The 57671-nt window shown below is 41.8% G+C and carries 50 protein-coding genes (2 of these 50 only partly in view); 22 read left to right on the top strand and 28 right to left on the bottom strand.

Annotation, left to right across the window (positions count from 1 at the left end):
• On the bottom strand, window positions 1-2119 hold the 5' portion of the coding sequence (locus B5Y40_RS01230; protein WP_079684891.1) for a hypothetical protein. The gene continues 551 nt to the left of window position 1, outside the view; the window shows 2119 of its 2670 coding nt (coding positions 1-2119); it begins with the start codon at window positions 2117-2119; the stop codon falls past the left edge of the window.
• A 137-nt stretch (window positions 2120-2256) separates the two neighbouring features.
• On the opposite strand from B5Y40_RS01230, the gene B5Y40_RS01225 reads away from it, so the two are divergent.
• Window positions 2257-2580 carry a hypothetical protein gene (locus B5Y40_RS01225; RefSeq protein ID WP_079684890.1) on the top strand — a complete coding sequence of 108 codons (324 nt, stop codon included), beginning with the start codon at window positions 2257-2259 and terminating at the stop codon, window positions 2578-2580.
• Window positions 2581-2687: 107 nt separating this feature from the next.
• On the opposite strand, the gene B5Y40_RS01220 is transcribed toward B5Y40_RS01225, so the two are convergent.
• The 6 genes from B5Y40_RS01220 to B5Y40_RS01195 form a co-directional block, all read right to left on the bottom strand.
• Window positions 2688-3833, bottom strand: a complete 1146-nt coding sequence (locus B5Y40_RS01220; RefSeq protein ID WP_079684889.1) for a cystathionine gamma-synthase — start codon at window positions 3831-3833, stop codon at window positions 2688-2690.
• 127 nt (window positions 3834-3960) lie between these two features.
• Entirely contained in the window at window positions 3961-8904 is a 4944-nt protein-coding gene (locus tag B5Y40_RS01215; protein WP_079684888.1) for an InlB B-repeat-containing protein, read from the bottom strand.
• A gap of 432 nt (window positions 8905-9336) precedes the next feature.
• Entirely contained in the window at window positions 9337-9732 is a 396-nt protein-coding gene (locus B5Y40_RS01210; protein ID WP_079684887.1) for a hypothetical protein, read from the bottom strand.
• Window positions 9729-10352, bottom strand: a complete 624-nt coding sequence (locus tag B5Y40_RS01205) for a ParA family protein (protein WP_079684886.1) — start codon at window positions 10350-10352, stop codon at window positions 9729-9731. Before B5Y40_RS01205 ends, B5Y40_RS01210 begins: the two co-directional genes overlap by 4 nt.
• 64 nt (window positions 10353-10416) lie before the next feature.
• Window positions 10417-11730: a dihydrolipoamide acetyltransferase family protein gene (locus B5Y40_RS01200; RefSeq protein ID WP_079684885.1), complete on the bottom strand. Its 1314-nt coding sequence runs from the start codon at window positions 11728-11730 to the stop codon at window positions 10417-10419.
• Window positions 11731-11961: 231 nt separating this feature from the next.
• Window positions 11962-13209 carry a competence/damage-inducible protein A gene (locus tag B5Y40_RS01195; RefSeq protein WP_079684884.1) on the bottom strand — a complete coding sequence of 416 codons (1248 nt, stop codon included), beginning with the start codon at window positions 13207-13209 and terminating at the stop codon, window positions 11962-11964.
• 79 nt (window positions 13210-13288) lie between these two features.
• On the opposite strand from B5Y40_RS01195, the gene B5Y40_RS01190 reads away from it, so the two are divergent.
• The 5 genes from B5Y40_RS01190 to paaN all read left to right on the top strand — a co-directional run bounded on the left by B5Y40_RS01190 (window position 13289) and on the right by paaN (window position 18951).
• Window positions 13289-14278 carry an Ig-like domain-containing protein gene (locus B5Y40_RS01190; protein ID WP_079684883.1) on the top strand — a complete coding sequence of 330 codons (990 nt, stop codon included), beginning with the start codon at window positions 13289-13291 and terminating at the stop codon, window positions 14276-14278.
• A gap of 72 nt (window positions 14279-14350) precedes the next feature.
• The gene (locus B5Y40_RS01185) at window positions 14351-14905 is read left to right on the top strand and encodes an RNA polymerase sigma factor (RefSeq protein WP_079684882.1); all 555 of its coding nucleotides are present in this window, start codon (window positions 14351-14353) and stop codon (window positions 14903-14905) included.
• On the top strand, window positions 14889-16268 hold the full coding sequence (locus B5Y40_RS01180) for a hypothetical protein (RefSeq protein ID WP_079684881.1): 1380 nt from the start codon (window positions 14889-14891) through the stop codon (window positions 16266-16268). Before B5Y40_RS01185 ends, B5Y40_RS01180 begins: the two co-directional genes overlap by 17 nt.
• A 268-nt stretch (window positions 16269-16536) precedes the next feature.
• On the top strand, window positions 16537-17262 hold the full coding sequence (locus B5Y40_RS01175; protein WP_079684880.1) for a DUF4197 domain-containing protein: 726 nt from the start codon (window positions 16537-16539) through the stop codon (window positions 17260-17262).
• Between the two features lie 21 nt (window positions 17263-17283).
• On the top strand, window positions 17284-18951 hold the full coding sequence (paaN, locus tag B5Y40_RS01170; protein WP_079684879.1) for a phenylacetic acid degradation protein PaaN: 1668 nt from the start codon (window positions 17284-17286) through the stop codon (window positions 18949-18951).
• A gap of 72 nt (window positions 18952-19023) precedes the next feature.
• Here paaN and B5Y40_RS01165 read toward each other — a convergent pair whose 3' ends face one another.
• The 5 genes from B5Y40_RS01165 to ettA form a co-directional block, all read right to left on the bottom strand.
• Complete coding sequence (locus B5Y40_RS01165; RefSeq protein ID WP_079684878.1) at window positions 19024-20592, bottom strand: glycoside hydrolase family 32 protein; 1569 nt, start codon at window positions 20590-20592, stop codon at window positions 19024-19026.
• Between the two features lie 45 nt (window positions 20593-20637).
• A complete protein-coding gene (locus tag B5Y40_RS01160) occupies window positions 20638-21984 on the bottom strand; it encodes a glycosyltransferase (protein WP_079684877.1) in 1347 nt (448 codons plus the stop codon).
• Window positions 21985-22211: 227 nt separating this feature from the next.
• A complete protein-coding gene (locus B5Y40_RS01155; RefSeq protein ID WP_079684876.1) occupies window positions 22212-23021 on the bottom strand; it encodes an SDR family oxidoreductase in 810 nt (269 codons plus the stop codon).
• A 4-nt stretch (window positions 23022-23025) separates the two neighbouring features.
• Window positions 23026-23394 carry a DMT family protein gene (locus B5Y40_RS01150; protein ID WP_079687042.1) on the bottom strand — a complete coding sequence of 123 codons (369 nt, stop codon included), beginning with the start codon at window positions 23392-23394 and terminating at the stop codon, window positions 23026-23028.
• 82 nt (window positions 23395-23476) lie between these two features.
• Window positions 23477-25159 (bottom strand): energy-dependent translational throttle protein EttA, encoded by a 1683-nt coding sequence (ettA, locus tag B5Y40_RS01145; protein WP_079684875.1) that lies wholly within the window; start codon window positions 25157-25159, stop codon window positions 23477-23479.
• A 260-nt stretch (window positions 25160-25419) separates the two neighbouring features.
• On the opposite strand from ettA, the gene B5Y40_RS01140 reads away from it, so the two are divergent.
• Together B5Y40_RS01140 and B5Y40_RS01135 are read left to right on the top strand one after the other, a co-directional pair.
• Window positions 25420-25641 carry a DUF2795 domain-containing protein gene (locus tag B5Y40_RS01140; RefSeq protein WP_039751840.1) on the top strand — a complete coding sequence of 74 codons (222 nt, stop codon included), beginning with the start codon at window positions 25420-25422 and terminating at the stop codon, window positions 25639-25641.
• A gap of 320 nt (window positions 25642-25961) precedes the next feature.
• Window positions 25962-26561: a YiaD family glycine zipper/OmpA-like lipoprotein gene (locus B5Y40_RS01135; RefSeq protein ID WP_245840453.1), complete on the top strand. Its 600-nt coding sequence runs from the start codon at window positions 25962-25964 to the stop codon at window positions 26559-26561.
• Between the two features lie 128 nt (window positions 26562-26689).
• Here B5Y40_RS01135 and B5Y40_RS01130 read toward each other — a convergent pair whose 3' ends face one another.
• The 3 genes from B5Y40_RS01130 to B5Y40_RS01120 all read right to left on the bottom strand — a co-directional run bounded on the left by B5Y40_RS01130 (window position 26690) and on the right by B5Y40_RS01120 (window position 28482).
• Complete coding sequence (locus B5Y40_RS01130) at window positions 26690-27361, bottom strand: 2-C-methyl-D-erythritol 4-phosphate cytidylyltransferase (RefSeq protein WP_079684873.1); 672 nt, start codon at window positions 27359-27361, stop codon at window positions 26690-26692.
• Window positions 27362-27458: 97 nt separating this feature from the next.
• Window positions 27459-27902, bottom strand: coding sequence for a lipocalin-like domain-containing protein (locus B5Y40_RS01125; RefSeq protein ID WP_079684872.1), 444 nt, complete (start codon window positions 27900-27902; stop codon window positions 27459-27461).
• A gap of 118 nt (window positions 27903-28020) precedes the next feature.
• The gene (locus B5Y40_RS01120; RefSeq protein WP_079684871.1) at window positions 28021-28482 is read right to left on the bottom strand and encodes a lipocalin-like domain-containing protein; all 462 of its coding nucleotides are present in this window, start codon (window positions 28480-28482) and stop codon (window positions 28021-28023) included.
• 320 nt (window positions 28483-28802) lie between these two features.
• On the opposite strand from B5Y40_RS01120, the gene B5Y40_RS01115 reads away from it, so the two are divergent.
• Entirely contained in the window at window positions 28803-29993 is a 1191-nt protein-coding gene (locus tag B5Y40_RS01115) for an RsmB/NOP family class I SAM-dependent RNA methyltransferase (protein WP_079684870.1), read from the top strand.
• 100 nt (window positions 29994-30093) lie between these two features.
• Here the strand turns inward: B5Y40_RS01115 and B5Y40_RS01110 are convergent, their stop codons facing one another.
• Entirely contained in the window at window positions 30094-30393 is a 300-nt protein-coding gene (locus B5Y40_RS01110; protein WP_079684869.1) for a hypothetical protein, read from the bottom strand.
• A 464-nt stretch (window positions 30394-30857) separates the two neighbouring features.
• Here B5Y40_RS01110 and B5Y40_RS01105 point away from each other — a divergent pair, with 464 nt between their 5' ends.
• Complete coding sequence (locus tag B5Y40_RS01105) at window positions 30858-32264, top strand: hypothetical protein (protein ID WP_079684868.1); 1407 nt, start codon at window positions 30858-30860, stop codon at window positions 32262-32264.
• Complete coding sequence (locus B5Y40_RS01100) at window positions 32236-32868, top strand: hypothetical protein (RefSeq protein ID WP_079684867.1); 633 nt, start codon at window positions 32236-32238, stop codon at window positions 32866-32868. The genes B5Y40_RS01105 and B5Y40_RS01100 overlap by 29 nt, the downstream gene beginning before the upstream one ends.
• A gap of 330 nt (window positions 32869-33198) precedes the next feature.
• Here B5Y40_RS01100 and B5Y40_RS01095 read toward each other — a convergent pair whose 3' ends face one another.
• From B5Y40_RS01095 to B5Y40_RS01085, 3 genes are all read right to left on the bottom strand, one after another.
• Window positions 33199-33780, bottom strand: coding sequence for a porin family protein (locus B5Y40_RS01095; RefSeq protein WP_079684866.1), 582 nt, complete (start codon window positions 33778-33780; stop codon window positions 33199-33201).
• 482 nt (window positions 33781-34262) lie between these two features.
• A complete protein-coding gene (locus B5Y40_RS01090) occupies window positions 34263-35237 on the bottom strand; it encodes a hypothetical protein (RefSeq protein WP_079684865.1) in 975 nt (324 codons plus the stop codon).
• 89 nt (window positions 35238-35326) lie between these two features.
• Window positions 35327-36487, bottom strand: a complete 1161-nt coding sequence (locus B5Y40_RS01085; protein ID WP_079684864.1) for a vWA domain-containing protein — start codon at window positions 36485-36487, stop codon at window positions 35327-35329.
• Between the two features lie 182 nt (window positions 36488-36669).
• Between B5Y40_RS01085 and B5Y40_RS01080 the strand changes: the two genes are divergently transcribed.
• The 11 genes from B5Y40_RS01080 to B5Y40_RS01030 all read left to right on the top strand — a co-directional run bounded on the left by B5Y40_RS01080 (window position 36670) and on the right by B5Y40_RS01030 (window position 47503).
• A complete protein-coding gene (locus tag B5Y40_RS01080) occupies window positions 36670-38580 on the top strand; it encodes a tetratricopeptide repeat-containing sensor histidine kinase (RefSeq protein ID WP_079684863.1) in 1911 nt (636 codons plus the stop codon).
• Window positions 38574-39317 (top strand): LytR/AlgR family response regulator transcription factor, encoded by a 744-nt coding sequence (locus B5Y40_RS01075; RefSeq protein WP_079684862.1) that lies wholly within the window; start codon window positions 38574-38576, stop codon window positions 39315-39317. The genes B5Y40_RS01080 and B5Y40_RS01075 overlap by 7 nt, the downstream gene beginning before the upstream one ends.
• A gap of 67 nt (window positions 39318-39384) precedes the next feature.
• Window positions 39385-39771: a RidA family protein gene (locus B5Y40_RS01070; protein ID WP_079684861.1), complete on the top strand. Its 387-nt coding sequence runs from the start codon at window positions 39385-39387 to the stop codon at window positions 39769-39771.
• Window positions 39772-39832: 61 nt separating this feature from the next.
• Complete coding sequence (locus B5Y40_RS01065) at window positions 39833-40948, top strand: acyltransferase family protein (RefSeq protein ID WP_143785556.1); 1116 nt, start codon at window positions 39833-39835, stop codon at window positions 40946-40948.
• 59 nt (window positions 40949-41007) lie between these two features.
• On the top strand, window positions 41008-41739 hold the full coding sequence (locus B5Y40_RS01060) for a DUF6348 family protein (protein WP_079684859.1): 732 nt from the start codon (window positions 41008-41010) through the stop codon (window positions 41737-41739).
• 234 nt (window positions 41740-41973) lie between these two features.
• Window positions 41974-42552 (top strand): O-methyltransferase, encoded by a 579-nt coding sequence (locus B5Y40_RS01055; protein ID WP_079684858.1) that lies wholly within the window; start codon window positions 41974-41976, stop codon window positions 42550-42552.
• Window positions 42553-42639: 87 nt separating this feature from the next.
• The gene (locus B5Y40_RS01050; protein WP_079684857.1) at window positions 42640-43554 is read left to right on the top strand and encodes a hypothetical protein; all 915 of its coding nucleotides are present in this window, start codon (window positions 42640-42642) and stop codon (window positions 43552-43554) included.
• Between the two features lie 183 nt (window positions 43555-43737).
• Entirely contained in the window at window positions 43738-44709 is a 972-nt protein-coding gene (locus tag B5Y40_RS01045; RefSeq protein ID WP_245840452.1) for a formylglycine-generating enzyme family protein, read from the top strand.
• Between the two features lie 90 nt (window positions 44710-44799).
• Window positions 44800-46137 carry a Gfo/Idh/MocA family protein gene (locus B5Y40_RS01040; protein WP_079684855.1) on the top strand — a complete coding sequence of 446 codons (1338 nt, stop codon included), beginning with the start codon at window positions 44800-44802 and terminating at the stop codon, window positions 46135-46137.
• Window positions 46138-46243: 106 nt separating this feature from the next.
• Window positions 46244-46981 (top strand): lysophospholipid acyltransferase family protein, encoded by a 738-nt coding sequence (locus tag B5Y40_RS01035; protein ID WP_079684854.1) that lies wholly within the window; start codon window positions 46244-46246, stop codon window positions 46979-46981.
• 12 nt (window positions 46982-46993) lie between these two features.
• Window positions 46994-47503, top strand: coding sequence for a hypothetical protein (locus tag B5Y40_RS01030; protein ID WP_079684853.1), 510 nt, complete (start codon window positions 46994-46996; stop codon window positions 47501-47503).
• Between the two features lie 119 nt (window positions 47504-47622).
• Here the strand turns inward: B5Y40_RS01030 and B5Y40_RS01025 are convergent, their stop codons facing one another.
• The 9 genes from B5Y40_RS01025 to B5Y40_RS00985 form a co-directional block, all read right to left on the bottom strand.
• A complete protein-coding gene (locus B5Y40_RS01025) occupies window positions 47623-49809 on the bottom strand; it encodes a TonB-dependent receptor family protein (protein WP_079684852.1) in 2187 nt (728 codons plus the stop codon).
• Between the two features lie 82 nt (window positions 49810-49891).
• Entirely contained in the window at window positions 49892-51481 is a 1590-nt protein-coding gene (locus B5Y40_RS01020; protein WP_079684851.1) for a vanadium-dependent haloperoxidase, read from the bottom strand.
• Between the two features lie 13 nt (window positions 51482-51494).
• A complete protein-coding gene (locus tag B5Y40_RS01015; protein ID WP_079684850.1) occupies window positions 51495-52406 on the bottom strand; it encodes a transporter in 912 nt (303 codons plus the stop codon).
• A 188-nt stretch (window positions 52407-52594) separates the two neighbouring features.
• Window positions 52595-53137 (bottom strand): hypothetical protein, encoded by a 543-nt coding sequence (locus B5Y40_RS01010; RefSeq protein ID WP_079684849.1) that lies wholly within the window; start codon window positions 53135-53137, stop codon window positions 52595-52597.
• Window positions 53138-53243: 106 nt separating this feature from the next.
• Entirely contained in the window at window positions 53244-53885 is a 642-nt protein-coding gene (rsmG, locus tag B5Y40_RS01005) for a 16S rRNA (guanine(527)-N(7))-methyltransferase RsmG (protein ID WP_245840451.1), read from the bottom strand.
• A gap of 23 nt (window positions 53886-53908) precedes the next feature.
• A complete protein-coding gene (locus tag B5Y40_RS01000) occupies window positions 53909-54526 on the bottom strand; it encodes an RNA polymerase sigma factor (protein WP_079684848.1) in 618 nt (205 codons plus the stop codon).
• On the bottom strand, window positions 54514-55614 hold the full coding sequence (locus B5Y40_RS00995) for a glycosyltransferase (protein WP_245840450.1): 1101 nt from the start codon (window positions 55612-55614) through the stop codon (window positions 54514-54516). The genes B5Y40_RS01000 and B5Y40_RS00995 overlap by 13 nt, the downstream gene beginning before the upstream one ends.
• Window positions 55615-55848: 234 nt before the next feature.
• Window positions 55849-57405 carry a SusD/RagB family nutrient-binding outer membrane lipoprotein gene (locus tag B5Y40_RS00990; RefSeq protein WP_079684847.1) on the bottom strand — a complete coding sequence of 519 codons (1557 nt, stop codon included), beginning with the start codon at window positions 57403-57405 and terminating at the stop codon, window positions 55849-55851.
• A gap of 26 nt (window positions 57406-57431) precedes the next feature.
• Window positions 57432-57671, bottom strand: partial view of a SusC/RagA family TonB-linked outer membrane protein gene (locus B5Y40_RS00985; RefSeq protein WP_159453575.1) — the end only. It continues 3111 nt past the right edge of the window; only the last 240 of its 3351 coding nucleotides appear in the window; its start codon lies beyond the right edge, outside the window; its stop codon occupies window positions 57432-57434.

The raw sequence follows: 57671 nt of genomic DNA, 5'->3' as shown, positions 1-57671 counted from the left end.
CAATACCATCTTTACGAATGGCAATGATATAGTCTTTGCCTCGAAGGCGATGATGCTGTGCGGGTGTAAATAAACTTCCGTCTGTTGCCTTCGGTTTCCAACCATCGAGGTTGCTACCTTCTTTATCGTACATCCAGAGCTTACCTGTTTTGCTGGCTACCAGGAAGCGATAGTTCTTGCTGTGATCATAATCTACCACGCTGGTATATTCAATGTCCTTCTCTTCAATGGTAATCGGATAAGGCTTCACGTAATTTCCTAACCGGTCGATCACGTGCAGCTGCCCCGCAGTAGCAAAGAAGAACTGGAGCTTTCCGTTTTTGAGGTAATCGATCTGTGCTACATCGCCTGTAATAAAATTATCGAGCTCCACCTTCCATTGAACTTTGCCATCGGCCGATACCAGACTGATTGCACGGGTTGAATCCTGCACCAGTACATCTTCCTGTTTTGTAAAGTGATTTCGGATCACGAAAAATTTATATATACCCTGACTGAAGTTGGTGATGAGCTTATCACGCTTTTCTTCTTTCGCTATTGTACCACGCTTTGTTTCTCCGGATGCAGACCACGTGATGTTGGTATAGTAACTATTATTAAGGTGACTCATTTGGATTGCACCCATTTCTATTGCCTGTAAAGAACTTTGGTTCTCTTCAATGAACTGTTGCCATTTGGGATACAACGCCCCCGCCATCATGTTCCACGCCAGTGGCGTATTGATATATACACTCAGGTTTGCTTCGAGTAGCGTTGTTTCAAGAAACTGATTCTGCGCCACAGATTTACCCCACGTCTCTTCCTTATCTATATCATCCAGAAAACTCTTCAGCTCATCTACATCTTCACCTATAATAATAGTGTTGCCCAACGATGTATAATAGCTTGAAGAGAAACCCGAGAGTAGTGGCCAGAATAATTTTTCAGGAAATGAGCGCAATGGTATTTCACGAAGTTCGTAGTCAGAGAAGCGTTCAAAAAAGACGGTATCGAGACTCGTTTTCTGTGCAACGGTGTTTAGCGTGTTAATCCAGTCTTCTGGTTTGGTGGTCTCGATCAATACAATCTTAGAAAGATTATTTTCCCTTCCTTCCAGATAACATACCGTTACTTCTTTGCCCAGGCTTTGGTATAGATTTTTGAATTGCACTCCTGCCGTAGTTTCCAGCCGGGCAATAGAATCCTGAAGCGATGATTTCTTTTTGGCAGCGTATGTTTTAAGAGACTCTCCTAACTTAGGCCCATCGCTGATTCCATAACTCGTTACCATTACCGAACGCGATGATATCAGGTTCTTCATGTTAAAAGGAACCGGCACCTGGTTATTAAACACAGAAAGTATATATCCCTGGCTTGCACTGTCCATGCTAAAACCATTGAACGTAAGCGTTTGTCCATCCGCTTTAATATCGAGAAGTGCAGAGTGACCTACCTGCTGCACAAAATCCATTGGAGCATTGGCGAAGGAGCCAACCCAGTTGCCAAAGTTTTTAATATTAACATATAGATTGCCGGCATCTTCCTTTACATGCGGCATCTGGTATACCGATGAGATTTGTTTCTTGAACGTAGATCCATCACCGGTATAGGTACGGATCACATCTTCCAGCAGAAAAGGAGTAAAGCTTCCGACCCATATATCATCAACCTCCGCCCACGAAAACATCTGTCCCTTAGAATTCAGTTCGTTAATCTTGACTCCGTTAAATTCACGCTCAGCAGTTTTTAATTTACTCCATTGTTCGAGCAACAGGTTTTTGATCTTGGATTGATATAGCGGAATATAAAAGACGAAGTCAAAATCATCTTTACGTGTTTGATGTGTCGATACCAGCAGTCCACGAGGTTGAGCTTCAATAAAATCGAAGAGCATCTTCAGCGAATCGGCTGATGGCTTCTGATAAAATGCAGCCTTTCTGAAAACAGACCAGAGCGATGTTTGCTGCATCTCCTGTACGCAGGGCTGGCAGTCGTTGGCCTCGTATACAAAAATGGTAGACTCAGGGACTAGCTCCCAGGGAGAAGTGTTCTTGGTTACGAGTACCCGTTCGTAGAGAAAATAGCCCCCGACCGTTACAAGTACTATTCCGATGGTAATTAACAGAGGAAGTCTCTTCACGCGCTTACAACCTTAAGTATAAATTAAGGCTCAAGATAAGAGGCTCTCGTGTAAATGACAACCCTATAATTTTTTCGGACCGGATTAAACCTTCTCTTCCGAGGAATGTCCAAGCATCAGATTAAAAAACAAACGATATGAAACAGGTAATCTTCGTACTCTTGTTAATCGCCTTTGCCGGTATAGCAGAGGCACAAACTTCAGCACCCGGTATCAATGAGCGGCAGAGAAATCAGCGTAACCGAATCAAAGAAGGTGTTGCCAGTGGCGAGCTCACACGCAAAGAAACTGTACATGCCGTGCAGGATCAACGACACATCAGACATATAGAACGCAGGGCTAAAGCGGATGGGAAAGTAACAAAACGTGAACATGCCCGCATTCACCATGAACAAAACCAGGCTAGTCGCTCCTTACGCAAAAATAAACATGACGCGCAGGCAAGACGATGTGCACGCTAAAAAGCGAATAGTATATTGTATACTATAGCAGCTTGACTATAAACAACAAAGGGCTCACATGGGCCCTTTGTTATTATATTATACTATCCCATTAATATTGTATCCTGTTATACTTTACTCAAGGCCTGCTCCAAGTCGGCCAGCAGATCTTCAGCATCTTCTACACCAATGCTAAGGCGGATGAGGGAATCTACGAGGCCGCTCTTCAAGCGCTCCTCTTTAGGTATACTCGCATGCGTCATCGATGCAGGGTGATTGATGAGCGACTCTACACCGCCCAGTGATTCTGCCAGTGCAAAGAGCTCAACACTCTCCATCAGTTTAGTCGCTTTATCCATGCTATCATCTTTCAAGGTAAACGAAAGCATACCACCAAAATCCTTCATCTGTTTTTTGGCAATAGCATGATTCGGATGATCCGTAAAACCTGGCCAGTATACTTTACCAATCTTCGGATGGTTCTTGAGATACTCGGCTATCTTTTTACCGTTGATACAATGGCGTTCCATACGAAGGTGCAATGTTTTTATACCACGCAACACCAGGAAAGAATCCTGCGGGCCGGGTACAGCGCCACACGAGTTCATAAGAAAATGCAGCTCCTGATATAACTTTTCATCGTTCACGATCAAAGCTCCCATTACTACATCCGAGTGTCCACCTAAATACTTGGTAACCGAATGCATTACTATATCTGCACCGAGTTCCAATGGATTCTGCAGATACGGTGAAGCAAATGTATTATCAACTGCTACTATAGCATTGTTCTTCTTCGCGATAGCAACACAGGCTTCAATGTCAACAATGTTCATTAGCGGATTGGTAGGTGTCTCAATCCACAGCAATTTTGTTTTCGCATTGATAACAGACTGAATATTGGCCGCGTTCGTGAGATCAATGAAGTGAAATTTTATTCCATATTTCTCGAACACGCGCTTGAACATACGATAGGAACCACCGTACAAATCATTGCTGGTAATCACCTCATCGCCTGGGTTCAATAATTTTATAACAGCATCGGTAGCCCCCATACCGGATGAAAAGCAGATGGCATGCTTTCCATTCTCTAATGCGGCCAGACTTTTTTGCAGTGAATTACGAGTAGGATTGGCTCCGCGTGCGTATGCATATCCCTTATGTTTGGCAGGTGACTCCTGCACATACGTTGATGTTTGATAGATCGGGGTCATGATGGCCCCGGTGGATGGATCAGGCTCTACGCCTGCATGTACTGCTTTCGTTCCGAATTTCATGATCCGTTGTTTGTAGTTGAGGCGCTAATATACAAAACAGGTTTGAGCTGCGAACGTTAAGCTCCACGGAGCGAAGAGTAAGAAACTCGTTCTTACTCTTCTTACCTTATTCTTTATTTATCAATTCTTAATTCAACCTCGCGATAGTAACACTACCGGTTTGTTTTTTATGATCCGAATATACAATGATATAAAAGTATGCACCATCTGGCAGAGGGTTTCCCGCAGACGTTCCATCCCATGGAGAACTATATCCGATGGAAGAATATACCTTCTGACCTTGTCGGTTGTAGACCACAATCTCAGCTCCGTCCAGCAGGTAGGCATTTTCAATTTGCCAGGTTTCTGTACTTGCATCACCACGATTATCGGGTGAAAACAATTTCGGTGGTTTCACAGTAACACTCTCTTTGCTTTGCTCCTCGAAATTAGCCGTGACAGATTTATCGCTGTTCATGGTTATGGTTACGGCAGGAGAAGTGTCCACTACATCTCCGCTCCAACCCGTAAAGATATACCCCGTTGTCGGTGTAACCATTAACGTTACGACTGTTCCTGCGTCATAGCTTCCAGCTCCGCTTACTGAACCACCTTCAATAGGAAAAGCGGTGGTAGTGAGGGTATATTTATCCGGGGCTTTTAATTGGAAATTTGCAGTAATGATTTTATTACCATCCATCGTTATTGTTATAGAGGGGGATATACCTGAGGCATCACCGCTCCAGCCAGTGAAAGTGTAGCCTGCTTCAGGGATCGCCTTAACCGTAACGACATCACCTGCATTATAATAACTTCCCGCTCCGCTCACTGCTCCACCTTCAATAGGAAAAGCGGTGGTAGTGAGGGTATATTTATCCGGGGCTCTTAATTGGAAATTTGCAGTAATGATTTTATTACCATCCATCGTTATTGTTATAGAGGGGGATATACCTGAGGCATCACCGCTCCAGCCAGTGAAAGTGTAGCCTGCTTCAGGGATCGCCTTAACCGTAACGACATCGCCTGCATTATAGCTTCCGGATCCGCTCACTGCTCCACCAGCAGCGGGCGAGGCGGTAATAGTAAGAGTATATCTATCCGGAGATTTTAATTGGAAATTTGCAGTAACGGTTTTGTTACCATTCATCGTTATTGTAATCGAAGAAGAAGTTCCGGTAGCATCGCCACTCCAACCCGTAAAGGTATATCCGGCTGCTGGTGTGGCCTTAACCGTAACAACATCGCCTGAATTATAACTTCCTCCACCGCTCAATGTCCCGCCAGCAGCGGGCGAGCCAATGGTAGTAAGGGTATATTTATCCGGGGCCTTCACCTGAAAGTTAGCAACGACCGACTTATTACCGTTCATCGTTATTGCCACAGAAGGCGAGGTTCCGGTCGCATCACCACTCCAACCGGTAAAGGTATATCCGGCTGCTGGTGTGGCCTTAATCGTGACAACATCGCCTGAATTATAACTTCCCGCTCCAATCACTGTGCCGCCCGCAGATGGTGTAGTGGTAGTAGTAAGAGTATATTTATCTGGGGCCTTCACCTGAAAATTAGCAACTATCGACTTATTACCATTCATCGTTATTGCGACAGAAGGCGAACTTCCGGCGGCATCACCACTCCAACCGGTAAAGATATACCCTGCGGCCGGTGTCGCCTTAACTGTAACAACGTCTCCTGAATTATAGCTTCCCGCTCCAATCACCGTACCTGCGGCTGATGGCGTAGCTGTAGTGGTAAGAGTATATTTGATTAACTGGAAATTTGCCGTAACCGTTTTATTACTACTCATCGTTATTGCAACTGTAGAAGAAGTTCCAGTTGCATCGCCACTCCAACCTGTAAAAGTATATCCAGTTGCTGGTGTAGCCGTAACTGTGACGACATCACCCGAGTTATAACTTCCACCACCACTCAATGTCCCGCCAGCAGCGGGCGAGCCAATGGTAGTAAGAGTATATTTATCTGGGGCCTTCACCTGAAAATTAGCAACTATCGACTTATTACCATTCATCGTTATTACGACAGAAGGCGAACTTCCGGCGGCATCACCACTCCAACCGGTAAAGATATACCCTGCGGCCGGTGTCGCCTTTACTGTAACAACGTCTCCTGAATTATAGCTTCCCGCTCCAATCACCGTACCTCCGGCTGATGGCGTAGCTGTAGTGGTAAGAGTATATTTGATTAACTGGAAATTCGCCGTAACAGTTTTATTACCATCTATCGTTATTGTAATCGAAGAAGAAGTTCCAGTTGCATCGCCACTCCAACCCGTAAAAGTATATCCAGCTGCTGGTGTGGCCTTAACTGTAACAATATCGCCTGAATTGTAACTTCCCGCTCCACTCACTGTACCGCCCGCTGATGGTGTAGCCGTTACTGTAAGGGTATATTTTATTAATTGGAAATTTGCCGTAACAGTTTTATTACCATCTATCGTTATTGTAATCGAAGAAGAAGTTCCGGTAGCATCACCACTCCAACCGATAAAGCTATATCCTGGTGCTGCTGTGGCCTTAACTGTAACAATATCCCCTGAGTTATAACTTCCCGCTCCACTCACTGTGCCACCCGCAGATGGCGTAGCCGTTGCTGTAAGGGTATATTTTATTAACTGAAAGTTGGCCGTAACGGTTTTGTTTCCATTCATCGTTACTGATATCGAAGAAGAAGTTCCGGTAGCATCGCCGCTCCAACCTGTAAAAGTATATCCGGCTGTCGGTGTAGCTTTAACTGTGACAACATCACCTGAGTTATAACTTCCGGCCCCACTCACGGTACCGCCAGCAGATGGCGTAGCGGTAGTAGCAAGAGTATATTTAACAGGGCTTGTTACCGTCAGTGTAAAGTTCTCGCTTGAAGAACATCCAGCGCCATCTGATAATGTTACAGTATAAACGCCTGCCTGCGCTGACGACACCTTGGCTAGCTGTATCTCGCGTGTTGAAGCACTATAATTCCCGGGTCCTTTCCATGACCATGCGGATAATACAGTTGATGGCCTTGGGCTAAATTTAATAGTATCACCTTCATGCACAGTCGCACTGGCTCCTGTTACCCACGGCCCCTTATTTACTTTATACTTGTGAATGATCAGCGACCTGCACAGTGTAACAGGCAAAGACATTGTCGCAAGACCTTTAGTATCATACACCTTTGCTACTATGGAACGTGTACAGGTATCAGCACCCACGTTCAATTTGTAAGGAGCATTCTGAACTTCACCTATTTTTGTTATACCACTATAGAGTTCAACTTTGCCGATACCGTTACCATCCGTAGCGGTTACAACCACTTCTGTTAAGGAAGGGGCTGATATAGTAACGTCTGGTGCAGTGTTGTACCGTCCGGCAGTATCGGTATAACGAGGCATAGTTCCCCATGGACCACCGGCGCCTGCTCGCGCCATTACAAGTGTAGGTATGCTATCCGCTAAATCTATAGTATATTTATATGGTGGCGTGAAAACTACATCAGTAGGTTCGGTCTTCACTGCAGTCTGATGAAGAAGGAATCCAGCTGTATTTACATATTTATTCTTGTTGCAGTAAATACGTGAGGTCTCTTCAGTTTTATACGTCACGAAACACACCTTTTCAAAATAATTACCTTCAACGCGTACTTCGGCAGTTCCATTAAATGACGAGACAGCAGCATAAATATTATCCTTGTGATAATTATTGAGTACATGTACACGTGTGTTTTTATATGCTTTTGGATTTCGACCGCTTCCACCATCCCAGTACATATGGTCATAGGTAACATCTGAATCCTGAACCAGGGCCGCGTAAAAATCACGACCGTTACACTGAAATTCATTGTATCCATCCCAGTGATCCCATGAGAATGTTACCTCTTTTGCCTGGTTTACATCATTACCGTCACTGATCCATTTAAACGAGCAATGGTCTACCCAAAGCTTCTCTACATTAATCAATTCTATACCACCACCTGCTTCAATGATATGTGGGTTCACATCCCAAACCTTCAGGTTTCGAAAGATGATATTTTTCACATTGCCATTTTGGTTGCTGTAGAAAGAAGCACCACGGAGTGAAGCGCCACGCCCCATACCTATAATGGATTTGTTTCTCGTAACCCCGATCAGACGATCCCACGATTTGATCGTTATATATTTACCTTCACAGCTGGTTGTCGGTGTAATATTTCGTTTATAGGTAAGTCCGGGGGTCGCAGGTGTAGTACCGCATGCAGTACCAAACTTTTGGCAAGGCGTCTCGCATACTTTCGAGTTGGGTTCAATTCGATAATTACGGAAGTCAAATACCCCTTCAGGAATCAAAATAATCCTGCTGGTAGTATCACTGAGAAGGTTCAGTAAATCGGTTTCATCTTTAACGATAACTATATTGCTTCGCTTACCACCCGTGGTCAGTGCACCGAACCCGACTGCCTTAATATTAAAGGTATAGCGGAGTACAACATTCTTATCGCTTTTGCTACCAGACCATATCCATTTTGCCAGTGAATTTGAAGGGAACGTTGGTGAAGAAAGCGATCCACCACTGGGCAACGATGTTAGAGTTCCATTGGCAGCTATAGTTGCTGCCGGCCATGCACTATCATTGTACGACTCTTTCTTCCAACTATCATCAGGTGGGTTATTAAGTGCTTTCCAGCCAGCACCTGTAACATAAGGTTTCTCTAGTTCATCCAAATGCATTAGTACTCCGGGAGCGCCATGGCCATTTACACCTACAATGGAAATTGCATTTTTACCTGGAAGAAATGTCATGGGTATAAATCGAACACGGCCTGCTGCATTATCATATGTCAGCAATTCACCATTGAGATATAAGCGATAACCACCGTCCGCCACTATATATATACCCGGGCCTTCTCCCGCTCCGTATGTAGTACCAATCAGCTTTGAACCGGGCACATCTCCTCCCCCAAATTTTCCATCACTGGGAAGTGTAACAGTTTCATAGCATGTTGACTGTGCATGAACAGCTAACGATGTCAACATCAAACCAATAAACAAATATGTTTGAATAAATTTCAAACAACAGAAAGGCAGCGGCATAATTGTTCCTTTCTTCTCAAGTCTTTGCATGCACTCTACGTTTTAAGTATAAAAAAAATCATGCAGCCTCCTTAAAGAAGGACTGCATAATCACGTGCAAAACAAGTTTTCTTTTTATCCATGACATCCATTCGTATAGCGACAAAAGAGTATACTCTCTTTAACTTGCCTATGGCGGTGTTAGAAGGCAACTATTCACCGATAAATATCGAACTGCAAAAAAAGAAGAGAAGTTAATTTTTATGAAGAGGCAACAATAAATACCGACAAATCATACAAAACAGGTACACGTTTTCAATATATATATTTGAAAAGAAGAGTAGACAGAATTGTTACCAGATAAAAAAAAACCCGGCATCACGAAAGTGCACCGGGCAGGAAAATCATTGAACGTGTCTATTATTTTTTATTCGAGGAGAAGTATATATCGCTCAGACTATACTTTATTACATATGTACGCTGTTATCGATTCTTCCAATAATCACGAATAACGTCCTTCCAGTTATCACCGCTCTTCAAGAAGAGTACGGTATTGATGAGCATTTTATCTTCGGCAGTAGAAATTATTTTTGATTCGGCTGCCTGAAGTATAATATCATATAATTTACGCTGCGTTGTAGTACCTTCTTTCTGCGCTAATGTTTTTATAGCATCGATAACTTTAGCGGTCGTTACTTCTTCAACAACAACGGACGCTGGCTCAACAGTGGGTTGTGGAGTTACCACTGGTATAGCTTCTGCTGCAGGCGGTGGAGGTGTTTCAATCTGCTCGCTGAGTTGAGCAGGCGATACCAATGTAGCGGCCTGTTGCTTTAAGAAATCGTTGAGATCTTTCAGTGTGTTTTTTTTCTTGCTCATGCGAGATAATTCAGAATGGCCTGGGCCACCGGTTGATACTCTTTTTCAGCATCGAGTGTACTGAAATTTACGAAAAGATTTTTCTGCGGAACGATCACCGGTAAAATAATCGCATCCAGGTTCTTTAGATTTTCCCGGACTGTAAACACATTCGTGGAACTATGAATGCGATTGGGAAGAATGATGATCTTCAACTGCGGATTAAGTTCGCGCGCAGGAGAAAGGTCTGTTACCGTCTGGTAGGTTACGAGTAAATCATTTTGTGTCAGACTGGTAGGTACGACAACAGCATCGCTTACGAGACAAAGTTTTTTAATGCCCTCATCGGTTGTCTTGCCGGCACTATCAACAACTATATAATCATGCTTCTTGCCTTCTTTCAGTTTAGCGAGTTCGTCGGCAACCTGATGATCCTGCGACCCGAGTATTTCAAAATTCGCAAGACCATCTTTCACCTTAAACAATTCCATCTTACGAAGTGTGTTTAAAGTATAATTGGTGTCGGTCTCTACCAGTAAAACACGCTTTCCAAGTTTTGCGAGGGTAGTAGCCAGGTTTATAGCGTTGGTTGTTTTGCCCGTGCCGCCTTTCCTGCTGATGAAAGAGATAATTTTGGACATGCCTAAAAATAGTAAACCCGGACGGTTTTAGAAATCATCCGGGTTAATTCAAGTGTCTCGTGTATTAAATACCTCTGTTTATGTCAAATTTCTCGAGGTAATCAGCCACTCTGCGCACAACACTTCCCCCTAAAGCACCATCAACCACGCGGTGATCGTATGAATGCGAGAGGAACATTTTGTGGCGGATGGCAATCACATCTCCATATGGCATCTCCATAACAGCCGGTTTCTTTTGAATAGCACCCAACGCAATGATACCTACCTGAGGCTGCATGATGATGGGCGTACCCATCACATTACCAAATGAACCGACATTCGAAATGGTAAACGTTCCACCGGAAAGTTCGTCTGGTTTCAATTTATTATCACGGGCACGCTTGGCAAGATCATTTACAAGTTTAGCAAGCCCGGCAAGATTATATTGATCAGCATTTTTAATAACGGGTACAATGAGATTACCGGAAGGCAATGCTACAGCCATACCGATATTAATATCCCGCTTGCGGATAATCCGATCACCGTCTACCTGCACGTTGATCATCGGAAAATCTTTGATCGCCAATACTACCGCTTCAATGAACAGCGGAGTAAAGGTGAGTACATCGCCATCGCGTTTCTGAAATTCATTCTTTACTTTATTGCGCCACTGAACGATGTTCGTTACATCCGCTTCAACAAAAGATGTTACGTGAGGCGCGATACGTTTTGAATCTACCATGCGCTCCGCTATCATCTTGCGCATGCGATCCATCTCAATGATTTCATCGCCTGCGCTGATAGAAGCCTGCACTTTAGGAGACGCTGATGCCGTTGAAGCAACAGCATGCTTCACTACGGTTTGAGGAGTAGCGCCCAACTTGCGCGATTGCACGTAGTCAAGAATATCTTTTTTAGTAACGCGTCCTTCAAGTCCGCTTCCTGAAATAGTTTCCAGTTCAGCAACCGGAATATTTTCTTCGCGTGCTATATTTTTTACTAACGGAGAATAGAAACGTGAGCTTGATTTAAAATCGGCAACATGTGTTGTACCGTTAACATGTGCAGCAACAGCAACCTCTTCTTTTGCAGCAACCTGTGCGGAAGTTTTCACTCCATCAGCAGGCGTAATTGAAGGGGAAGCTTTACCATTGGCAACATCGGTAGTGATGATGGCAATGGGTGCACCAACTTTTACTACATCACCTTCTTTCGCTAAAATTTCTTTTAGTATACCACCATGTGTGGAAGGAACTTCTGTATCTACTTTATCCGTAGCCACTTCGAGCACAGATTCGTCTTGCTCGATTTTATCGCCAGGCTTTTTAAGCCAGGTTAAAATCGTAGCCTCGAATATACTTTCGCCCATCTTTGGCATGATCAGTTCTACCTGCCCCATGATTCAATCGGTTGTTTGATGTGGCAAGTTAATCAGGTTTTAGATTATTTACATGATCTTCCAGGTCTTTGGAATAAAACGTTTTAAGAAGATGTTTTGAACTAAGAGAATTTCGGGAACCCGTATCTATACCGAAGAAAAACAAACATTAGTATACCGCACTATTTAATGCCGCACCGAATGAGACCGGAAAACGAAGATTGTATCGATCGTAATTTATAATTTATGAAATCATTTCGGCAGACTCAATCGAATCAGATTCAACACAGCGACTGATGCCATCTTTATATTTAAAATCCGTTCTTTCGATAATTGTAGTTTACGCGTTACGGTGTGGTGTTTATCTGAATAAGCAATCCATACTGTACCCACTGGCTTCTCCGGTGTCTCACCGCCTGGTCCTGCTATACCACTGGTGGCTACCCCTATATCTGTATTAAATTTTGCACGCACCAGGTTTGCCATTTCACGAATGGTCTCTTCGCTTACAGCACCATATTGTTCCAGCGTCTCAGGCTTCACTCCTAACTGACGCATCTTTATAGCGTAGTCGTAAGGTATAATGCTTCCGAGAAAATAAGAAGAGCTTCCCGGTACACTTGTAATCAAATGCGAGAGATATCCACCGGTACAACTTTCAGCAACAGCGAGTGTAAGCTTCTTCTCCGACAAAGTTTTTCCGATCGCTACTTCCAACGGATCCTCTCCGTAGCCATATATAAATTGTCCTACACGTTCTTTTAATTTTTCAATGAGCGCATTGGTCTCGTTCTCCAGTCTGTCCGTTGCGTCTCCAATACTTGTCAATCGTAATTTTACTTCTCCCAGGCTGGGCAGATACGCAAGCTTGATGTGAGATGGCAATGCATTTTCCCAATCAGCAATTTTTTCCGCCAGAAAAGATTCTCCCAAGCCAACTGTACGAATCACCTTATGGTAAATAGCCGGTGTATTGAAAGTCTTTTTTAGTTTAGGAACTACCAGATCGGTCATCATCCGTTTCATCTCATGGGGTACACCGGGCATGGACACAAAAACTTTTCCGTTACGTTCGAACCACATACCAGGCGCAGTACCAAGTACGTTGGTAACTTTTTCACAGCATACAGGCAGGGCTGCCTGCTGGCGATTTATTTCTGTAAGCTCGCGTCCTCTGCTTTTAAAAAACTCTGTTACTTCTGCCAACGCTTCTTCATGAATCTTTACTTCGCAATTAAAATACTTTGCCAGGCAAGGTTTCGTTAAGTCGTCATTGGTCGGACCTAACCCACCCGTGATCAAAACTATATCTACTCTACTTTCCGCCTCCGCAAGAGCGACAAGGATTTCATTTTCCTGGTCGCCCACCGATGTCTTTCTAATTACTTTAATTCCGGCATTGCTGAGTTCAACACTCATCCATTGTGAATTCGTATCAACGATCTGCCCATATAGAATTTCATCACCGATTGTTAAGAGCTCTGCCAGAATTGTCTTCATAAATTACTTTCAGATTTTTTTTATAGTCTTCCAACGTTCTGCAAAGGAAACCAGTCTTACCTAATAAACAAACATCCCCATGAATCTGAAACCTATTAAAATCAAAAACTTTTCGCGGGCATTTGTGTTAGGAGCGCTCTCCTTGCTATGCTACGCATGCGATGTACTTGAACAAGATGACTCAACCAATAGTCCTCAAGTTGAGATCAGTGATGAGAAGGTATATGTATTACCAAATGGTTCTGCCTACATCGATCTATACTCTAAAGTAAAAACATTGGGTACTGTTAAACTTAACATCGCAGGGCAGCCACGTCATGGTGATTTAGCTGACCTCGGCAGCGGTTTTCTGCAATACTCGCCCGACCACAATTTCAAAAAAGGAAATGATGCTATTTCATTCTCTATATATTCCGCCAATAATGAATTTATAAAATTTGACAGTGTAGTTATTATTGTGCAGGATGATACCACACAATTACCATGTGGCATTTACCCGCGCAACGACTCTGTTTATAATGTTACCGGACCTACCGTTATCAATGTCTTAAATAATGACATCATCTGTGGTGATTCATCGGATGTAATCATTGAGGTATATAAACCTTCAGCGGCTTTTCCGCCATACGCAGGAACCGCCAGCGTAACAGCTAACAATAAAATTCAATATACTCCGGGTAGCGATTTTTCAGGAACAGATAAAATCATATACAAAGTATACTCTCCTACAGATACTACCAAAATCGGATTCGGCATAGTATATATAGTAAAGGAACAGGCTTGCGTATTACAGCTTCAGAACGATTACTGCACCATAAACAGAGATACGCTTCAATCAGACACACTCCGACTCTTCGTATTCGATAATGATGTACTCTGTGCAGATTCTGCGAACTACAGCTATACTATATCGAAGGCGCCTCTATATGGCAAAGCCTATATGCGAAGAAGATTCGCAATCGACTATATCGTTCCGGATTCAACAGCAACGTTTACCGACAGTCTATTCTATAAAGTTTGCAACGGATCGCAGTGCAAAGAGGCAAGTGTGGCCATAACGATCCATTGAGAGTTTGAGAGTAATAAAGTAAAACGACCCATTACCCAGGTCTTCACTGAAAAGTGGAGACCTACACTGTTTATGCAATATCAACACTTGCTGGAGCGATGCAAACAAAAGGATGCATCAGCCCAACGCATCCTATACGACTTATTTAAAGCGAGGCTCATGGGCTTGTGCAGGCGCTATTCCAAAAGCCGGGAAGACGCGCAGGATATGCTACAGGAAACATTCATTAAGATCTTTTTAAAAATACAACAGGTGGCGACTGCCGATAAACTTGAAAGCTGGATGAAATCAATCGCGGTACATACGGCTATAGATCATTATCACAAATCAAAAAAATCTGATCAACAACTATATTCTTCTGCCGATTATGATATAGCAGGAATTGATACCGAAGGTGTATTGGGGAACCTGTCGGATGAATTCCTGATCTCTGTCATTAATGAATTGCCAGAAGGCTGCCGCATCATCTTCAATCTTTTTGAAGTGGAGGGATATAGTCATGCAGAGATCGCTGCATTGTTGGGAGTGACGGAAGGCACATCGCGTTCGCAGCTACATCATGCCAAGTATTTATTGAAAGGAAAATTAAACCGTATTGGAATAAAGCGTTATGAAAAGCTTGCCTGAAAAAGATTTTTGGAACAACATCAAAACACGGTTAAATAATTACACCGAAGAACCAGAAGATGGCTGGGATGATATTGCCGCGCTCATTTCTCCATCGCGTTACGATTACAGAAAATGGATGGAGTTCTCACGAGATTTAGCTTCGGCTGTCGTTTTGATTTTGTTACTGGTGTTTGTCACCGAACCATCATCTGACAAAACCCTTGTACAGAAAAAATCGGAAAGTATAGACAACAATACTATATCAAAATCAGAAGATATAAATGGTGGTACTGCATCAAAAGCATTATCGGCACAAGGTGAACCTATCGAGGGAAACAGCGATGATGACGCTTCATCAACATCCCGGGCAAATAACGATGATGACGCTTCATCCCTGCAATCTATAGGTGGTCATACAAAAGGATATACTTCGCGTAATAACAATGAAGTAGCAGGAAAAACAGCTCGTTCCTCTGAGAATCGCCAACGCACTGGCCCGACAAATACTATACTATATCAGCAGGCGATGCAGGAGAGTAATTCAACGTCAGCAACCGGCGAGTATCAAACAAATGCTGTGCAGGAAACATTATCGTCTCAGAATATATACCTGCAAAACTCAGCGAATGATAGTACCGAAACCATCATAGCAAAAGATTCAACTGAAATCATTCAGAAGAAAACCGAGAGTGTTGCATCAAAAACAGGTGAAGCGCACAAAAAGAAAAGTAAGGCGAAGAAATTCCGCCCGGCAGTATATTTCACAGTATCTCCTTCCCTTGCCTATCAAAAAATAGTGCCGGTCCGGAATGATGCCGTGAATATTTCGGAAGTAAAATCCGATGGAATTTTTTCATCTAACCGCATGGGTTTTACTCTTGACGGAGGGTTTCAAGTGCCGGTAACAAAAAATCTGGAAGCATATATAGGGGCATCATACTATCAGCAGAACCAAACGATGGTATATACATACGAGACAGGAGGCGTAAGCGGAATAGAAGGCAACCCGGACGAAGACTATATCATCAAGCCAAATTCACAGCAAAAAGAATTTTCATATGCCAAGCGTAATGTGGGCGCGTCAGCCGGATTTTTCTATCGGCTTAAAACAGACAAGCTGATGCACAAAGTTGGCGCGGGTCTTCAATATCAAAAGGGATTTATGAAAGCCGAAGAAGGTGACACGTATCAAAATAACCAGTCCAGTTATTTTAACTACCAAATCCTCTATCGCCTGGAGCTCGCTATAAACCCAAGAACAAACTTTTATATACAGCCAAGCTTCACGCATGCTATTCATTCAAAAGAATCCTTGCAAGAGCCGTTCACATTAAAACCGTATCGGGCTGCTATAGGCGTTGGTATGATTTATCGATTCTAAGCTACGCTGGACACGTATAAAAAAGACGAATAGAACAAGTCATTTTATAAGGCTACCCAGAGAACTCCATTTTAATCTATATAAAATTTCCTGCTGTAATCGGTAAAAGAAATTTGCCCTCAGCGATTTGTGGACATCCCTCTGTAACGAGCACAGATCTGGTTAAACAACGAATGTAAATCTCCCGCGACAGACCGCGCGATAAAACTGCAAAGCGTTGATCATTGACGTGGACTTTCTTTACCTTACCAGGGAATTTAAAAAGTTTATGAAACGATCGACATTCGCAATTTTAACATCCCTTGTAGTAGTTACCGCTTGTACCACCGCACAGCTCAATCAAACCATGAGCGAAGTAAACAAAGCACTTAAAACAGAACAACCTTTAACCACTGGAGAAGTAGCAGAAGGATTAAAAGAAGCACTCATCAACGGGATCTCCAACGGATCAGACCTGGCGTCACAACTGGATGGCTACTTCAAAAATCCAAAAATTAAAATCCCTTTTCCTCCGGATGTAAAAAAAGTAGAAGATAAGCTTCGTCAGATTGGATTGGGTAGCGAAGTGGATAAATTCATATTGACGTTGAATCGTGGAGCAGAAGATGCTGCAAAAGAGGCGAAGCCTATATTTATCAGCGCTATTAAACAAATGACGATTCAGGATGCATGGGGAATTTTAAAAGGAACTGATAACGCAGCAACCGAATATTTAAAGCGCACTACATCAGCACAGCTCCGCGAAAAATTTCAGCCCGTTATGGCCAGTTCATTAAGCAAAGTAAATGCAACCAAATATTATAGCGATATTGTTACACGCTATAACAAAATTCCGTTTGTTGAAAAAGTTAATCCTGACCTGAACGATTACGCTACCACCAAGGCTATGGATGGATTATTTCTGCTGATTGCAGATGAAGAAAAAAAGATCAGAGAGAATCCTTTAGCGCGTACTACGGAATTACTAAAACGAGTTTTCGGCAGCCAGCAATAAAAAACCTAAACAACCAGATTTATGTCCCTCTTTGAAAAACATAAGATCACCATCAGTGAAGCCGTAAAGGCTTTGCATGACAGAACTTTTTTTGCACATTATCCGGAACAACCTGCTCCCGCTATATATGGCGAAACAGCCGATGCGGATGCACAAGTAAAATTTAAATCAAGCCTCGGAAAAAAATTCGAGGAATTAAAACAGACAAATGTTCAGGGTTGGCTGGGCGAAGAAGAATCGCCTTATCTGCAAGAACTGTTAAACATTCAATACCCTGTATCACCTATAGATATGCTTATTGACAATGCAAAAAAAGCATTTCATGTCTGGAGGAAAGTACCGGTTAACGATCGCGCGGGAATTCTGGTAGAAACTTTGGAGCAGGTAAAGAAACGATTTTTTGAAATCGCGTATGCCACCATGCATACTACAGGCCAAGGGTATATGATGGCATTCCAGGCATCGGGTCCTCATGCCGCAGATCGTGCACTTGAAGCGATTGCGGCAGGCTACGAAGAGTTGCACCGGTTTCCCTCCAAAACTATATGGGACAAACCGATGGGAAAATTCAATATAAAACTCAACAAAGAATGGCGTGCTGTACCCAAAGGTATAGCTGCTGTTATCGGGTGCTCTACATTTCCGACCTGGAATTCTGTAACCGGTATATATGGAAGTCTTATTACGGGCAATGCAGTGATCGTAAAGCCACATCCCGGGGCGATTTTGCCAATAGCGATTGTTGTGGCGGAGATCCAGAACGTATTAGCAGAAAATAATCTTGATCCAAATATATGTCAGCTTGCCGTTGATACTATAGATAAACCTATTACGAAACAACTTGCGGAACATCCTGCAGTAAAGGTTATTGACTTCACAGGCAATGCTGTCTTTGGAAGTTACCTTGAATCTTTACCTACCAAAACTGTTTTCACAGAAAAAACGGGAGTAAACTCAGTCATTCTCGACTCTGTAGAAGATGTAGATAAGGTTGCAGCCAACCTTGCGTTTTCAGTTGCCCTCTATAGCGGACAAATGTGTACTGCACCACAGAACTTTTATATACCTGCAGGCGGTATCAAGACATCCACAGGTATAGTATCGTTTGATGAGTTCTCACAAAAATTTATTGAGAATATAAACGGTATAGTAGACAATCCGAAGGCGGGTCCTTTTGTATTGGGCGCTGTACAAAACAAAAAGACATGCGAGCGCGTAACCGATGCTGAGAATTTATCTGGTAAAGTGTGGCTCAAGTCTCGTACGTTCATACATCCAATGTTTAAAAACGCACGTGTAGCAACTCCCATCGTAGTGGAAGTAGACGCATCGCAAAAAGATGTATTCAGCAAAGAACTATTCGGTCCAATCGTGCTTTTGATCAAAACCAAGGACACTGATCAAAGTATATCGCTTGCACAAGAGATGGCGTTGAACCATGGCGCTATATCTTGCGGAGCATACACAACAGACGGAAGTATAAAAGAAAAGATAGCGGACGAGATGTCGTTGGCAGCTACACCCGTATCGTTTAACCTTACGGGAGGTATATATGTAAATCAGCACGCAGCATTCTCCGATTTCCATGTAACCGGTGGTAATCCGGCAGGCAACGCATCATTCACAAACCCGGAGTATGTAACGAAACGCTTTACATGGGTAGGGCATCGCGAGCCGGTACAAGCCTAACAACTGCGAGCTACGAGAAGAAACCGATTATACAATGTAAACTTCTCGTAGCTCGTATCTTACTACCAGAAGCTATTCACGTAGCCATACCGATTTAATTTTCCAGACACGCAGATTCGTTACAGCTTCGCCTCCTTCTTTAAACTGCTCCAGACTATATTCTGCCGATGAAGGAAAAATCTGGTCCGTAATAACGTTCTCTCCATCGTTGATAAATACTTCAATGATGGAATTATCTACAAAGACATGCAGCTTTAATTTTCCGTTTTGTAGTTTTGCAGGTGCACGCTCAACACTTGGGAAGGTTTGGTGAAAGGCTACGTTACCGGACTTTGTGCGATCCAGGAAGACTTCTTCTTTCTTCTTATCATAACCTATAATCGTTTGTTCGTCTTCACCGGTTATTATTTTTAATCCAAATTTAGCCGCGGTACCAGAAGTATATACATATTCTGCTTCAAACGCTTTTCCGGGAAATACTTTTCCGGGTGGAGTATAGTGCACACTATCTTCGCGCAATGCTACTATTTCTTTTACAGGTTTTTGAACGATGCGATATCCTTGTGGTGTATTCTTCAAATATACTTCGCGTGGCAAAGTCATTGCGCTTCGCCATGACGATGTTGGTATATCTTGTCCGTATGCCCAGTTATTGGCCCATCCCAACAAAATTGTGCGCCCATCTTTCTGAGGAATGTTATTGAACGTTACTGCAGCATAAAAATCTTTCCCATACTCCAGGTATAGCGGGTATTGCGTAGGGTTTTCGGGAGTAAATTTCTTTCCATCAAAATTCCCGACAAAGTATTGCATGCCTACATACGTTGGACCTTGCGGATGAGAATTCGAGATAAATAACACCCATTTCTTTTTAGAAGAATCATCGAGCAACGGTACCTCTACCAGGTCAGGACATTCCCATATTTTAGCAGTGTCACCCAGCGGACCAAATTCACTTAGCAACGTCCATTCTTTCAGATTTTTAGACGTATAGAATTGTGCTTTGAATTTATCCGGAATCACTACACTCATAACCCACTTTTTCTCTGGTGCATACCAGAATACTTTGGGATCACGGAAGTCTTTCAACTTTTTATCAAGCACAGGATTATTTTCATAACGCGTAAACGCTCTGCCACGATCTGCACTATAGGCTATACTTTGATGTTGCGTTAGTTGCTGATTGTTTTTGTGTATATGCGAGGTATAGATCGCCACTATACCTCCGGAATCTTTGGGAAAGAAACCACTCGTATTGTTCACATCTGCAACAGCGCTCCCGGAGAAGATCATTGTGCTATCGCCCGATGCTTTATCTATATATTCAGCTATAGCCACTGGTAAATGTTCCCAATGCAAAAGATCATTACTCACGGCATGCCCCCAACTCATGTGTCCCCATTTATTCCCGAAAGGGTTATACTGATAGAACAAATGATACTCACCTTCATAAAACAACAAACCATTGGGGTCGTTCATCCAGTTGTGATCAGGCGAAAAATGAAAGGCAGGCCTGTATGGTTCGCTATATCTGGTTATCACTGTATCCGTTGTAACACTTCCGGGCGACTCAACCGGTGGCTTCGTTGTGCAGGCGCAGACAATAAACAGAATATTTAAAAACAGAAGGTACTTCAACATACATTATACTTTAGAGCGTTAAAGAAAGATACACAGCTTTAGTGACTATTCAACAACCGGAAGTTCCGTCAAGAGTTTTATAGCGTTATCAATCGAGTATGCACGATTAATTTGTTTCAACGCCTGAACATTCTTTCTGAACTGCTCTTCGTGCAACAGCATGTTGATCTTATCACGGATATCATCGGCCGAATCGAGCTTCATATCTCCGCGTAAACCTAGTCCATGATAAACGACACGCGTTGAATTACCGGGAGGATCCATCACCGATTCGCCCGGATATACCAGCATGGGAACGCCCTGATCAATCGCTTCCTTGATCGAGTTCAGTCCACCGTGATTTATAAAGACATCCGTATAGGTTAATACATCGAGCTGCGGGACATAGTTTACGATATATACATCACCATGTATACTCCTGAGATCATTTGTAGCCAGCGAAGTTGCCAACAGGAGCACAACGTTTTGACCTGCCAATGCCGTGATCAATTTTGTTATGAAGTTCAAAAAAGTTTGTTTGTCTTCAATAGGCACCGTTCCGAATGCGCAATACACCAGCTTCGCCTGGCGCGAATTTATCTTCTGCTGAATGATCGCTTTGATCTGTGGATATTCATTGCCGCCTCCTTCCGTTCGTGCATAATCTACCTGGAAGCCCACGTGATGCTGCTGCATATATATAGTGGCTTCCCTGAAATCAAATTCGCGGGGCAGAAAAATAAATTCATGAAGACCCTTCAGTACGAGCCCGTAAAAGCGCTCCTGCTCGGATAAATATTTAGTGGGTATGCGATTTTTTCGAATCCTCCGCTGAATAATGGTTTCATCATCCATTCCAAAAAACTTCAGCTTCTGTGATCGCAGTCGCTTTTGCTTTTTTAATTTCAGCTGACCAATCTCCTGTATAATTCCAGCTTTGTCATCCGGAAATACAAGACTATTCACGGGTGGAAAGTTTTCTGTAAGAACGGAGGTTAACATAGCATGAACTAATGCCAACCTGATCTTTCGTTTCTTGAGCAACGGATATAGCACTATAAAATCGGTAGTCTGATGGGTATCCAATAAAATCACATCGGGCTTATATATATCTACCAACTTTGTTAATTCCTTTTCGCGAATTTTATAGAGATGATCGTTCCACCGATCCACAAGTGTATTCCAATAGATGGGAGTACGCTTTTGCGTCTCGCACACCCATTCCTCCAATCCCAATCCAAATGGAACCGTCTTCAACGGATAGTATAGAAACCCCTGTGCGGCAATGTGATTATGAAAGAATTCAACACCCGCGAAAAGAACTTCATGTGACTGCTGCAACGTGCGGGCTAGATGAAAACAAGGATTGAAATGTCCTTTTCCGTGATAGCATAAAAAAAGAAAGCGTGCCATCTATTTTATCGCGATTTAGTTGGAAGAAGACCAGAAGTCATGTAATCCGTAAGTTCGAAAGATCAAAACCAAAAGGTAAGAAGTTAAAAGTTTAGAGAAGTCTGTATAAAAACTGCAGACGGCATCTTTCAGGTATTCATCGTCACTATATACTTCGCACCCATCTTTTCGGACTTCCTGACTTCCGGTCTTCCCGACTTTCTACCTTTCCGATTTCCACACTTTCATCACCTCACCTTCGCACTACGTATATACCTCGCAAACCAATTCGGAAACAATCTCTTAAAAGGAACTCCCAACGTCTCCTTTCCGCCTATATATACTTCGTTCTTCTTCTTTTCTATGGCTTTTACGATTCGTTCGGCACACCATTCGGCAGGTTTACCTTTATATTGAGCATCGTCCATTTTACCGAGTGGAGTCCCATCGCCTGTTACAGCCGAAAGTGTTATAGGTGTATGAATAAATCCCGGGCAAATCATCGTCACCGTTATACCATCGCCAACTTCTTTCCAGAGTTCTGCGCGCAGTGAATCGAAGAACCCGTGAAGCGCATGCTTTGAAGCAGCATAACCCGAACGATATGGTGTACCAAAAATTCCTGTCACACTCGACACGGTAACAAGATGCCCACTCTTACGACTCAAAAAATGAGGAAGTATATTTTTAGTAAGCGCCACTGCACCAAAGTAATTTACCTCCATGATCTTGCGATCAACTTCCAGCAATGTATCTTTTGCAAAACCCCGTTGACTTATACCTCCGTTGTTCACAAGTATATCTACATGACCAAAGATCTGAATGGCAGCATGGGTCGAAAGCTTCAACGTTTCAGTTTGTGTGAGGTCCAGCGGCAGTATATGTATACCGGGTTGCGCCGAAGGTGTACAATTTCCTTTCACGCGCTCAAGTTCTTCTTTTCGTCTGGCCGACAGAATTAATCTCGCTCCCTGCTTTGCCAATTCATACGCCAGTGCTTCCCCTATACCGGAAGATGCACCCGTAATCCACACCACTTTATTCTGCAGCTTCGCCATTGCTTTATTTTTTAAAAATAAAATATACTGCTAACACCAGAAACGCAAAACCGATCAGGTGATTTACCTTGAAAGTTTCTGTCTTAAAGAAAAGAAATGAGAAGATCATAAACACCACTAGCGTAATCACTTCCTGGAGGACCTTTAACTGCACCAATGAAAACGGACCGCCATATTCTTTATACCCTAAACGGTTGGCGGGTACTTGCAGAAGATATTCGAACAACGCTATTCCCCAACTGATCAGGACGATGACAAGGAGTGGTAAGCTTTGGCTCCACTTCATATCCTTGAATTTCAAATGACCATACCACGCGATGGTCATAAAAGTGTTGGAGAGTGTAAGCAGAAGAATGGTATAGAATACTCTCATGGTATATACATTCATTGCAGCAATGCTGATTGCCGTCTGAAAGATTTCATTCAGCAATCAGCATCCTGCATATATACTTCAATTATTTCACTAATTTTTTATACTTGATCCGATGTGGCTGATCATCACCTAAGCGTTTGCGCTTATTCTCTTCATATTCACTGAAGCTTCCTTCGAACCAAGTGATCTGAGAGTCGCCTTCAAAAGCAAGTATATGTGTACATACACGATCAAGGAACCAGCGGTCGTGAGATATAATTACAGCGCAACCCGCAAAGTTGTCCAATGCCTCTTCGAGAGCACGCAGTGTATTTACATCCAGATCGTTGGTAGGCTCATCGAGTAACAACAAGTTACCACCTTGTTTCAACGCAATGGCTAAGTGTACGCGGTTCCGCATACCACCGGAAAGCTCTTTGATCTTTTTCTGCTGATCCGTACCGTTGAAGTTAAACTTGCCAACATACGCGCGCGAGTTCTGAGTTTTGCCTCCCAGTTCGATCAACTCATTACCACCGGTTATCGCTTGCCATACGGTATCTTCTGGTGTGAGATCATCATGTTCCTGATCTACGTAAGCGATCTTTACCGTCTCCCCTACTTCAAAGTTACCGGCATCGGGTTTTTCTTTGCCGATGATCATTTTAAACAAGGTAGTTTTACCAGCACCGTTTGGTCCAATGATCCCGACTATACCTGCAGGAGGAAGAGAGAACGTCAGGTTTTCATAGAGCAACTTATCGCCATAGCCTTTTGCTACACCAGTTGCTTCAATTACTTTATTTCCTAAACGTGGACCCGGTGGTATAAAGAGTTCGAGTTTTTCTTCGCGCTCTTTGGTCTCTTGACTTAACAATTTCTCGTATGCACTTAAACGAGCTTTACCTTTTGCTTGTCTTCCTTTCGGATTCATGCGCACCCATTCCAGCTCACGCTCCAGCGCTTTCTGTCTCTTAGATTCACTCTTCTCTTCTTGTGCTAAGCGTTTTTGTTTTTGTTCAAGCCATGAAGAATAATTTCCCTTCCAGGGTATACCTTCACCGCGATCAAGTTCAAGAATCCATCCCGCTACATTATCGAGGAAGTAACGGTCGTGGGTTACCGCGATCACAGTTCCTTTATATTGTTTCAAGTGTTGTTCAAGCCAGTATACAGACTCAGCGTCTAAGTGGTTGGTAGGTTCATCCAGCAAGAGTACATCGGGTTCTTGCAGCAGAAGGCGGCAGAGGGCTACACGTCTTTTTTCACCACCGGAAAGATGTTCAATGGATGCATCCGGTGGAGGACAACGCAAAGCGTCCATAGCGCGATCAAGTTTGCTATCAAGTTCCCAGGCGTTCACAGCATCCAGCTTTTCCTGGATTTGTCCCTGCTTGGTGATAAGCTTATCCATGGCATCGGGATCTTCCATGACTGCTGGATCAGCAAATTTTTCATTGATCGCCTCGAATTCTTTCAGGAGGTTTACAACATCCTGAACACCTTCTTCAACAATCTCCTTTACAGTTTTTGATTTGTCGAGTTGAGGTTCCTGCTCCAGCAAGCCTACCGAGAAACTCAGATCAGACACCACTTCTCCCTGGAATTCTTTATCGATGCCCGCGATGATGCGCAGCAACGAAGATTTACCCGAGCCGTTTAACCCGAGCACGCCAATTTTGGCGCCATAGAAAAAAGAGAGATAGATATTTTTAAGAACCTGTTTGCTTGGCGGGTAAATCTTATTTACGCCCGCCATCGAGAAAATAATTTTTTCGTCAGCCATGAGTAATGTGTTGATGATGGTTGGCTCCTGTAAATTTTATGAGATGAAGTTTCTGCTTCATTCAATAATTCAGAAAGTTAGCCGTTGAGTTTTATGGCCGCAAATATGGCTTTTTTAGTCCATAGTGCATAGTAGATGGTTCTTTCTGAAGATGATTTGAGATCGGTTACTTTTTCGTTTTTAAGACTATCGACTACTAACTATTGACTATGCCCTAATTAATTCTATTTTTGCGAAAAATTAAAAGGAGGACGTAAACTATGTATTGGACTCTTGAACTTGCCTCTTACTTAGAGGATGCTCCCTGGCCGGCAACCAAAGATGAGTTGATTGATTATTCTATCCGTTCAGGTGCTCCCCTGGAAGTAGTAGAAAACCTCCAGGAACTGGAAGATGACGGACAGCCTTACGAAAGTATAGAGGAAATCTGGCCGGACTACCCAACCAAAGAAGACTTCTTCTTTAACGAAGACGAGTACTAACGAAGACATCGACATTATTACTACACACATTCTATCTGAAGCCGACCTTCAAAGTCGGCTTCATGTTTTTTCGCGTAGCGGTATAAATCGGTTTAGCGTTACAAGCGATTACCTCGCGGGCAATTTCTGTCTTCAAGCGATTCATTCATCTTACTGAGTGCATTTCTGCTTTTCTTTCGAATCTTAAATGAAGACCCTTATTCTCTACATAAACTAATCTATTCTAAACTGTTAAAAGAAGTATGGTAAATTTTTTAAAGGGCAAGCATTTAATATCCTTTCTGCTCACAATCTGTATTTTGTTAGGCTCTTGCAAGAGTATGAACAAAGCCACAAAAGGAGCTATTATCGGTACTGCCGGTGGTGCTGCTGCAGGTGCACTTATTGGCAAGGCTGCCGGTAACACTGCCGTTGGTGCCATTGTAGGTGCTGCCGTTGGTGGAACTGCAGGCTACCTGATTGGAAGGTATATGGATAAGCAGGCTGCCGAATTGAAGAAAGATCTCGAAGGCGCTGAAGTGGAGCGTGTAGGTGAAGGGATAAAAATTACGTTTCACCAGGGAATTCAGTTTGCTACGAATTCATCTGAGGTGACGGCTACATCGAAAACAAATTTACAAGATCTAGCTCGTGTACTAAATAAGTATGACGACACCAACATCCTGATTGAAGGACATACCGATTCAACCGGCAAGCCGGAGTATAACTTAACGTTGTCTGAAAAACGCGCAGCATCCGTATCCACTTACCTGAAGACATTGGGTGTAACGAATGCCCGTATTACAACGGTAGGCTATGGCCCGGATCAACCGATAGCTGATAACGGTACAGCAGCAGGCCGTAAAGAAAACAGACGTGTAGAAGTGGCGATCTTCGCGAATGAAAAACTGAAAAAGAAAGCTGAGAAAGGCGAGATATAGTCGCAGGTATAGCGATTACAATGGAAAGAGGTAGCTAACAGCTACCTCTTTTTATTTTTCAACTTTACTATAAATCTAAAGCAGAGTATAGCAAATGCATAAGGTTTAGTTTAGAGAAAAGCTTGCTGCTATTTCCGCATGAGTGCTTCTGCTACAATCAAATCTTCAGGGGTGGTGATCTTGATATTCTCGTAGCTTCCTTCAAAAAGTGAAATGATGTGACCGGAATATTCTGCTACGCTGGCATCGTCTGTAAAGCTTGCATCTTCTTTTACCCGGTATGCGTTCTTGATCAGGTCAACCTGAAATGTTTGTGGTGTTTGAATGAGCCTGAACTTGGAGCGGTCTACAGCTTTGGTATTATCCTGATCCGTCATACGGATGGAATCTTTGAGACGAACAGAAGCAACAGCACATTGATGCACTGCGGCAAGCCGGAAGGATGCACCAATGATATCTTCACTTACCAAAGGACGCACGCCATCGTGTATTGCTACCAATCCATCGCTATCGATTTTATCGAGACCGTTTTTCACGGATTGAAAACGGGAGTCGCCACCTTTTTGAAGGATAAGCGGCTGTGAGAAGTTATGTTTTTTACAAAGTCCCTCCCATGTTTCGAAGTCGTCTTCCGGTAATACCAGTATAATTTTTATAGAAGAAGAGTATCTATAAAATGCCTGCAGGGTATGCATGAGTATAGGCAAGCCCTTCAACTCCAGAAACTGTTTTGGAAGTTTACTCTTTATACGTGTGCCTTTTCCTCCGGCAACGATGATAGCGTATTCTGTAGCGTTCAAGACAATTCTTTTTTTCGAAAGATAGAAAATTAGCCTTGAGAGCCGCGAGGAAAGGTGCTGTTAGTTGCTGCCTTTGATTTCAAGCGGAATCAACAAATTACTTCGCAGTGTATATCACGTACAAATCATCGAACACTCCTATTACCTCTCCGTCCTCTGTTAAGACGCTTTTTGTTTTCAATTTAAAAGTCGTTGAAGTAAGAGCCACGATCGTTCCTTCATTTGTAACTCCATCGATCGTCATCGAGAGTACTTGATCGTTGTCTTTCAAAGACCATGTACCCTGCAGATCTTTCTCATCATCGTCACATGCAAGGGCGCCTACCGTGATCGTAAACTTACCCTCCTTTGAAAAAGCTAACACATCATCAGCCGAGCACTCTACAACATCGGCAACCGCACCACCAATTTCGTACTTTGTGGCAATCCAGGCGCGAGCAGTTAAAAGATCAGTTCTGCTAGCATCATCGTCATCATCACTACAAGACAACATCACAACCATTACAACCAATACGAAATAATGAGACAATGTTCTATTCATACTTAGTTTTAAAATGAGCTATAAAGGTAGTTACCAGTACAATCTCTTTGTCAAGAATCTAAAAAACAAAAAGCTGCTCTCTGTGAGGAGCAGCTTTTTAATATATACTTCAGATATACTATTTGCCTGTTAAAATAATATACAGCTGTACTTCAGCATCATCTACACCATCGCCATTCGTATCAAAGTCGATTGTCCCGCCCTTTACTTTAAGCGTTGTTGATGTAAGCGTATGAATCTCAACTTGATCCGTATCTCCATCAATAGTAGTCGAAATGGTTTTGTCTCCATTCGTCAAGCTCCATGTGCCGGTTAGAGCTTCTTCATATCCACAAGTATTTGCTCCTGGAGTCTCATTATACTTACCATCCTTGGAAAATGTAATGACATTATCACCTTCGCAGTCCATATAGTCTTCTGTGATATCTATTGATTGGCCTGAAAACTCAACCTCATACTTTGTAATGCTCCAGCTTTTGGCCGTCAATAAATCGGTTCTGCTAGCGTCATCATCATCGCTGCAAGACGACAACATAACCAAACAAACAACGACAGCGGAAAGAGATAATAATTTTTGCATAATTTTTTAGGGTTAAAAATAGAACCGTAAAAGTAGATGACAGGCTCTTTTACCACAAATTGGTGTACCTTTTCAAATCATTATATATTTATTTCGGGTTAATTTCACAAATCAGGAATACAGGCAATCTTCCTTTTTGCAGAACAAGCTATGCATTCGTCTTAAAGAAATGGTTTTCCTCTAAGCAACAGGAAGTCAACAGTCATATAGCGTTCCAACATTTTCTCCTCCAAGCTTTTTAATGCACCTTTGCACTTTGGAACATACACGCTACAAAAAAACTCGCAGCTCGCAGCCAAAAACTCGCAGCTATTTTTAACATGAAGCTATATAATAACACAACCAACGCAGTAGTACAGGCTCTCGACCAGATTTTTGGAGAGCAACGTTATGCCGACAAAGTCATTGAAAAGGTATTGAAGCAAAACTCCAAGTGGGGTGCGCGTGACAGACGTTTTATTGCCGAAACTACATACGACATCGTGCGCTGGTATAGGATGCTACGCGAAATATCGCAGGCTGGTGAACATGAATATTGGAAACTGCTTGGGGCTATTCTGGTATTGCAAGATATACCGCTACCGGCATGGGAAGAATTTAATGGTGTATATCCCAATGAAATTGCCAAGCGTAAACGAAATGCCGACAAGGTGCGGAAGATCCGCGAATCTATACCTGACTGGCTGGATGCACTCGGTGAAAAAGAGATAGGCAAGCTGTGGGATAAAGAACTCACTGCCCTTAATGAGGAAGCACAAGTTGTGCTGCGCGTTAATACATTAAAGACTTCGAAGAAAGAGTTGCGCGAACGACTGGAAGAAGAAGATATAGAAACATATTCTATTGACGGTTTCCCGGATGCGCTGTTATTAAAAGAACGTCAGAATGTTTTTACTGCTCCATCTTTTAAAGGAGGATTGTTTGAAGTACAGGATGCTGCTTCGCAGATGATCGCTCCATTTTTAAAAGTAGAACCAGGGCAACGTGTTATCGATGCCTGCGCAGGTGCTGGTGGTAAGACGCTACATATAGCAGCGCTCATGAAAAACAAAGGACGTATCATCGGTATGGACACTGAAAAGTGGAAGCTCGATGAACTGCAGAAGCGTGCGCGTAGGGGTGGCGTTACAAACCTCGAAACGCGTGTGATAGACTCCTCTAAAGTGGTGAAGCGGCTGGCCAACTCTGCCGACCGCCTGTTACTCGATGTGCCCTGCTCCGGACTCGGTGTACTGAAACGTAACCCGGATGCCAAGTGGAAACTCTCCGAAGAGTTTATCACAAACGTAAAAGAATTACAACAACATATACTTCAGGATTATTGCGAGATGGTAAAGCCCGGTGGACTTATAGTATATTCCACTTGCAGTATACTTCCTTCGGAAAATCAACACCAGGTAAAAACATTCCTCGAAAAAAATCCTGACAAATACGAATTGCTCGAAGACAACCATGTGTGGCCAAGCGATGGTTTTGATGGATTTTATATGGCATTGTTGAAGAGAAAATAATCTTAAGCTACAAGCTAGCAGCCAAGAGAAGCAGAAGTGTCTTTTGGTTGCTAGCTTGTATTTAAAAACTTCATCCCTCCTTTGTGCACTTTGTAATGAGTTATACTTTCCACTGAAGTAACTCACTATGAATAGTACGCGCTAATTTCTCTACTACAGCATCGCTGCCTGTAATATCAGAAAGATCAACACGTTGGACTGCAGAGCTTAGTTGGATATAGTAATCCAGCAACTTATCATTATCTGGGGTTTCATCTATACCCATCAGACTGAAGATTGTTTCACTTAAGTGTAAATGATAATCACTCGCACATAAACCCAATTGATTAAGGCCATTTACAAGTTTGCTATTAATGAGGTCGTCTTTGATTAGGGAGATGATTAGTTGTTCGGTTTGCATGTCGCTATTTATATAACAAACATACAAGCACTATTCGGAAAGGTTGTCATATAGTAAGTTGACGATTGAGTAAATATGGGTTTGTATACGTCATATTTCACGCAATCACAGTTACCGCCCCAGTCTCCGAGGGCGCTGATATAGAAAAAATAATTTAGCCTCCCTCAGAAGAAACAATCTGTTACTACATTTGATATTCTCTAACCATTATGTAGGTATATATCTAAGCGCCTCATAACTGGAATGTGTACCTATATTTTTTATTTTACCGATCTCACCATGAGACATGGTTGATGTTCATAATATATACTACTTTGGCGTAAAGGTGGAGGCGAAATTCTGAATAGAATAGAGTTCTGTTCGCAGTGTTTTGGTTCATGAGGAGCTACTCCTCTTCATCCTACGGACTATCTAAAAAGCAAATGAGCAGCTAATGCGAACCCATTTATACTATAAAATATATTATGCAAAAACGTTTACCTGTTTTCTTTATCATTCTTTTCCTATGGGCTTCGTCTTGCAATGAAGAGACTTCTGTTTTGAAGGCTCCTCAGGAAAAAATTGTCATTACAGACCTTGATCATGAACCAATTGCCAAAGACCTGCTATCAAAATTACAGAGTAGTGCTTCAAACGGAAGAGTAAGTAGTATTGAGATTAAAGACGCATTTTTTAAATATGAAGATACTGATAGTGGAGTTCTGAATTATACTTTCCCGCTCCCTTACGAATCTCCGGATTATTTTGAAAACATGATACTATCAAAGTATGATGACGGGTTTTATGGATTTATATACCGGTATATTCCGGAGGAAAGCTATACCAAAGATGAGCCTTTTATAGGGAGCCTTCAGCAATTTGATCTGGAAGGCAACCTGATCGGAGAATTTTCAATTCCCTTTGAGCGAGATAGTATATCTAAAGGTGGAAGAACACAATTGGCTAATCAATGTGTTAAAAGCATTGAACAAAACTGTGTAACTACCTACAAAGTCGAAACCGTTACCGATTATCCTTGCCATTGCCAATATGATCGTAAGACAAAATTGAGTAGCGTATGCACTTTTGCGTTTAACATGGGAATGTGCGATGATATGATCGCTGTACCTCCAGCTGGTGGTGGAGGTACGTATGTTGGTACGGGTAACAACGGCTCATCGCCCCAAGCAGGCGGAGGTGGAGGCGGAGGTAATAATATGGGTGCTCCAAAACCAGTCCCGAAAAAACCAGTAGTAATAGTAGTGCCTGAAAACGACATGTACGTAGGGGACAAGTGTGTGGCCTGCATCGAGAATCAGTTAAAGAATCCTTGTTTGAAAATGGTTGCTAATAAAGTATTGAATCCTGCACTTGCCAGTACTTTTAATAAATTGATTCAGGATATATTTAACAAAAACGATAAGGTGAATTTGATTTTGAGAGATGATACACCATTAAGTGATAATGAACTTGGGAGGACAAAGCCCCTAACAACCCAAAACGGAATAATTGATATAACGATCTTATTGAATCCGAAGTTTCTCGCAGGTCGTACTCAAGAGTATGCAGCAGCTACTATCTATCATGAAGCTTTTCATGCAATAGTTATTTACCTTGATAAAGACAATTTCTTCAAATACACACCAACAGATCACCATGTGGCTATATTTACAAATTACTTAGACTTGCTAGCATCAGCACTTAATGGCGCATATCCTAATCTTGATTCTCGAAATGCTCAAGGGCTAGTCTTAAGAGGCATGAAAGCTTACAAAGCGGATTGGGATATATTGTTTGACAAAATTTTATCTCAAAAAGGATTTACGATAGTAGAATTGGATAAAATATATTTAAAGTACCAAAATGAAAATCTGGGAACTGCTTGCAATTAATTCAATGAATCACATAATATTCATACTCTTCATTACATTGGTTGGCTGTTCCCAACAGACAAATGATAAAGTTCCTCTGTTCACTCCTAATTCAGATAATCAAAAATTAAACCGCGACTTCAAAGAAATTGTGCTCGAAAAAGATTTTAGCGTTGTCTTCTTTACCAGAGCAGACATAGATAATAATAGATATAAAATATTTGCTCTTAAAGGAGATCAATGGGAGAAAATTGAAATTAATCAAAATGTAATTGACATGGAAGAATTTCAAAGAGACCCGGACTATTGTACCGTTAAGGATATCGTAACCAAAAAACGATGCAGACCGGAAGAAGCCGATGCTTTTCTTTCAAAACTCAAGAACTATGGACTATTTAAGTTGCCCGAGGAAAATATAATCCGTGAAAATTGCAAGGACAGTGGTGTAATAGACGCAGGAAAAATATATATACATTTAGTTTCAGGAAGTAGAGTAAGAAGTTTGGAGTACTATGATGTTTTTGATTCGCGAAATAGATGTCCTGATACAGACGAGTGGAGTAACATTCTTAAGATTGAAGAATTATTTAAAAATGAGTGGATACCAGATTCACTTATGCATTAAAATTATTGTAAAGAAACACATTCTTGTACTTACCTTTTTTTCATTAGCCTGTTTGTTCATTCTTAAAGTGAATAATTTCACATTAAATGAATTAAAAATTATTAGGTATAGATATGAGGTAAACTCTTCGGGGCACATACTCTTTCATCAGTGCATGCTCTTTACTCCCCATCCGAGGGATTACTAAAGCATGTAATACCAATCATACTTTTACAGATTTTAACATATAATGTTTATAGTTTGAACCAAAAGTAATCGCTGTATAAAAAGAAAAAGCCGGTCTTCAAATTTGAAGGCCGGCTTTTAAATCTTAAAAAAGTGCTAAGACAATTACTTACCGAATAGTTTATAACCTACAGAAAGTTGCAGTGTATAGTTTTTCACTTTTACATCAGAATCATCAGTACTATTAATGTCGCTTAAGCCTTTAATGAAACGAAAATTGAAATTAAGTTTCATTGGCAAATCGATACCAACGCCTGCTGCCAAGCTTACATCTGTGCTCTTAAAGTTATCTTTATAATCAACACTCGCAGAGCCAACTTTATACTTGGCAGACGCCAGCACACCAATTTGCGGTCCTGCGTGAAAACTAAAAACACTATTTACATTATAGCGAAGCAACACTGGTATAGCGATATACGTCAACTTATACTTTTCGTTTCCTGACTTAGCGCCTTGTCCGGAATAAAGTAATTCAGGTTGCAATCCGATATGATCAGAAAACATTGCAGTTAAATAAGCACCGGCATGAAAGCCCGGTAAAAAGCTTGGGCTTGATGTAAAGCCATTGCCAGAAAAAGTTTGATTAGCCAGATTTAAACCAGCTTTTACTCCGCCGCTAACGCCTTGGGCAAATGCGCCTGCGCTAACGAAAAACACGAGGACGAGGGTAGTTGTAAAATTTTTCATAATAGATAGATTTAATTATTGAGCAAATAGACGAAGAATAGAGATTCCGTTTTTGCACCAAATCGAGCGGCGGTTAATACCTAAGTGCTAAGCAAAGCCGATAAAGAGATTTGGTATTCAAAATCCAATCAAAATGCTATTGATGTGAAAATATAGTATTAAGTATAGTTTTGAACAGATACCGAGAGAGTGTTCGCAATACTATACTATGACGATCAAAAGTCGGTGTTGGGTAAAGCGTTGGTGTAATAACGCTTTATAAAATATGTATTTTAAATATACATCCAATAAGGAAGACTGTCAAATAAAAGCTTATCTGATTTACATATGTATACCATAATAACACACAACGTATATATATAACATTGGAATGTCTTGATTTTTTGTAACTAATTGATTATATTGTTAAAAGCCACCAAAAGTAATTCAAAAGTCATTTCAAAAATTAAAAGCAATCGGCTCGTCAATTTTTTACACACCCATTAAAATATAACCACAAAAAGAAGTACTAAACCAACACACTCTGCAAGTGCAAATCCTACTGCAACAAAAGGCATCCTCCTTCGGTACTTAATATCTTTAAAGAAACTCTTTTTAATTTTATCGTGATCCTCAACTAATTTAAGCTTTGCCAATACTTCCTTATCCTGGATTCCTATTGAATTAAAAATATAGTGTTGATTCTTGGAAGTGTGTTCCTCAGCAAGGCGGAAGAAAAATTCAGGCTGCTCCTTTGCCACTTGGTATATCACTTTCCGAAAGTAAGCGCTTGGCTTCAGTTGGTATACCAATTTGTAAGTACTCGAATCATTGACTAACAACTTTGCTACACTGTCCCTTAACGCCGTATAGTTTATAGTTGTTATATTCTGAATCAAATAATTCATTAATACTGTACAACGATTCTGTTCTTCAACAATACTATCCTTCATCAACTTTATCCTTTCGTCAGCAAATGCTCTGAATGCCCTATAATTTATTTCTTTATTATTGAGACTCTGCCATGTACTAAATCTATCCCACGAAGCATTCCATAGCGGGAAGGCATTATTTATTTCCTTACTCATTTCCAAATACCGTTCGAGGTAATACGCATTGTTTAAATGAGCATTTGCAGAAGCGCTATCCGCTACATCTACTAAAGCCATCTCTTTCTTTTTCTTTGACTCACGAATCAGGAGCAACGCATCTTTCTTCTTAATGATTTTCGTCTTCCTGCCAGCATAAGCACCATCGGATTGCCGTGTAAGGGTATCGATATTTCTTATAGCGTATCCCATTTCAGGACCATGTAAAAATGTTTCCATCTCAAACACCAGCGCATCTGTTTCGCGCAAATCCACATAGTAATGATTCGACCTTTTTGAAGTCTCCAGAAATACGTTTTTACCACTCGTTTGAGCGATGACATTTAATTGAACTAACAAAACTGTAGCGATTAGTAAGATATAGTTCATAAAAGTCCTTATAAAAAAGTACAATCATTATTCAAGAACAAAAAGGCAACGCATTAGAATAAATACGTTGCCTTTGATTCATTCACCAACTATTCCCACTTTAAATTTTTAGTATTGCCTTTGCTCTTGATAGACTTGATCATGGTTGCGTCCAGCATTGCGTCTTTATTTTGCTGAGAAGTATTCTTGATAATATACTGTTGGCGTTGCTTGTTTAAGGTTAAAATCTCAGCCTGGATTTTCTTACGTTCTTCGGATTTTTGTTTTACATATACCTTGCGTTGTTCAACCGTCATCGAGCGCATTTCTTTAGGAAGGTCGTCCGCTTTTGTTTCAGCAATTACTTTCTCATTATCCTTTGCAGCATCTACCAAATCCCAGCTTGAATTCTTATAGGCATGCGAACTTTTTGAAACAGCACGTTCTGCCTTGTTCGCTTGTCCATAACTACTTGCATTATTATCCTGAACAACCTGTTGTTCTTTCTTGTAGGAACCTGTACTTCCATAGTATACATAGGTAGTATTCAGCTTATCATTCAGCGCAGCAATCTGATCATCGTATGGGGTAGTAATATATACTGTCTTGCTATTTTGTTCGATGCTCATAAAAGTACCACCTGTAAGGTCAGCACCATCCTTCCAGTTTGTAGTGATCCCTTCATTAAAGTCGCCACAGAATATAGTGTTCACTATAACGCCTTTTTCTTTTGCAGCAGCACATGCTAATTGATACGATACACTTCCTTGCGTGAACGGCTCATTCCCTGCAATGAAAATCATTTTTAAATCTGCATTAGAAGCAGACCATGCCAATTGATTCAAAGACGTTTTTATTACGTGTCCACAAAATTCGCTTCCACCATTTGTACGCAACGAGAATAGTTTCTCTGAAATAACATCAAGGTCTTGCGACAGAGGACTCACCTGCCGTATATATCCTTCCGATGAAGGTAAACCATCATTGCCATATTCATATAGTGCAATCTTAATATTCGGCTGCGTGCCATCACCACATTTAGCAGCCGCCAATTCATTTACTATTTTCCATAACTGCGATTTGGCCTGATCGATGAGGCCGTCCATACTATTGCTGGTATCGAGCAGGAGCGCGAGCATAATGGTTTGTTGACTGGCAGGTTCACGATCGTCTCTATCGGACGAATCACCTGATCTAAATCCCATCAAGAGTATAGCAATAGAGAATACAACCGCTTTGGGAATGATGCTGGAGTACGATAATGGCTTCATAAAATTCAGTGTTTGTTTGAGTAAATTTTACGCGTAAAAATGTGAGACGATACCTAAACTCCGTAAAGCCGCACCTTCACTGAGGGAAGTGAACGATTGACTGAGTGAACCCGTAAAACTTGCCAGGCAGCTTGAAAATCGATAAAAATTATAATGTTAACTTTCCGATATTAAGTCCTGACATGATTCAAAAGTTATTGGTATACGGTCTCATTACTGCTGCTTTGTTGATGGCGGAAGATTGCTTTGCGCAGAAAGAATCGTACAAAAGTCTGAAGCAAAGATCCAATCAAAGGGATGCAGAGCAGTTGTTAAAAGAAGCGGAGTCCGCGAAAAATAAAAATCCCGATGAGGCCCTCGACAAAGTACGGGAAGCCTTGGCAATGAGTGTTGCACAGCATGATGACTTCAATGAAGCGAAGTGCTATATATTACTGGCAGAGATCAATGAAGGCATTTTAGAATGGAAGCTGGCGCACGAAAATTACTTGCGTGCTTATGAGAAGCTTTCTGATTATACCACCTCACCACAATATATAACAACATTAAAAGGCCTGGGTGACATGAGTCTTAAACTCGAAGATTACAATGCAGCCTTACAATACTATCAACAAAGTTTATCGCTTCCATTAAGAAATACGCAGCAAACAGAAATTAAAATTGCTATATCAGAAGTATACTACCAGATGAACAATTACGCGGAAGCGTTAAAGGTATTGGAGAATATACCACAGTCAAAAAAGGGAATAAATCCGCAGGTGGAAAATCAAATAGCGAAAGTGAATGTGCGCCTGAATGAATCTAACAAATCTCCCAAGCTATACGACAACTCGTTGAACACGATTCGCAGCGGCAAGAGCGTAAGTCCGCGGGAAGAAATAGCAGTACAGGAAACAAAAGACGAGATCGCAGATGTACTACAGCAAAAGAAAATGTATGATGAAGAAATCGATTTGCGCAAGCAGTCTATAGAGTACAACCTTGAGTCAAACAACCTGACGGAAGTTACCAAAGATAAAGTAGCCATCAGCAAAAGTCTGGATGCCAAAGGCGAAACATCAGCTGCGATAAAAGAAGCAGAAGAAGCTGCTCACATTGCAGATACGCTGAACAATCCTAAAGAACAGGCGAATGCTTTTTTGTCGCTTGCCAACCTCTACGAAAAAAACGGACAGGACACAAAAGCACTATACGCTTATAAAAGATATAGTGACGCGATGAAGAAAAATGAAAAGCTAAATGAGAGTCGACTAACCGAAAAGTCAGAATTAATCCGAAAGCAAAAAGACATTGAAGAATACACAAAAGATGTATATATAGGACAGACTATCGAACAGGAAACTGTATTCAGACAACAACTTGTCATTTATGGGTTACTAGTGATCATTCTGATTATAGCGGTTACTTCATTCTTTATTTTCAAAAATGCGCAAGCCAGTAAATTGGCCAATCGATTACTGGCACTTAAATCGCTACGCGGCCAAATGAATCCGCATTTTATTTTTAACGCCCTGAATTCCGTTAATCAATTTATTTCACAGCAAGATGAACGAACCGCCAACCGCTTTCTTTCTGAATTTGCATTACTGATGCGGCTTGTCCTGGAACATTCACAAGAAGACTTCATTCCTCTGCAGAAAGAGCAGGAAATCCTCGCGCTATATCTGAAGCTGGAGCATTATAGATTCCGTGACAAATTTGACTATGAGATAAGAGTTGATGAAACGATTAACACTGAATCTATACAAGTACCGCCCATGTTAATCCAGCCCTATATTGAAAATGCTGTATGGCATGGACTCCGGTATAAAAATGAGAAGGGTAAATTACTGCTACATTTCTATAAGCAAAATGGAAATTTGGTGGCGGAGATTACAGATGATGGTATCGGACGCAAGCGATCGGCAGAACTAAAAACAGAGAATCAAAAAAAACACAATTCCACCGGGTTAAAAAATATTGAGGAACGATTGGCAATCATCAACAAGGTATATAATGTACACTACCGGGTACAGATTGAAGATGGTATAGACCATGGAACGCATGTGCGTTTATTCCTGCCGATCGGTAAACAAAATCAAATAGCATGGTGAAGGCTGTAATTATAGATGACGAAGAAGATAGCCGCAAAATTCTGGCAAACTACCTGACGAAGTATTGTCCGGATGTGCAAGTGTGCGGCTTCGGTGAATCTGTTTCTACCGGCAAAGAAGCGATTCTGAAACACAACCCGGATATAGTATTTTTGGATATAGAGATGCCTTACGGTAACGGCTTTGATCTGCTTGACAGTATAGAGAATATTACGTTCGAAACCGTTTTTGTTACGGCCTTCGACAATTACGCTATACAAGCGCTCAATAAAAGTGCTTCATATTACTTGCTAAAGCCTATAAATATAGATGAGTTGGTAAAGGCTGTAGAGAAAATAAAAAGCGAGCGTGAAGAAGTAAACTATACACGGCATACCAATGTGTTGGTCGATAATATACGCACGCCCGTCAATCAAAAAATTATGCTGCCCACGATGGAGGGCTTTGAGATCATTGCCATCAACACTATTCTGTACTGTGAAGCGGCTGATAACTTCACACGTTTTTATATAGACAGCAGCAACACATCACTTCTTATTTGCAAAACGCTAAAATATTTTGAGGAGATTTTAAAGGAACATCGCTTCCTTCGTATTCATCGCTCCTACCTGATCAATCCTGACTATGTTATCCGCTATACGAAAGGCAAAGGAGGATCGGTAACGATGAAGAACAATAAAGAACTTGAAATGTCTGCAGACAAGAAGCAGCAATTTTTAGGAATGTTTGAGCGGTAACAAAGAATTTCTTTTTAGCTAATAATCCATCCGATAATAGATTAACCTTTACATCTTCAACCAAATTATGGCTATCCTTAAACACAACCCTCCTTCGCTGTTTCCCCAATACAAAAATTACAGTCACGCTATAGAAACATCCAGCGGTTCACGACACTTGTTTATAAGCGGATTGAATGGCTATGAAAAAGATGGACAGTCAATGCCAGAATCGTTTACAGAACAAGGCGAGTTGATCTGGAAGTATATAGGAGAGATCTTAAAATCGGCAAACATGTCGTACAACAACCTGATCTCCGTGAGGACCTACCTATCGAGCCCGGAGTATGATGCTGAAAATATGGCGTTAAGGAAAAAGTTTCTCGGCGATCATGAGCCCACACTTACCGTTATCTGCTGTCAGTTGTTGGAAACAAAATGGAAACTTGAAGTTGAAGCGATCGCTGCAGATTAAACATTTCACATCTTCAGGCAACCTTTACGTTTCGACCTGGTCACTATAAAAACCCTATATTTTGAGAGAGAGAGAAAGTTACATTGACAACATCCGGGTATTTCTTACTATGTTGGTTATTCTTCATCATGCAGCCATTACGTATGGCGCTCCCGGTGGATGGTATTATAAAGAAGAAGCCGATGGGTTCGCTGCCGGATTATTGTTTACTGTGTTTGTATCCACGAATCAAGCTTTCTTCATGGGGTTGTTCTTTTTCTTATCGTCTTATTTTATACCAGCCTCCTATGAACGGAAGGGCGAAAGTAAATTTATACTCGATCGGTTTAAACGATTGGGCATTCCGCTTATATTTTACTCACTTGTTATAGCGCCGCTTACAATCTATACAGCTATAGCACATCAATATCCTGAGCTATCATTCAAAGATTACTACCTGAATCGTGAGCATTGGATCGAAGTTGGTGTCCTCTGGTTTACAGCTGCGTTACTTCTCTTTACATGTATATTCTGGCTCACGCAACGATTTCGTGATAAAAGGGATTTCTCGCCACTACCTCTTCCCGGCAACAAGTCTGTTTTTATGTTTGCTATAGCACTGGGTGTTATTTCATTTCTCGTGCGCATCGTATTTCCAATTGGAGTGACCTTACCACCCTTTGGTTTTCAGCTTGCACATTTCCCTCAATACATTGCTTTATTTACAATCGGGATTATAGCGTATCGCAATCAATGGTTACCGGCATTGCCATCTACACGAGGCAAGCTATGGTTATGGCTTGCTGTAGGACTTGTATTCATTGGCTTTCCGTGTATTTATATACTAAAGTTTATCACGCACACCGAAGTCGATGCGTTTTTTGGAGGCTTTACAATCCAATCATTCGTGAATGCTATATGGGAGCAACTGCTGGGTATATCGATCATCGTAGCTTTGTTGAGTATCGGAAAATATAAATGGAATAACCAAAGCCGGTTACTGAAAGAGCTGTCACGGAGTGCCTATGCGGTTTATATTGTACACCCATTGATCCTGGTATGTATCTCTATTCTACTGAAAGACTTTTCTATGAACTCTCTCTTAAAGTTTGCTATATCTGGCATATCCGCTGTTGCTATATCTTTTATGGCCGGCATGCTACTGGTACGGATTCCGATTGTGAAGGATGTGGTTTGATTACTAATTGCAATGATGCACGCGTTATCTTTAGTTCTATATTTTAAATCATTTCGAAAATGAGACTATTTGATTTTCTCAAAAAGAAATCAGCTGCGAAACAAGCCCCACTAAACCAAGACATCGATCAACTTTTTATCGAAGAACTATATAGTAGGCTATTGACAAAAAATTATAAAATTGGATGGTCTACTCAATATAGAGCCCTGATATTGAATTCAGAAATCGAAATTTCCACTGCAATTATAAACTCTTCAGATTTAGACGCTAAAATCATACATCTAACAATAGCAATAGTCCATAAAAAATATTATCCGAATGGGATAATTGAAAATATTGTGGGAGTAGGAAACACTATTTCAGAGAAAATCGATGCGGCTCTTAACAATTTTTTCATAACAATTTTTCCCGTGGTCATTGAAGGATTATCTGACTCTCATAATCCAGATGTCGATTTCAAAGATCATAATGGAATTCTATGGCACCCGAAAATAGGAAATCTTGCCACACAAGGTCAATGGAGTTTACCACCAGACAACGAATCTCTCTACAATCTCCTTAAAGAGAAAATCAAAGACATCCTACATGACAATAAATTCAATTGGCTTAAAATATATGTAGCGCGAATGCCTAATAATGACATCATAGCAGAGTGCACGCTAAATAATATAGCATGGCAAGATGGCTATATTATTATTTACAACTATGCAAAAAACTGGGATCAAGCGGGTACATTTTTAGGCTTGAAACAATTTATAGTAGTCAGACGCTGTGATGTCCATGATCTCTGATTCCCGACATTAACAAAAATAAAAACAATCTATGATTGGATTTTTTAAGAAGAGACAAAGCCAATTGTCCCTTTAGAATATAACGAATGGGTAGAGATAATTTTTCTTAACCTTCAAAACGTTAGTAAGTATATCTTATAATAAAAACATGATCGAATAGAAGCACATATATCCACAGCATGTATATTTAGTTGTCTTTAAACAAAGTCGTTCAAAACCCAATCCACAAATATCATGACTGCAGAAATTAATCAGCCGCTTCCAGAAATGTATATAAAGATAGATGAAGCTACGAAAGCGCTGGGCTTTACAATGGCTTCTGATATACTTACATGTTCACTGCTGCGCACACTTGCAGCATCTAAACCAGCGGGTAAATTTCTTGAGCTCGGTACCGGAACGGGGCTGTCAACGGCATGGATACTGGACGGCATGGATGATGAGTCATCGCTGATCTCGCTCGATAATGACGACAAGCTTCTGGAAGTCGCGAACAAATTTCTCGGAAATGACAGTCGTTTAAATCTCGTCTCTGCCGATGGAGATCACTGGGTTAATTCGAACAAACAACAAAAATTCGACTATATATTCGCGGATACATGGCATGGTAAATACCTTCTGTTAGATGAAGTACTTGCGATGCTAAACAAAGGTGCCTTATATATTATTGACGACATGCTCCCGCAGCCTAACTGGCCGGAGGGGCATCACGAAAAAGCTATCAACCTTGTTAACGATCTTGAAACCCGAGATGACTTATTGCTAACCAAGCAAGTGTGGTCTACCGGCATAGTCGTTTGCGTAAAGAAATAGAACTTGGCGTTAGGGTATATTTACCCTAACGCTTACCAGCACAGCTCGCGCTTATTGCCTCATGTACTAATTTATATATCTTGAAGTATGAAAACCTTTCTCACGCTTCTTATTCTCTGTATAGTAATCGCATCGTGTAAGCAAAAAAATCCAGAGTCTGGCACTTCCGACACAACCTATATAACACGAAACTACCTTACCGTACGGAAATACCTGGATACTCTGAATGCGAAAATGCAAGGAGAACTTGATTCTACCGGAGCATATACTATACCCTATACCGATCTTACCAATGGCAAGAAAAGACTTGTGTTCATCGGTGCTTCCCATGGCCGCAGTGTTGGAGATCCGCAGTTTACATTAATAGAGAAAGTATTTAAAGAGGCAAACCCTGAAATAGCTTTTAACGAAGGCGGACAAATACCGGAAGACCGGATATACCCTTCTCTTGATTCTGCCGTTCGCCACGATGGTGAAACGGGGTGCCTGAAATATTTATGTGATGAGGCTGATATAAAAATGCTCAATGGCGATATGGATGATCAGGAAGAATTCGCGGCATTACAAAAGACTATCCCGAAAGATCAGATACACCTATACATGGCTGTCGAGAGATTTTTGAATCCTTACAAGCATGGACGATACAACGACATGGCGCTGGAAGAAGCTTATCAGAAAAAATTTATAGCATACCTGAATCGTTCAAAATTTATACTTACCGATAAGGAAAAGTCTTTCCCATACCTGCAGAAACTTTACAAACATCATCTAAACCAGGAATTGATTCTGGATAGCCTGCTTGAAGTACATGAGTATTACCTCATCGATGAGGGTATATTTGGCAATGTGGGGCGTGCTACTAAAGAAGTAAGAGATCATGCGTTACTAAAAAAGATTGATGAAGCACTAAATAAATACGATCGGGTATTCGTTGTATTTGGTGGCTCCCATCGCATTGCAGTAGAACCTGCCTTGAAACAAATCATTAGTAAGAACAGATGATGCTCATTCTGTTCGAGAAAGAAATAGTATAAATAATTCTCAATATCTATTCTGTCATTTGGGAAACACAGTAACCTTCATTTCACGTTGCCATCATGTAAAATATACTTGCATTGCCCGCTGTAATTAATGTTGCCTATCACCTTTCCATTTTCTATCTTCAACGCCCATAAAAATAAAACTTTGAAGAAGACATCACATACTATGCGCCATCATAAGCTTTTGGTTTTCAGCTCTCTGCTCTCAGCATTTGCATTCAATCTATCGGCACAAACTTTTGAAACGTATGAACAAGCCATTCCGGGCACGGAAGTAAAATTCAAAATGGTTGCTATACCTGCAGGATCTTTTACAATCGGCAGTGCTGCGAATGACAGTAAAAAAGAGCAGGACGAAGCTCCACAGAAAAAAATAGAACTCTCAGCATTTTGGATGGAAGAACACGAAGTAACTTTTGCAGAGTGGGATGCTTTCTTTAAAAACATGGAAGTACCACAAACAAAAGCTATAGCAGTAGATGCAGTGTCGCGGCCTACAGCGCAATATATAGATCTTACCTGGGGCATGGGGCGCGACCCAAAACAACCCGCGAACAGCATGAGCCAACAAGCCGGTATCATGTATTGCAAATGGCTATATGAGCAAACCGGTATATTTTATCGTCTGCCCACAGAAGCGGAATGGGAATATACATGTCGTGCAGGAGGTGCACCCATCAGCAACGATCCGAAAAGTTTGCAAGAGTACGGCTTCTTTAAAAATAACAGCGCAGGCAAGTATCATAAGGTAATGCAATTGAAGCCTAATGCGTGGGGACTATATGACATGCTGGGCAACTTAACCGAATGGACGCTCGATCAATATGATGCTGCCATCTATGAAAAACTTTCCGATGGCGTGAAAGATCCGTCCACACCACCAGCCAGTAAATATCCGCGTGTATCCCGTGGAGGATCGTACCTCGATGAACCAGAGGCTTTACGTTGCACAAATCGTATACCTTCCAGCGCAGAATGGAACAAGCGCGATCCACAAATTCCTAAAAGTCGCTGGTGGCTTACCGATGGAATGTATATGGGATTCCGGATTGCGCGTCCGTTGCAACAACCATCCAAGGAAGAGATTGAAAAATTCTATGCTTCTTATTTAAAATAGTGATAAGCGGTTCAGGGAAAGGCCCGTGTAAACTGTCTATACTATTAGGACAATACGAATACAGCTCAAACAAAACATAAACCATCGCCTATGAAAGCAAAAGACGACTCAACGATCAGCCGCAGAAACTTTGTAAAGAATTCTGCGCTGGCTACCGGAGGACTAATGGCTATGCCATTTCTATCAAATGCGGGATACTTCACTTCCACTGATGATACTATTAAAGTAGCCTTGATCGGCTGCGGAGGACGCGGCACTGGTGCTGCGATGCAAGCGTTGCTCACCAAGCAAAACGTAAAACTCGTAGCGATGGCAGATGCTTTTCGCGATCGCCTCGATGAATGCTATAATGCACTCACCGATGAGAACTCGGAGGAAGGAAATGTAAAAGCAAAAGTTACTGTAACAGAAGCCACCAAGTTTGTTGGTTTTGATGCCTATAAAAAAGCAATTCCATTGGCAGATGTTGTGATCCTGACAACGCCTCCTGGATTCCGCCCTATACATTTTACCGAAGCTATTAAGCAGAGTAAACATGTATTTATGGAGAAGCCTGTAGCAACAGATCCTGCCGGTGTTCAAAAAGTATTGGCCGCAGCCGCGGAAGCAAAATCCAAAAAACTAAATGTAGTGGTTGGATTGCAACGTCATTATCAAAATTCGTATCGTGAACTATATAAGCGTGTGCAGGATGGAATGATTGGAGAGATCACATCCGGACAAGCCTGGTGGAACAATGATGGTGTATGGGTAAAGATGCGTCAACCCGGACAAACTGAAATGGAATACCAGATGCGTAACTGGTATTACTTTAACTGGCTGTGTGGTGATCACATTAACGAACAACATATTCACAACATCGATGTGATGAATTGGTTCAAGGGAGGATATCCTGTAAAAGCTCAAGGCATGGGTGGACGCCAGGTTCGTACAGGTAAAGAATATGGAGAGATCTTCGATCACCATTATGTAGAGTTTCAATATGCGGATGGTTCTATACTCAACAGCCAGTGCCGTCACATTAAAGGTACATATGCAAAAGTGGATGAGTACTTTGTAGGTACCAAGGGCTCTGTAAAATGTGGTGCAGGTGAAATCTCAAGCAAAGGAAAAGTACTTTATAAGTATGACAAAAAAGGCGAGAACAATCCCTATCAGACTGAGCATGATGAGTTGTTTGCTGCCATAGCAAAAGGTGAGTATAAATTTGCTGACGCAGAGAACGGCGCGAAGTCTACGATGACCGCAATTATGGGACGTCTTGCAACGTATAGCGGTGAAGTGATCGACTGGGATAAGGCGATAAACTCAGGTCTTAACATCATGCCATCGACTTATGCATGGGATGCAGAGCCACCGGTTAAGCCAGATGCTAACGGATTCTATCCGGTTGCAACACCAGGTGTGACGAAGTTTTTAATCTCGTAAATAATTGATTCCCGAATATTTTAAAAGCCAGCCTCACCGCTGGCTTTTTTATTCTTGCATCTTCCCTAAACTTTCTGAACTTTCGCAGAAGTTTTAATTTATTATCTTGAAAATAGTACAGACCATTCTTCTCACCTTCTACAAAGTGTGGGTGTTCCTGGTGTTTTCCGTTTTTATGATTTTATACTTGCCAGGCATTATAGGACCCTTTTTGTTGGGACAACGCTTTGGCAATATCGGGTACTTCTTTTTGTGGCTGTGGTCGTGGACGTTCAGTATCCTTACCTTCATCCGCTATGAATTTCACGGCACTGAAAATTTCAAAAAAGGCAAGTCCTATATTTATATAAGCAACCATACTTCATTTCTTGATATCCCCGGAATCCGCATGATTATACCGGGGCAGTTCAGGCCGCTGGCAAAAAAAGAGCTTCTTAAAATTCCTGTATTCGGATGGATCGCCAAAGCAGCTACTATTATTGTAGATCGTTCGAGTCCGGAAAGCCGCAAGAAAAGTATTGATCGCCTGAAACAATTTTTAAAACAAGGGATCTCTATCCTGATTTTCGCAGAGGGAACACAAAACCGTTCGAAAGAATTGCTGCAGCCTTTCCATGACGGTGCATTTCGAATTGCTATCGATACGCAGCGACCAATTCTTCCTTTGGTAGTAATTGGTGCCGGCAAGTTGATGCCTCCGAGTACTATAAATCTGCGCCCTGGGAAAATACGCATTTATGTAGGCGATGAAATCAGCACGGAAGGATTAACCGGGACTGAGGTTCAGGCTTTGAGAGAAAAAACTTTTAAAGCTATGGAAGACTTGATTAAACGAAATTTATAACACCACTTGTATATGGGAAAGACATTTACTTCCAAAGAATACTTTACACAACTGAACCTGGTATATTTCGCGCAAGCGGGTATCATGCTAATCTTTACAGGCGTTGTTTTTGCACTCGTATACTCTGGAAAAGTGGCCGTTGCCCACGATGCAGAAACCGCGCAGTTATATACCTATATATTAATTGGACTGGTGATCCTGGGGTTTTCCGGGGCTCATTTTCTCTATAACTTTCAGCTCTCCAATATTGACCGCTCTTTATCCTTACAAAAGAAGATGCCCAAGTATCTTGGCATTTTATTGATGCGCTCGGCTTGTCTTGAGTTACCGGGATTGTTTGCCAGCGTTGTGTTTTTCCTGACTGGAAATATATACTTACTGATTATCCCGATTTTAGCAGCGGTTGGATTTCTGCTGCTACGCCCTACATCAGCCTCAGTCTCTGAAGATCTGCGCTTAACACCTCAGGAGCGTGCATTACTCGATACACCCAATGCAGTTATAGCAGAATCTGAAAAGTAATATATACCGACACGAACAGCACACTATAAAAAAGCAGATCCGGAAAGGCTATGACATTTACCTTATCCGGATCACTTTGAATGGAGCGAAATACGTGTGCGTGTGCCTAACCCAAATTCTTAAACTCTTACTGCTATCGTGCAATTAACAGAGCGCCCATCTGAAGACCATACTCCTGGTCCGGGATAGAAAGATGGTCGTTTTGTAAAATATTGTTTGTCGGTTACGTTGTTCATGTTCATGCGAACCATCAACTGACTATTGATACGCACCGAAGCATTTATATCCAATAAACCATATGAAGGAACCAATCCTACTGCGCCGCTTTTTGTAGGCATTTCTGTATTAAGCGCATCCGCATAACTTTTACCGGTATAGCTATATAAGAACGATATACTTACCTGCCTGTAACGACCCGTGATACCATTGCGGGTTATGACTGACGGAACAGATTCTACGACATTACCGGATATATCTATATTCTCGCCTGTATTCGTACCCGATTTTACCTGTGCATCGTGATAGCGAGCATGAAAGAATGCTGTAGATGTAAAAAATGTTATACCCAGGTGTTCGCCAACGGTGGCGCTATATTCTGTAAAAACCTCAGCACCGTTGGTTATTGAATTACCAATGTTCGTGCGAAGTATATAAGCATTACCATCTGTATTTTTTTGCTCCAGACTTCCCAGGCGATTGTTATACTTTAATTGGAAGATGCTTACATCCCACCGCCATGCATGCCATGATCCGCGATACCCAAGCTCAAGATTATACCCTGTAGCATCTTTCAGATTCTTATCAATAGCTTCATAGCTTGATGTTGGAATGATGTCTTTGAAAATCACAGGACGATATGACTGTGACCAACCTGTATATATATTATTTCCTTTACGTGTGGAGTACTCAGCGTTGATTCCGAATAAAGGAAATTTATGATCGATGGTATTGGGAAGCGAACCCGGGTCATAGTAGGTGATCCTGCCTTCCATATCGGATTTACCGATTTCCATTCTGGCGCCTGGGGTTACTGTTAGATTGGGTGCCAGTCGAAAACTGTTCTCAACAAACAGCGCTATATTCTTTGTTTTAAAATGAAGATCGCGTCCCCAGTTTGGATCGGTTAGTGTTAAATCAAAATCCGTTCCTGTTGTGCCTTTACCTAATTGCTGACGATGAAGATCGTTATTAAAAAGCTGAATACCCGCTACGAGCGCACTTTCTTTTCTCCAAAGTATATAGCGATGAAGCACACGCAGTTCACTGGTATAGCTGTTAAAGTGATCAATATCTACCTGTCGTGCGGCATACGTTAATGTTGTCGGATCTACTACATCTGCCACGGTAGCCAGTTTATCAAACTGAACACTATTTCGTGCACCTAACACTGCTGATACCGTCCACGATAAACTTGTTCGGAATCCGATCTGCCAATCAAGCGACAGCGATGGCACATATATCTCTGGATTAAAATAATTTCTGGACCGCGTGGAATGCTTTGGATCAGCATAAAACATGCTGTCAGTTAACGGTCCTGGTATATGGTATATATAATTAGAGCGTGCAGCTTCAGCTTTTATGCGTACATTTTTTAAAGGAGTATACATCACCATGAAAGACTGTGCATCAAAATCGGTATCACTGTTATCACGATAGCCTTTCGATACGCGTTTGTTATAGTAGGCGTAGTATTGAAATTTACTAATGGTTCCACCAATCGCATTATAGGTACTCATCAGGCCAAACGAGCCAAGCGAATTAATGCTTTCATATGTGATTGCTCTGAGAGAGTCTGGCTTCTTGGATATATAGTTGAGCATACCGCCAAACTGCGCACCGTATTGAAGCGAGCCTGTGCCACGAATCAATTCAATTCGTTCGACTGCTTCCATTGGCATGCTATAGTGGCTTGCCGGGTATCCATACATGTCGGAATTGGTAATGACTCCATTCTTGCGAATATTATACTCCCATCCGCGATGCGGATCCAAACCACGTGTAGCTATATTGGTTTGATTACCGGAGCCATCCATATCGTACACAAATACTCCCGGCACTTTCGAAAAAACCTGGCGGGGGGTCTTCTCTGCGATACTCACATTCATATTCTGAACGTTGATCACTTCATTCTTTCTTCCACTCTGCAGGTATGTGCCTTGTATGGCAGGCAGGCGTTCAATATCAAGCCGGTGCGATTGTATTGTAACTTCTTTTAGTTCTTTGGTTTTTGTTGAGTCCACCTGCGCGAATGCTGTGGGAGCAGCTATCCCTATACACAGTATAATTCTAAAAAATCCTGAGGTCATTTTGCTTCAAAAAAAATCCGGGTAGGTGGAGCGAACACCCCCCGGATATACCCAAATCAAATATCTTTATCTATACTATACATTAATCAGCACCGTCTGTCTGAGCGAATGCAACAGTGAATCCGCCCACATTTTTACCTTGCTCTAATCCAACCTCTACATCCGACCGGTAATGAATACCCGCATATAGACGAGATGCGGAAGCTTCATTGGCTTCAGCCTCGAAGTAATCGGTAGCCTCCGGAAACAAATACGAAAGCACAGTTGCCCCTGAACCGGAGAACGTTGAATGGCCAGAAGTAAACGCAGGGAAATTCGGTACGCCTGTTCCTGTTTTAATGGAAGCGTTCATTTGCGATGGCCGAGGATTGAAGTAATAGAACTTCGTCTCCCAGCAACAAACAGCTGCATCATGCAACGCCATGTTTAACAATGCAAATGCCCTGGCTGCACGTACTTCGCTATAGTTTGCATCGCGTATATACTCTGCCGCTATATCATTCCAGTGTCCGGGCGGAGTATAGGTACCTGCACCGTCTGCCCACTTATGTATGATCGCGAGACGTTCGCGTGTCAGGTTATCAGAATACCATTTTACTTCGTCTACTTCTTTTTGCATTTCAGCAGAGGATGTCAACGGAGGGGGTAGTGGACGGCCCGCAGTAATCTGGTCGGGAGTCATGCACCACGCCTTAACTTTGCCAAACACAGGCAGCATCGGAGGACGCTTCGGTGTTTCCAGACTGATCCATGGTGTTTCACCTTTTGCTTTTGCACCATCTTCCAGCGATTGCCAGAGTGCCTTGTTACCAATAGCAGCGCCCATACCATCGCCTCGTGCGCGCGTTACAAATAACGCGGCTACTGATTTACCCAAGGCAAGTCCTGCTGCTATATCACTGGACGAAGCTTTACCAGACCACAATGCAGCGTTACGTTGCTCCGCTGCTTTCATCGTAATCTCTTCTACTGCTGCAGGAAAAAGTAACTTTAACATTTCTGCTGATACACCCGACAGCACTGCATCGGAAGATGGATAGGATGGCAGGTTTGTTTCCGGCATAAGAGACTGTATACCTGGGTCAGTCTCATACGGTGATGGTCTGTTATACTGGTATATATAGTGCCATGCGGCTTTCAATGCTTCGTACTGTGCTGCACTTACATAGCTATAGGCACGCGCAGCATACGGAGGATTTGCAAATGGGAAGTTAGGATCTGCAAACGGATTTTCGGCATCCGGAGCAGGATAGGTTCCATCTGCTTTGGGTGCTGGTGGTAAATTAAACCGCGCTACTAACCCACGGAGAATCTGGTTCCAGCGTAATACACCGCCACCACTCCAGTATTCGATAATGTCCTTTTGTTCTTTGGTGAGTTTACTCTGTGCATCTTTGATAGCAGTGAGTTCTGCCTTGTAAGCATCGGATGCTATATCTGCCGGTGGATTAAAAACTTTAGGTGTAGAGTTCTCTACTATATTTATAATCTTATCGGTTGTGATTACACTGGGATCAACAGAGGTCCAGGAAGCAGCATCTTCATCTAGACTTGCCGGTTGTAGTGGTGTGAGGCTTTCGCTTAACTCAACTTCTTTATCACAGCTTACTACTATACCGAGTATACAAGCGAATGTCAGAAGTGTGATTACGTAAAAATTCTTGTTCTTCATATATATACAAAGATTACTGGTCCTTATTAAACTTAAATGTATAGAGCACGCCTGCCATGAGGGTTGTAGCCTGGCCCGCATTGCGGCCCGCTAATGTATAGTGTGCTGAACCGCGCAACGCCAGCCCCTGAGGTTTCGGTAAATAGAACATTACCGTTGCACCGGTCTTTATCATATTCATGCGATTCGAAACGAAAGGCATATCCTGTCTGCGGATGTCTCCTCCGCCCAATGTATTTTGCTGAATATAGTTTAGTTCTGCCTGTAGCGGACCTTTGTGATAGCCCATGCTTACAAATACGTCAAATACGTTTGGCATCTTCACTTCATCACTGTTTACGAATTCATTTCCATCGTAATAAGAAGGACGATCGAGTGTAGTGTTGCTTCGCCAGGTATAGCCACCGGAAGCATTTACAAACCATCCTTGTTCAATTTTAAAATGCGCGGTTAATCTATAGGTAAGATTTGTGGTGTGCGCTCCCAATGCGAGCGGGAAAAAATCAGGCGTATAGTCACTTAGTGGTGTGGAGAAGTTAAATACTGCAAATGTGCTGAAGGCGCTCTTCTCAAATTTTTTCCGGAAGAAATTATACTTAACACCTACCGAAAGATCCTGCAGACCTTCCATACCATGCAGTGTTCCTGCGCTGGCTCTTGTTTTTACATAGGGTACAGTGGCAATCACGTTGATCTTGTTGGTGATACCATAGTTGCCCATCCACATCAGGCTTTGTGTGGTTACATGTCCAATGTTGCCGTTGTCACGTTTCAATTCTCCTTCCCAATAATCCGTCCAGCGATCATGCATATACATGAATCCGGTACAAATGTTTTTCTTGGGCATCATGAGCCCGTCTGTCAGGGTTTGTGCGAAAGAGAGTGCGGGAATAAATCCCAGCAGTAGCAGGTAAATTTTCTTCATAGAATTTATTTGAGTAGATGGATTTCCAGTTTGGCTGCGATCAAAATGATCACATAGAGCAATTCCTATCCCTGGGGTATCTGTTTGAATCTATACAAGCGGCCTATATATTCATCGACAGTATATACCTATCCATGTTCTATAGCGAAAAATAAAATCAAATGTAACGCAGGGATAACAGGTGCCGATCAGGCTTTTTCAGGAGGATGAATAATGGAAGAGCAATATGTATGAATCAACACAACGGGAGTATTATTACTGCTTACATCGAATGACCAGCCCTCTGATGAGGACTTGATCGTATGAGTACTAACGAGATATTCCTTTATAAATGTAGGGAGCGTGAGGGAATGACTTTTTCCATCCACGGGTTTATCACTGAATGTTTTTACATAGTCCGTTAACGCCTGGTTGATCCGCTTACTCTGCTGGTCCTTGATGCACACTATATATAGTGTATCCTGCGAGAGGCGTTGCTTTACCATGCGGTAGAATTCTCCGTTGTGCTCGAACTCTCCATCCACACGTTGATACTCTTGTGCATCATTGGCATACGGAACCGCGAGTGGCATTTTTATAGTAACAGTTTCCAAGTCACTATAATCCTCCGTATCGAATTGCTGAATGAGCTGCTGTTTGTTCTGATAATGAAGCCCGAAGAATAAACCATAGTAGCCCAGCACGTTGAAGAGCAGGAGCAGGATGAAGGCTATGGATACTAATTTTTTCACGCGTTGGGTCTCGGGTGACTACATAGTTATAAAAATTAGTTTAATTAACCAACGCCCGAAACCGTTTTCTATAGGACCCAGCCGGGATTAACCTTCAAAAAATCGCTTACAGCGGAACGTAGACCACTTTTTTAGTCTCAAAAAATTCTTCCCGGAAGTAATCAGAAAGATCGTAGACCTGGTGGATTCTTCTTAATTCGGCCAACTCTTCATCCAGGTCTCCCCCTTTTAAATATAGTATGCCATTGTCGAGCGGATGCACCGACTGAGGCTTGGTCTTGCGATGGATCCAACCGTAAAACTCTTTTAACCGGGTAACGGCACGGCTTACAATAAAATCATATTCGCCTTTAATTTGCTCGGCACGGATCTGGTCGGCCCTCACATTTTTTAATCCTATACCTTCTGCTACACCTTTTACAACGGTGATTTTTTTTCCAATGGAATCAACCAGATGAAAATTTGTCTCCGGGAAAAGTATAGCTAATGGTATACCTGGAAATCCGCCACCTGTACCAACATCCAGAATAGAAGCACCCGGTTTAAACGCCATCACTTTTGCTATACCCAGGGAATGTAGTATATGGTTGGTATATAGATTATCAACATCCTTGCGGGATATCACATTGATCTTCTCGTTCCAGTCTTTATACAAATCGAAGAGCTGCGAAAACTGGTCTCTTTGTTTTTCCGAAAGTTCAGGGAAATAATGGAATATAATCTCGGCTCCTTGCAATGGCGTATCCACAAAATCGAAGATGAAAGAATGTATTAAATATGATCGCGCTTGTTCTTCACCATCTCAAACATGAGCTCGCGTGCACGGTGAAGTTGCGCCTTTACAGTTCCCAGCGGAGCATCCAGTTCTACAGCAATCTCTTCGTACGATAATTCATGAAAGTAACGGAGGCGTACCAACTTCTGATATTTGGCCGGAAGCTTATCTACAAATACCTGGATGAGTTCAGCCTTTTGTGCCTTGATGGTTTCTTCCTGCGGATCGAGGTTTTCATCTTCAACATCGATCGAAACGGATTGACCATCATCGTCTGTAAATGTATTTTCTATACTGAGTGTATTCAGTTTTTTCTTACGGATAAAATCAATGGTATTGTTGGTGGCGATTCGAAACAACCACGTACTGAATGTGAAATCTTTTTTAAAGCGATGAAGACTTCTGAAAGCTTTCGCGAAAGACTCGATAGTAAGATCTTCGGCATCATCAACATTACGAACCATTTTCAGGATCATGTGATATACCGGACGCTTATACCGTTGCATCAGTTTCGCGTATGAAGCGTCATCGCCTTCTACGGCCATGTCAATCAAACGGAAATCTTCCAGTGCTTTTGACGAAAATCTACTTTCTTCTTCTTCTAATTCTTCCATCGTACTTTTTTGGACACTAACGCTGTGAGGCCGGTGACAAGATAATAAAAGACGTAAATAAAATCTAAAAAGGGCACCAGCCATGCTTCAAACCGCTGTCCCATCTTTTTAGCGGTAAAATTTACAATCAGCGCAAGGAAAATTGTACGGAAAGCAAGCGCCCCCAATACGATATAGGTTAGTTCCGGCACAAACGCCAGTGGAATACCAATGAACCAAGTTAATAACCAGGTGAAAACAAAAAGTCCAAGCAGGAAACGATGTTGGAATTTATAGAGCTTGCCAACGGATAAATGCCTGATCTTCTGATTGAAGAACGATGACCAAGTTGTTTTGGGAAGGGAATATACCAGCGACTCAAGTCCTATAACAACTTGTGTGTTCTTACCAGTAGCATGCTGATTGACAAACAGATCATCATCACCACCTGTAACATTTAAAAAGTTATTAAATCCTTTCTTCTCTAAAAACATGGACTTTCTATAAGCCATATTACGGCCAATGCCCATATAAGGATTCCCTAATAACGCAAAAGAAAAATATTGTATAGCGGTTAGCAGTGTTTCAAACCTGACAAACACATTGAGAAGGCCGGGAGCTTTTTCATAAGGCGATGCTCCCAACACGAAGCTTGTTGACTCACCCAAGTGAGCACTTACCGTGTTAAGCCATTGATTTCCTTTGGGACGACAATCGGCATCAGACAATAAAATCCATTCGTACTTGGCAGCTTTTATGCCGAGTGTGATTCCATACTTTTTACCATTCACGTGTGGTGGTGTACGATTAACATGCACCATTCGCAGGCGGTGGTCTTTTTTGGTTTCATCCAAGAGCCAATCGAATGTATTATCGTTGGAACGATCATCGATGATGATCACTTCGAAGTCTGGATAATCCTGCGCCAGCAGATGAGGAACCAATTCTTTAAGGTTCTGTTCTTCATCGTGAGCACATATAATAATAGAAATAGGCAACTGTTGAGTCTGCGTTGCACTGCGTTTTTTCGAAAATGCAATCAGGAATACAAGAAGATAAATGACTTGTATCCCTATGATGGCTGAAAAAATAATGACTATGATCTGCAAGCGACTTCTGATTTAGAAAGTCACAAAGATAAAAGGCCAGTTTTAGGATAAAAGGGGACGTAAGAAATTAAGCAATTAGCTTTCGGTATACGATACAACATGGATTGTATTATTGAATTGATTAGTCCGGTATCGAACATCATTTCTATTAAAAGAAGAGAGCTCCTGCTAGTAGCAAAGAGCTCTCTTTTAATACGGTTAGCAAATTTTAAAGTACCGTTAACAAATCATGTCCTATTCTTTGTCCCACCAAACACGACCAGAGAGATTGTCTCCACCGGAAACAGCATCATGCGCTGCTTTATAGTTGATAGGATTGTTATTTGCCTCTGATATAGGATACGGAAATCTACGCGGTATATTTCCACCTGTGGCATTGCCAGGATAGTTTACAGGTGTAAGATTCGGAAATCCTGTTCTTCTCCAGTTGAACCAAGCTTCATATCCATTTAAAAGTGTTGCTGCCCAAAATTGTGTATTGATCATTTCGAGTCCATTCGCTGCAACGTACGGATGATCGGCCAGGTATTCATCAGCGGCAGCTTCTAAACTACCAACATTTGGATATTGACTGAAATAAGTAATACCGGCTTTCACTCCGTTGTTATAGTGTTCTTCAGCATCACCACCTAGACCCCAGCGTTGTGCAGCATCTGCAAGCAAAAGCTCTGACTCTGCATAAGTAAGAATGAAAGTGGGGCCATCAAGACTTAAGAGACTTGGACTTAAGCTTGAATAATCTGCTATACTCGTATAGCCTGGAGCACCAGATATAGGTCGCACGCCACCTAAGTCATATCCGTTTGGCATTCCCTTTTGAGCCGCAGGATCTGCATTTCCACCTATAGCGTTTCCAGATGGATCAAATGTAGGATTGGTTACCGCTATAACTTCAAGACGTGGATCATCATTGTTCTTCAGGAAATCGATATACGACTGAGAGAGTTTCACATTTTGATTTTCAGGACCCTTCAGTAAAACAATACTGTTTCTGTTTTGTGTTGTCCATGAACCTGTAGCGTCATGTCGAACGATAGCGTTATCGTCATTGCTTTGCATTGTTTTGCCTAGCACTTTTGTAACGTACTGCTTCGCAGTTTCAGGAGCAACTTTTGTCAAGCGCATAGCGGTTCTCAACAGCAATGTATTTCCGAAGCGCTTCCATTTTTCTATATCGCCTTCGTAAATTATATCACCAATCGGAGCATCTGCATTTACATCCAGCAGATTTGTAGCTTCCTCTATTTCCTTCAGTAAATCGGCATATATATCTTCCTGTTTATCATACACCGGAAAATAGTTTTTACTGTAGTATCCCATGCCGGCATCAAAGTAAGGAACATCACCATAGAGATCGGTAATACGTGCCAAAATCATTGCGCGCATGATTCGTCCTATCTGATGAAGATTTTTATACTTCTCATTGTCCTTGGTAAATTGAACGAGCTCTACTGCTGGCTTCACCTGATCGGGATATGCTTTATCCCAATACGCTGCTGCGTAATCTGGATTAAGTATATATTTATCACCAGCCCAGTAGCCGATTCCGGTTGCCAATTGCTGCATCATGGTAGAAGAATAAATCAAGTTCCCCCTCCATGTTTCATAAGCGTTATCAGAACTACCGGTATACATCAACTGCGATGCAGTTAAAAGATAGTTGGGTTCATAATTCGCAGGGCTATAGGCCGTAGGGTCTGTATTTGTATCTGCGAAATCGTCTGTACAGCTTGTTGTGATCAAAGCACCTGCAAAGACCAGCGATATATAAGTAAGAATTTTTCTTTTCATAGTTGATCGATAATAATTTTTACTTCTTAAAACTTCACATTCAGGTTGAAACCATAGGTGCGCACAGGAGGTACACCACCTAACTCAAGACCGGGAGCATAATTTGAGAAGTTAGATTCTGGATCTATATTATCTGTCTTCTTCATCAGGATGAATAAATTGCGGGCAACAAAACTTATTGTAGCGCTCTTTACTACGTTGTTAAATACCTGCCCGGGTATAGTATATCCCAAAGTAAATTGGCGGAATTTGATGAAGCTTGCATC

This window comes from Ohtaekwangia koreensis, assembly GCF_900167975.1.
Classification (GTDB): Bacteria; Bacteroidota; Bacteroidia; order Cytophagales; family Cyclobacteriaceae; genus Ohtaekwangia; species Ohtaekwangia koreensis.
The sequence above is the reverse complement of the archived record's forward strand: the minus strand, read 5'-3'. Positions and strand labels throughout refer to the sequence as shown.

Excerpts from the sequence above, each read along its gene's own strand:
- B5Y40_RS01060 (WP_079684859.1), top strand. The coding sequence starts at position 41,008 with ATGAGACTATTTGATTTTCTCAAAAAGAAATCAGCTGCGAAACAAGCC.
- B5Y40_RS01150 (WP_079687042.1), bottom strand. The coding sequence starts at position 23,394 with ATGAGAGTATTCTATACCATTCTTCTGCTTACACTCTCCAACACTTTT.
- B5Y40_RS01050 (WP_079684857.1), top strand. The coding sequence starts at position 42,640 with ATGAAAACCTTTCTCACGCTTCTTATTCTCTGTATAGTAATCGCATCG.
- B5Y40_RS00990 (WP_079684847.1), bottom strand. The coding sequence starts at position 57,405 with ATGAAAAGAAAAATTCTTACTTATATATCGCTGGTCTTTGCAGGTGCT.
- B5Y40_RS01055 (WP_079684858.1), top strand. The coding sequence starts at position 41,974 with ATGACTGCAGAAATTAATCAGCCGCTTCCAGAAATGTATATAAAGATA.
- B5Y40_RS01110 (WP_079684869.1), bottom strand. The coding sequence starts at position 30,393 with ATGCAAACCGAACAACTAATCATCTCCCTAATCAAAGACGACCTCATT.
- B5Y40_RS01040 (WP_079684855.1), top strand. The coding sequence starts at position 44,800 with ATGAAAGCAAAAGACGACTCAACGATCAGCCGCAGAAACTTTGTAAAG.
- B5Y40_RS01210 (WP_079684887.1), bottom strand. The coding sequence starts at position 9,732 with ATGAGCAAGAAAAAAAACACACTGAAAGATCTCAACGATTTCTTAAAG.
- B5Y40_RS01085 (WP_079684864.1), bottom strand. The coding sequence starts at position 36,487 with ATGAAGCCATTATCGTACTCCAGCATCATTCCCAAAGCGGTTGTATTC.
- B5Y40_RS01070 (WP_079684861.1), top strand. The coding sequence starts at position 39,385 with ATGGCTATCCTTAAACACAACCCTCCTTCGCTGTTTCCCCAATACAAA.
- B5Y40_RS01200 (WP_079684885.1), bottom strand. The coding sequence starts at position 11,730 with ATGGGGCAGGTAGAACTGATCATGCCAAAGATGGGCGAAAGTATATTC.
- B5Y40_RS01090 (WP_079684865.1), bottom strand. The coding sequence starts at position 35,237 with ATGAACTATATCTTACTAATCGCTACAGTTTTGTTAGTTCAATTAAAT.
- ettA (WP_079684875.1), bottom strand. The coding sequence starts at position 25,159 with ATGGCTGACGAAAAAATTATTTTCTCGATGGCGGGCGTAAATAAGATT.
- B5Y40_RS01225 (WP_079684890.1), top strand. The coding sequence starts at position 2,257 with ATGAAACAGGTAATCTTCGTACTCTTGTTAATCGCCTTTGCCGGTATA.
- B5Y40_RS01020 (WP_079684851.1), bottom strand. The coding sequence starts at position 51,481 with ATGAAGAACAAGAATTTTTACGTAATCACACTTCTGACATTCGCTTGT.
- B5Y40_RS01125 (WP_079684872.1), bottom strand. The coding sequence starts at position 27,902 with ATGAATAGAACATTGTCTCATTATTTCGTATTGGTTGTAATGGTTGTG.
- B5Y40_RS01195 (WP_079684884.1), bottom strand. The coding sequence starts at position 13,209 with ATGAAGACAATTCTGGCAGAGCTCTTAACAATCGGTGATGAAATTCTA.
- B5Y40_RS01095 (WP_079684866.1), bottom strand. The coding sequence starts at position 33,780 with ATGAAAAATTTTACAACTACCCTCGTCCTCGTGTTTTTCGTTAGCGCA.
- B5Y40_RS01205 (WP_079684886.1), bottom strand. The coding sequence starts at position 10,352 with ATGTCCAAAATTATCTCTTTCATCAGCAGGAAAGGCGGCACGGGCAAA.
- B5Y40_RS01015 (WP_079684850.1), bottom strand. The coding sequence starts at position 52,406 with ATGAAGAAAATTTACCTGCTACTGCTGGGATTTATTCCCGCACTCTCT.
- B5Y40_RS01080 (WP_079684863.1), top strand. The coding sequence starts at position 36,670 with ATGATTCAAAAGTTATTGGTATACGGTCTCATTACTGCTGCTTTGTTG.
- B5Y40_RS01215 (WP_079684888.1), bottom strand. The coding sequence starts at position 8,904 with ATGCAAAGACTTGAGAAGAAAGGAACAATTATGCCGCTGCCTTTCTGT.
- B5Y40_RS01025 (WP_079684852.1), bottom strand. The coding sequence starts at position 49,809 with ATGACCTCAGGATTTTTTAGAATTATACTGTGTATAGGGATAGCTGCT.
- B5Y40_RS01120 (WP_079684871.1), bottom strand. The coding sequence starts at position 28,482 with ATGCAAAAATTATTATCTCTTTCCGCTGTCGTTGTTTGTTTGGTTATG.
- B5Y40_RS01155 (WP_079684876.1), bottom strand. The coding sequence starts at position 23,021 with ATGGCGAAGCTGCAGAATAAAGTGGTGTGGATTACGGGTGCATCTTCC.
- B5Y40_RS01165 (WP_079684878.1), bottom strand. The coding sequence starts at position 20,592 with ATGTTGAAGTACCTTCTGTTTTTAAATATTCTGTTTATTGTCTGCGCC.
- B5Y40_RS01030 (WP_079684853.1), top strand. The coding sequence starts at position 46,994 with ATGGGAAAGACATTTACTTCCAAAGAATACTTTACACAACTGAACCTG.
- B5Y40_RS01180 (WP_079684881.1), top strand. The coding sequence starts at position 14,889 with ATGAAAAGCTTGCCTGAAAAAGATTTTTGGAACAACATCAAAACACGG.
- B5Y40_RS01115 (WP_079684870.1), top strand. The coding sequence starts at position 28,803 with ATGAAGCTATATAATAACACAACCAACGCAGTAGTACAGGCTCTCGAC.
- B5Y40_RS01100 (WP_079684867.1), top strand. The coding sequence starts at position 32,236 with ATGAAAATCTGGGAACTGCTTGCAATTAATTCAATGAATCACATAATA.
- B5Y40_RS01185 (WP_079684882.1), top strand. The coding sequence starts at position 14,351 with ATGCAATATCAACACTTGCTGGAGCGATGCAAACAAAAGGATGCATCA.
- B5Y40_RS01135 (WP_245840453.1), top strand. The coding sequence starts at position 25,962 with ATGAACAAAGCCACAAAAGGAGCTATTATCGGTACTGCCGGTGGTGCT.
- B5Y40_RS01000 (WP_079684848.1), bottom strand. The coding sequence starts at position 54,526 with ATGGAAGAATTAGAAGAAGAAGAAAGTAGATTTTCGTCAAAAGCACTG.
- B5Y40_RS01160 (WP_079684877.1), bottom strand. The coding sequence starts at position 21,984 with ATGGCACGCTTTCTTTTTTTATGCTATCACGGAAAAGGACATTTCAAT.
- B5Y40_RS01190 (WP_079684883.1), top strand. The coding sequence starts at position 13,289 with ATGAATCTGAAACCTATTAAAATCAAAAACTTTTCGCGGGCATTTGTG.
- B5Y40_RS01140 (WP_039751840.1), top strand. The coding sequence starts at position 25,420 with ATGTATTGGACTCTTGAACTTGCCTCTTACTTAGAGGATGCTCCCTGG.
- B5Y40_RS01220 (WP_079684889.1), bottom strand. The coding sequence starts at position 3,833 with ATGAAATTCGGAACGAAAGCAGTACATGCAGGCGTAGAGCCTGATCCA.
- B5Y40_RS01175 (WP_079684880.1), top strand. The coding sequence starts at position 16,537 with ATGAAACGATCGACATTCGCAATTTTAACATCCCTTGTAGTAGTTACC.
- B5Y40_RS01105 (WP_079684868.1), top strand. The coding sequence starts at position 30,858 with ATGCAAAAACGTTTACCTGTTTTCTTTATCATTCTTTTCCTATGGGCT.
- paaN (WP_079684879.1), top strand. The coding sequence starts at position 17,284 with ATGTCCCTCTTTGAAAAACATAAGATCACCATCAGTGAAGCCGTAAAG.
- B5Y40_RS01075 (WP_079684862.1), top strand. The coding sequence starts at position 38,574 with ATGGTGAAGGCTGTAATTATAGATGACGAAGAAGATAGCCGCAAAATT.